Source organism: Methylobacterium terricola, from assembly GCF_006151805.1.
Taxonomy (GTDB): Bacteria; Pseudomonadota; Alphaproteobacteria; order Rhizobiales; family Beijerinckiaceae; genus Methylobacterium; species Methylobacterium terricola.
In genome coordinates, this window is the sequence record NZ_VDDA01000008.1 from 1 (window position 1) to 57,461 (window position 57,461).

The following is a 57,461-nucleotide window of genomic DNA, read 5'->3' on the forward strand; positions in this document are numbered from 1 at the left end:
CCAGGCCGGCTCGTCGGGTCCCGGCAAGGATCTGGCGGCACGTACCGCCGAGATCGTGTTCACGGCGAACCAGACCCTCGACGAGGCGGTCGAGTTCTCCCGCGACCTCAAGGGCCGCATGGCGCGGTTCGGCCGCTCCCCCGACGACCTCAAGGTCATGCCGGGGCTGTTCCCGGTCGTCGGCCGCACCGAATCGGAGGCGCGCGACAAGTTCGAGGAGTTGCAGGCGCTGATCGACCCGGTGGTGGGGCTGGCGCTGCTCAGCCGCATGGTCGGCCACGACCTCTCGGGCTTCGATCCCGACGGCCCGGTGCCGGAACTGCCCGCGACCGAGGGCGCCAAGTCGCGCCAGCAGCTGATGCTCGATCTCGCCCGGCGCGAGGGGCTGAGCCTGCGCCAGCTCTACCTGCGGATCGCCGGGGCGCGGGGCCATTCGCAGATCGTCGGCACGCCGGCCCAGATCGTCGACGAGATGGAGGCGCGGTTCCGGGCTGGCGGCGCGGACGGCTTCAACATCATGCCGCCGACCCTGCCGGGCGGGCTCGACGACTTCATCGCACTGGTCCTGCCCGAGCTGCGCCGCCGCGGGCTGTTCCGTAACCAGTACGAGGGCCGGACCCTGCGGGCGCATCTCGGCTCGCGCCCACCCGCCGCCGGCCGATCGGCAAAGGCACCGGCTTGACGTCGCTCCTCGTGGCAGGTCCCCGGGGAGCGTCGTTGCGAGATCGTGTGGCGAGAGATCCATCGGCGATACCGCGGTCGGAGACGCCAGGTGCATAGTCGATAATTTTGATAAACTAATTTGACTCGTGTGCCCTCATCGGCGACATCGTCCGTGAGACGCCGCCGCGAGCCGCGGTGAGGGGATTCGGTCGAGACCATGACGATGCGCCGCGAGCTTCGCCTGAACGCCTTCCAGATGGCTGCCCCGTCGCACAATTGGGCCGGCCTGTGGCGCCACCCGCGCGACACCCAGGCCGAGTACAACACGCTGTCGTGGTGGACGGACCTGGCACAGACGGCGGAGCGTGGCTTCCTCGACGGGCTGTTCATCGCCGACGTGTTCGGCCTCTACGACGTCTATGCCGGCAATGGCGACGCCGCGCTCCTCGCCGGCGCCCAGGCGCCCAACGCCGACCCGATCCTCGCGGTCTCGGCGATGGCGCACGTCACGCGCCATCTCGGCTTCGGCATCACCTCGAACCTGACCTACGACCACCCGTTCCAGTTCGCCCGCCGCTTCACGACGCTCGACCACCTCACCGGGGGCCGCCTCGGCTGGAACATCGTGACGGGCTACCTCGACAGCGGCGCCCGCGGCATGGGATTGCCGGTCTCGCGCGACCACGACCAGCGCTACGAGGCGGCCGAGGACTTCATGGCGGCCGTCTACAAGCTGTGGGAGGGCTCCTGGGAGGACGGCGCGGTCGTGCGGGACCGGGCGGCGGGCGTGTTCACGCGGCCCGACAAGGTGCATCGCGTCGTGCATGACGGCCCGTACTACAAGGTCGATGCGCGCCACCTCGCCGAGCCCTCGCCGCAGCGAACGCCGGTCCTCTATCAGGCCGGCACCTCGGAGCGGGGCGTGCGCTTCGCCGGGCGGCACGCCGAGAGCGTCTTCCTCAACGGCCCGACGAAACCCGCCGCCGCGAAGGCGGTGCGAAGCGTGCGCGAGGCGGCCCGGGAGGCGGGGCGCGACCCGTACGACGTCCTGACCTTCCTCGGCGCCACCGTGATCGTCGCTCCGACCTCGGCCGAGGCCCGCGACCTGCGCGACGAGTACCGGAGCTACATCGACGCGGCGGGCCAGCTGGCGCTCGTCTCCGGCTGGACCGGGATCGACCTCTCGGGCCTGTCCCTCGACGATCCCCTCGCCTTCCGGCGCACCCACGCGATCCGCTCGACGGTGGAGAACCTCACCCGTGCCGAGCGCCCGACCCTGGTGCGCGACCTCCTCGACTTCACGCCGGCCGGCGCGCGGGCGGCTTTGGTGGTCGGCTCGGCCAGCGAGGTCGCCGACGAGCTCCTGTCCTGGGTGGACGATACGGATGTGGACGGCTTCAACCTCGTGCGCACGGTGATGCCGGAATCGCTCGACGCGGTGGTGACCCTGCTCGTGCCCGAGTTGCAGGCCCGCGGCGTGTTCAAGACCGCCTATCGCGAGGGGACGTTGCGGGAGAAGCTGTTTTCCGGACGCGGCGCGCAGCTGGCCGACAGCCATCCCGGCGCCGGCTTTCGCCGGAAGCGATGAGGCGCTGCGGACGCGACTCGTGCTTCGTCCGAACCGCGCGGCGATCGCGGATGGATGGCGGGATTCCCACGTGGGCCGGTACTGGCAGCCTGTTCGTCCTTCGAATCCACGCAAAAAGAGAGATCGCTTTCATTGACGCGGTCCGCGATACTGGTCGAATATCTCGATAGTTGAAAAATCCAGATCGCAGGATTCTTCCAGAAACGCCCCTGCTAGGTGCGAGATAAGTCCTGGCAGATCTGCGATGACCATCATCAACACGGACGTGGCGCGGCGAGCTGCTTCGACCGACGTCGTCCGATGCCTGCGCGCCGGCGCGCCCCTGTGCCGAATTCCCCGATCCCGGAGCCCACCATGACCGACGTCATCGTCCGCTCGTCCCCCCTGGAGCCTGCCGCCCAACCCCTCCTCGACGGGCTGGTGGCCGAGTATGACGGCCGGTACGGCGCGGTGAACCGGCCGGGCGGCGCCCGGGCCGAGATCCTGCGCTACCCCGCCGAGGCCTATCGCCCGCCGCTCGGGGACTTCCTGCTCGTCGTGCGCGACGGAGAGACGATCGCCGGTGGCGCGTTCATGAGCCACGACGACGTGACGGTCGAACTCAAGCGCATCTGGACCCGGCCCGACCTGCGGCGCCAGGGGCTCGCCAAGCGTGTGGTCCAGGCCCTCGAGGACAGTGCCCTGTGGCTCGGCTACACTCGGGCCTACCTCACGACGGGGTTTCGCCAGCCGGAGGCGACGGCGCTCTACGCCTCCCTCGGCTACCGGCCGCTCTTCGATGGTGCCGCCGACCCGCTGCTGTACCGCTCCCTGCCGTTCGAGAAAGCCCTGGGTTCGAGCGTCGGCCTCACCACCCCGGCCTACCCACCCGCCGCGTCGTTCGAGGCGGCAACCGCCCGCGTCAACGCTCTGAAGGCGGAGCAGGAGCAACGGCTCCTCGCCCGCATCGCAGCGCATCAGGCGCGGGCCGCCTGATCCCGTCGTCACGCCCACCTGCACACCAATCCGCCGCGTCGCCGGCGGGCCTCGCCCGGAACCCCCATGGCCCTGCCCCGTCCCCGCCGGCTCAAGACCCTCGTCGGCGCCCCCACTCTCGTCGCGGCGGCGAACGACGCGGATCCCGGCCACGGCCTGCGCCGCGCGGTCGCGCTCGCCCGCAAGGCCGAGGCCGAGCGGATCACCGGCCTCTTCACGGCCGACTTGCTGCAGATCGATCCCGCAGGCCTTGCCGGAACCGCCGGCGTGCAGGAGCCGCTGATCGCGCTCGCCGCGCTCAGCCAGGCGACCTCCCGAATCGGGCTGGTGGCGACGGTCTCGACCACCTTCCACCACCCCTTCAACCTCGCCCGACAGCTCGCCACCCTCGACCACGTCAGCGGCGGCCGCGCCGCCTGGAACGCCGTGACCTCCTCGGTCGGCGAGGAGAATTTCGGCGACTCCCTGCCGGACCCCGAGTCGCGCTACGACCGGGCCGCCGAGTTCATCGCGGTCGTCAACGCCCTGTTCGACGCCAACGCGCGCGACGCGGTCGCCCGGAAGGCGTCGGGCGCGATTGCGGTCGATCCGTCGAAGTTTCACCGCATCGACCATCGCGGCCGGCACTTCACGGTCGCCGGTCCGCTCAACGTGCCGCCGTTGCCGCAGGGGCGCCCGGTCCAGTTCCAGGCCGGGCAGTCGGAGGCGGGCGTGTCCGTCGGCGCCGCCCATGCCGAGGTGGTCTACACCTCGCAGCCGAGCTTCGAAGGCGCCGTCGCCTTCACGGCCGAGCTGCGCCGGCGCGCCGCCGCCTCTGGGCGTGGGCTCGGCCTGCCCTTCGTGATAAATTCCTTCCATGGCCTCATCGGCGAGTCCGAGGCCGATGTCGGCCGGCGCCTCGCCGAGAAGCACGCCCGGATCGACTACGACCAGGGCCGGCTCAAGCTCGCCGACATGCTGGGCGGGGAGATCGACCTGTCGGGTCTTCCCCTCGACGCGCCCCTTCCCGCGTCGCTGCTGCCGGAGGTGACGCGCATCAACCGCCGGCGCGGCCGGGCCGAGATCTTCCGCCGCTATGCCGAGCAGGGATTGCCGCTGCGCCGGCTCATCATCGAGGCGCAGGAGACCGGCCACTGGTCGGTCGCCGGCACCCCCGAGCAACTGGCCGACGCCCTCGAGGAGCGCTACCGCGCCGGGATCCTCGACGTCGTCACCCTGCACGGGCTCGGCAACCCGGATCAGGAAGATCTCCTGATCAACGGTCTCATGCCCGAGCTGCGGCGCCGCGGCCTGATCGACATCGACTATCTCGGCGAGGATTTCCGCTCCAACCTCGAATTGCCGCCGCTCGCCGGCGCGGATCTCATCAGCGCGGCCTAGGAGAAGATCCTCCCGGTTTCACACCGGCCGGCAAAGCGCTCTGCCCTGTCGTTGCCGATCTTTGGAAGCGGGTTTCGTTGACGACAGGCGACGACAAGGAAGATAATCGCATCAATTCACGACAGATGCTTCGTAATCGCGCGGCTCGGTTTTTCAAACTGCTTCGCCGATCGCGACGAATGCTTGACGCGCAACGCCCCAACCGTGGCGCGGGAGACCGGTACAACCCGCCATGATCCTGATCGCGCTCCTCACCTCGATCGCCGGGCCGCGGCACGGACGCGCCGAGGCGTCGGCGCCCGGACCGGACGCGAACCGGCCTCCCCCGACCGAGCCTGGGGCCGCCGCCTCCGATCGCAGCAGCCCGTGCGGGACCCTCGCGGCACCGCGCCGTTCCGACCGTCCGAGTTCCCGATGAGCTATCGCCTGAGCCTCCTCGACAAGAGCCCGCTGCTGCCCGGCGAGCCGGCCACCGCCGCATTGCAGCGCACGATCGTGCTGGCGCAAGCGGCCGAACGCCTCGGCTACGCACGCTTCTGGGTGGCGGAGCACCACGCCAATCCGGGTCTCGCCGGCACCGCGCCAGAGGTTCTGATCGCGCATCTCGCCGCCCGCACCCAGCGCATCCGTCTCGGATCCGGCGGCGTGCTCCTGCCGCATTACAGCCCCTACAAGGTCGCCGAGACCTTCAACCTGCTCGCCGCCCTGGCACCGAACCGGATCGACCTCGGCATCGGCAAGGCCCCGGGAGGCCTGCCCGACGCGACCCGCGCCCTGCGGCGGCTGCACGATCCGGCAGAGCTTACCGCCTTCGAAGACCTCCTCGCCGAACTCGACCGCTACCTCGCCCCCCCCGAGACGGGGTCCTTGCGCGCCCTGCCGACGCCGCCCGCGGTTCCGGAGCGCATCCTGCTGGGCGCCAGCCCCGACAGCGCACGCACGGCCGCAGCGCTCGGCTGGCGCTTCGTCTATGCCGGCCAGCTCAACGGCGATCCGCGGGCGATCGAGGCGAGCCTGGAAGCCTACGCGCAGGCCGGCGCCCCGGCCCCGCCCCTTCTCGCCGTCACCGCGCTGGCGGCTGCGACCACCGAGGAGGCACGGGCGCTGACCGACCCGCTCCAGGTGGTGCGGGTCACGCTGCCCGACGGCCAGAGCGTCAATCTCGGCAGCGAGGCGCAAGCCGCGGAATTCGCCCGGCAGGCCGGTGCCGCCTCCTACCGGACCGAGGCCCGCCGGCCGCACGTGCTGTCGGGCACCGCCGGGCACGTCCGGGCCGAGTTCGACCAACTCCACGCCCGCTTCGGCATCGAGGAGTTCGTGATCGATACGCCGCCTTCCGCCACGGCTCAGCGCCTCGCCTCCGTGACCCTGCTCGCGGGCGACGCCCCGGCGCTGGCGGCCTGAGAATTCGAGAGCCATGCGATGACCCAGACCCGTCTCACCTTCGGCCTGATGCTCCAGGGCGGCGGCAGCCACATGAATGCGTGGCGCCACCCGAGCAACCCGGTCGATGCCAGCGTCAACCTCGACTTCTTCATCCGCAACGCCCGCAAGGCGGAAGCGAACGGCATCGCCTTCGCGTTCGTGGCCGACGGGCTCTACATCAACGAGAAGTCGATCCCGCACTTCCTCAATCGCTTCGAGCCGCTGACCATCCTGTCGGCGCTGGCGGCGAGCACCGAAACACTCGGCCTCGTCGGCACGGTCTCGACCTCCTACAGCGACCCCTTCACCATCGCCCGGCAATTCGCCTCGCTCGACCTGATCAGCGGCGGCCGGGCCGGCTGGAACGCCGTGACCTCGCCGCTGGAAGGCTCGGGGCGGAACTATAGCCGGCCGCATCCCGAGCACGCGCTCCGCTACGAGATCGCGGGCGAACACCTCGACGTCGTGAAGGGCCTGTGGGATTCCTGGGATGACGACGCCTTCCCGCGCGACCGCGAGACCGGCCGCTTCTTCGATCCCGACAAGCTGCACCGCCTCGACCACACGGGGCGCTTCTTCCAGGTCGAAGGCCCGCTCAACATCCAGCGCTCGGCCCAAGGCCAGCCGGTGGTGTTCCAGGCCGGCTCGTCGGAGGCCGGCATCGGGCTCGCCGGGCGCCACGCCGACGCGGTCTTCGCCAACCACGTGCCGCTCCCCGAGGCGCAGAGCCTCTACCGCAGCCTCAAGGCGAGCGCGGTCGCCCATGGCCGCCGGGCCGACGACCTCAAGGTCTTCCCCGGCGCCGGCCCGATCGTCGGGCGGACCAAGGCCGAGGCCGAGGAGAAGTACCGGGCGATCCGCGACCTGATCTCGATCGACGATGCGCTCGCCTATCTCGGCCGCTTCTTCGATCACCACGATTTTTCCGCCTACCCGCTCGACGCGCCCTTCCCTGACCTCGGCGAGATCGGCCGCAACAGCTTCCGCTCCACCACCGACCGCATCAAGCGCAACGCCGGCGAGAAGGGCCAGACCCTGCGCGAGGCAGCGCTCGAGGCGGCGACCCCGCGCACCGACCTGGTCGGCTCGGCCGAGGCGGTCGCGGCTGAGCTGATCGCCCGCGTCGAGCAGGGGGCGGCGGACGGCTTCGTGCTGGGCTTTCCCGTCATCGGCCAGGGCCTCGACGACTTCGTCGACCTCGTGATCCCGGTGCTGGAGGCGCGCGGCGTCTACGATCGCACGCTTCCCGGAAAAACCCTGCGCGACCACCTCGGCCTCCCGCGTCGCGAAAGCCGCTACGCCGCCGAGGACGCGGCGCCCGCGCGCCGGGCGGGCGGGCGATGACGATCCGGACGGGTGAACTTCAGCGGGGGATCGACCCCGGCATCCTCGCGACGCTCTCCGAGTTCACGGCCTTGCGTCGGGACTTGCACCGGCACCCGGAACTCGCCTTCCGGGAGACCCGCACGAGCAGCCTCGTGGCCGAACGGCTGAACGCCTGGGGCTACGCCGTGACGGCCGGGCTCGGGGGCACCGGGGTGGTCGGGGTGCTGCGGAAGGGGAACGGCGCGCGCCGGCTCGGTCTGCGGGCCGACATGGACGCGCTGCCGATCCGCGAGCGCACCGGCCTGCCCTATGCCAGCGCCACGGACGGCGCGATGCATGCCTGCGGCCATGACGGCCACACCACGATCCTGCTCGCTGCCGCCCGGCGCCTCGCCGAGGCCGAGTTCTCCGGCACGCTGACGCTGATCTTCCAGCCCGCCGAAGAGATCGGCGCCGGGGCGCGGACGCTGCTGGGCGAGGGCCTGTTCGAGCGCTTCCCGGTCGACGCGGTGTTCGGCCTGCACAACTGGCCTGGCGTCCCGCGCGGCCAGTTCGGCTTCGTCGCCGGGCCGGCGATGGCGGCGGTGGACAAGGCGACGATCCGGATCGTCGGCCGCGGCGGCCACGGCGCCTCGCCCCACGAGACCGTCGATCCGGTGGTGGCGGCATCCTCCATCGTGCTCGCGCTGCAGAGCGTGGTGTCGCGCAACGTCGATCCGCGCGAGGCGGCGGTGGTCAGCGTCGGGGCCATCCACGGTGGCGAAGCCTCGAACGTGATCCCCGACAGCGTCGACCTCACGCTCACCATCCGCAGCTTCGAGCCGTCCGTGCGCGACCGGCTGGAAGAGCGGGTTTCCGCGATCGCCCGCGCCCAGGCCGAGAGCTACGGCGCTCAGGCAGAGGTCGACTACCGCCGCGGCCTGCCGCCCCTGCGCAACCACCCGGCGGAGACCGCCTTCGCCCGCGAGGTCGCCCTCGCGACCTTCGGGCCGGAGCGCGTGGCGGACGAGTTCCGCCCGCGGATGGCGAGCGAGGACTTCGCCCACCTGGTGGCGGCGCGTCCCGGCAGCTTCCTCTTCGTCGGCAACGGCGACGGGCCGCCGCTGCACAGCCCGGACTACGACTTCGACGACGCCCTGATCGCGCCTGCCGCGAGCTACTGGGTCCGCCTCGCCGAAACCTTCCTCGCCTGATCCCGCGACTGGAGCGGCCCATGCCCGACCTGTTCGTCTCGACCACGCCCCTCGACCCACGGGCGAAGCCCCTCGTCGACCAGCTGACGCAGGAATACGTCACCCGCTACGGCAGCTACTTCGGCGATCCGCCGGGCGCCGAGATGACCCGCTACCCGCCCGAGGTTTTCGCAGGCCCGGACGGCCACTTCCTGCTCCTCCTGCGCGACGGCGTCGCGATCGCCGGGGGCGCGTTCAAGCGCTTCGACGCGCGGACCGCCGAGCTGAAGCGGGTCTGGACCGACACCGCCTTTCGCCGCCAGGGCCTGGCGCGCCGGGTCGTCGCGGAGCTGGAGGCCCAGGCCGTGCGGCAGGGCTACGTGCGGGCCACCCTCACGACGGGCTTTCGCCAGCCCGAGGCCAAGGGGCTCTATCTCGGCCTCGGCTATACGCCCCTGTTCGACCTCGACGTCGATCCCGAGACCTACGGCATCCTGCCCTTCGAGAAGGCGCTGCCGGGCGCCGCGCTGACGGATACCGGCCCGCAGCGCACAGCCGCCTGATCGAACGATCCCTCACTGTAGCCGAGCCCGATCCCCCATGCCCCTCGCTGCCAACGTGGCGGACCTACCCGCGCAGGCCCGCGCCGCCTCCCCCGGTCGCGACTTCAGCGGCTTTCGCGTCGTCCCGGCCCGTTACCCGGCCCGCACCACAGGCACGATCTTCGCCGGTCTCGTCATCGCGGGCGTCCTGTACTCGGTCCTCTCCAACCCGCGCTGGGGCTGGGACGTGTTCGCCGAGTGGTTCTTCGCCGAGCCGGTGCTGGTCGGGCTCGGGCGCACCCTGCTCCTGACGGCGCTCGGGACGGTCCTCGGCTTCCTGTTCGGCACGCTGCTCGCGCTCGCCCGGGTCTCCGGCTCGCCGCTGCTCTCGGGGCTCGCCTGGGGCTACGTCTGGCTGTTTCGCTCGATCCCGCTGATCGTATTGCTCCTGATCCTCAACAATCTCGGCTATCTCTACGACACGATCTGGCTCGGCGTGCCGTTCACCGGGATCACGCTCGCCTCCTGGCAGACGACGCAAGCGATCACGCCGTTCCTCGCCGCGGTGATCGGGCTGACCCTCAACGCCTCCGCCTTCTCCAGCGAGATCGTGCGCGGCGGCATCCTGGCGGTGGACCAGGGCCAGCACGAGGCCGCCGCGGCGCTCGGGCTCCCGCGCCGCCGCCAGGTCTCGCGCATCGTCCTGCCGCAGGCGATGCGGACCATCCTGCCGACCGCCTTCAACGAGGTCATCAGCATCGCCAAGGGCACCTCGCAGGTCTACATCCTGGCCCTGCCCGAGCTGTTCTACACGATCCAGGTCATCTACCGGCGCAACCTCGAGGTCATCCCGCTCCTGATGGTGGCGACCGTCTGGTACTTGGTGATCCTCAGCGTCCTGTCGTTCGTCCAGCGCCACGTCGAGCGCTACTACGCACGCGGCGCGCTGCGGAACCCGCCGCCCTCGCTGATCGGCACCGCGCTCAAGCGCCTGCGCCGGGCCAGCGCTCCTGCACGGCCCGCCGTCCCGGCCGTCTCACCGTCGTCGGTCCTGCCCGCCCGCCAGGGCGGCGAGATCCGCATCACGAATGTCTCGAAGAGCTTCGGCCCCCTCAAGGTGCTCGACGCGGTCAGCCTCGCCCTGCGGCCCGGCAGCGTGACGGCGATCATCGGTCAGTCCGGCTCCGGCAAGTCGACGCTCCTGCGGGCGATCAACCATCTCGAACGGGTCGATGCCGGCTTCATCGCTATCGACGGCGATCTGATCGGCTACCGCCAGGACGGCGACACGCTCTACGAGCTCAAGGAGAAGGACATCCTCGCCCGCCGCGTCGATGTCGGCATGGTGTTCCAGAGCTTCAACCTGTTCCCGCACCTCACGGTGATCGAGAACATCGTCGAGGCGCCGGTCACCGTTCGTGGCCTGCCCCGGGCCCAGGCGGTCGCCGAGGCGCGCGAGTTGCTCGCCCGGGTCGGTCTCGCCGACAAGGCCGACGCCTATCCGCGCCAGCTCTCCGGCGGGCAGCAGCAGCGCGTCGCCATCGCCCGCGCGCTGGCTTTGCGGCCCAAGGTGCTGCTCTTCGACGAGCCGACTTCCGCCCTCGACCCCGAACTCGTCGGCGAGGTGCTCGACGTGATCAAGGAACTTAGCCTCTCCGGCACCACCCTGGTGATCGTCACCCACGAGATCGGCTTTGCCCGCGAGGTCGCCGACCAGGTGGTGTTCATGGAGGACGGCCGGATCCTCGAACAGGGCCCGCCCTCCCGCGTGCTGACCGCGCCGGACCATCCCCGCACCCGCGAATTCCTCGCCAAGGTGCTCTGACCCTCCCCACCCTTACCCTCCCCCGCCCCTCAGCCCTCCCCCGAAGGACCTCGCCCCGTGCCGACCCGCCGCGACTCGCTCGCCTTTCTCGCCGCCGCCTCGACCGCCCTCCTCTCCGGCCGTGCCTTGGCGCAGGCGATCGACCTCTCCCCCGAGCAGCCCGGCCGCGTCCGCGCGCCCCGCGACGAGGAGGCGATCCGGCTGATCGCCAAGGACGCGAAGTTCGCCCGTGACGGCGTGTTCACGGTCGGCAACAACACCGGGCGTCTCCCCTTCGCGGGCTACGCCAGCGATACGAAGACGGTGATCGGCGCCGAAATCGACCTCGCCCAGCTCGTCGCCGACGCGCTCGGCCGCCGGCTCGAGATCGTCTCGACCTCCTGGGCCGACTGGCCGCTGGGGCTCGCGTCGGGCCGGTTCGACGCGGTGATCTCGAACGTCACCGTCACCGAGCAGCGCAAGGAGAAGTTCGACTTCTCGACCTACCGCAAGGACCTGCTCGGCTTCTACGTCAAGGCGGGCAACCCCCTCGTCATCCGCGAGCCGAAGGACGTGGCCGGGCTCAAGGTCATCGTCTCCTCGGGCACCAACCAGGAGCAGATCCTGCTGCGCTGGAACGACCAGAACGTGAAGGCCGGCCTCAAGCCCGTCGAGGCGCAGTATTACGACGACGACGTGGTGCTCTACCTCGCCCTCGAATCGGGCCGCGCCGACGCCTATCTCGGCCCCAACGCGCTTCTGAGCTTCAAGGCGGCCCGAGAGGGCAAGACGCGGCTCGCCGGCAACTTCAGCGGCGGCTGGCCGGTGGCGGCCGAGATCGCCGTGACGAGCCGGAAGGGGGCGGGCCTCGCGGAGGGCATCACGCACGCCATCAACACCCAGATCCGCAACGGCACTTACGCCACGGCGCTGGCGCGCTGGAACCTCTCGGCCGAGGCGATCGAGGAATCGCGCACCAACCCGCCCGGCCTGCCGCGGGCCTGAGAGCCGAAAGATCCCCATGAGCGTCTCCATGAGCGTCCCCAGGAACCTCTTCATCACGAGTTTGCGGCGCCGGCTCCTGCCGCTCCTCGTCGGCGCGGCCTGCGCCGGAGCGATCCTGCCCGCCGCGGCGCAGGGTGCGCTCGTCGACCTCGGACCCGAGCAGCCCGGCCGGGTCCGCGCCGAGGCCGACCCGGCGGCGGTCGCCCGGCTCCCGAACAGGTACCGGTTCGTCGAACCGGGAACCCTCACGGTGGCGATCACCCCGGGCGGCCCCCCGCTCGGCACCTACGCGACCGATGCGAAGACCGTCATCGGCGCGGATCCCGACTTCGCCCAGCTCGTCGCCGACAGCCTTGGGCTGAAGCTCGCCCTCGTCCCGGTGGCCTGGGCCGACTGGCCGCTCGGCCTCGCCTCGGGGCGCTACGACGCGGTGATCTCGAATGTCGGCGTCACCGAGCAGCGCAAGGAGAAGTTCGACTTCTCGACCTATCGCCAGGGCCTGCACGGCTTCTTCGTGCGCGCCGACAGCAGGATCGACCATATCCGCGAGCCGAAGGACGCGGCGGGGCTGACGATCAGCGTCGGCGGCGGCACCAACCAGGAGCGCATCCTGGTCGAGTGGAGCCGACAGAACGTAGCGGCGGGCCTGAAGCCCATCGACCTGCAGCTCTTCGACGACGAGGCGGCGCGCCTCGTCGCCTTGCGCTCGGGCCGGGCCGACGCGGTGGTGCAGCCGCACGCCCAGCTCGTCTTCGTGGCGGCCCGCGACCGGGATATCCGGCGGGTCGGCACGCTCAGCGCCGGCTGGCCGCTCAAGTCCGACGTGGCGATCGCGACGCGGAAGGGCAGCGGCCTCGTCGATGCACTGACGCAGGCCACCAACGGCCTGATCGCGAACGGGACGTATGGTCGGATGCTCGCGCGCTGGGGCCTGGAGGAGGAGGCGCTGCCGCGCTCCGAGACCAACCCGCCCGGCCTGCCGAAGTACTGACGCGATGGCGCTCCTCGCGATTCCGCGCCTCGCCTTCCTGGTGCCCCACAACGTCGCAGCCGCCGCTATCGCCAGATCCTCGCCGATGTCGCGCCCCTCGTCGCGCCCAGGCTCGGCTGGGCGGCAGCGTGATCCTGACCGCAATCCGGACCGGCCGTCGCCGAAGCGAGCAGCGGCCTGACGGCGGCGGGCGAGAGGCACGACAAGGAGAGGGCCAAGGAGAGATCATGGACGATCCGCGCGACCATTTCGGCGCCCTCATCGGCGACACGCCGCTCCTCGAACTCCGGCGCTTTTGCGAGCGGCGGGGCCTTCGGGCCCGCATCCTGGCCAAGGTCGAGGCACTGAACCCGGCGGGCAGCATCAAGGACCGCACCGCCTGGGGCATCATTCGCGCCGCCGAGGCCGAGGGCCGGCTGGTACCGGGACAGCTTCTCGTCGACCTCACCAGCGGCAATACCGGGATCGGCCTCGCGGCGCTCGCCGCGGCCCGGGGCTACCGGGCGAAGTTCTACCTGCGCGCCTCGACGAGCCACGAGAAGGTCGCGCTCATCCACCGCTACGGCGCCGAGACCGTGCCGATCGACGATGCGGAGTTCCTCGCGCCCGGCGGTGTCGACGCGATCATCGACCGCGTGCGGCGCGACAATCCCGACGCCTTCTACACCGACCAGCGCGCCAATCCGGCCAATCCTCGCATCCACCACGACACGACCGGCCCCGAGATCTGGCGCGACACGGACGGTGCCGTCGACATCCTGGTCGCGGCGATCGGGACGGGCGGGACGATCTCGGGCACTGGCCGCTTCCTCAAGGCGCGCAAGCCGGGGGTGACGGTGGTGGCGGTCGAGCCGGCCCCCGGATCGGTCCCGACGCGCGAGCGGCCGCATGTCGACACCGTCGAGGGCGTGCACCGCGTGACCGGGGTCGAGGCGGGCCTGCTGCCGGCGAATTTCGACGCAGGCGTCGTCGACGCGTTCATCCCGTGCGAGACCCGCGAGGCGCGGGCGGCGGCCCGGACGCTCGCCCGCGAGGAGGGCCTGTTCGCAGGGCCCTCCTCCGGCGCGGTCCTGCACGCCGCGTCCGTGCTCGCCGGACGCCGGGAGCATGCCGGGCGAACGATCGTGGCGATCGTCGCCGATGGCGGCGAGCGCTACCTGTCCCAGGACCGGGCGGACGAGATCGAATCGGCGGTCGAACGGCCGTAGGCGCTTTCTCCGGCTCACGCCGTCGAGGGTTCGCCCCGGTGCTCGGACGTCATCAGCGTGGGGGAGCGGCGCTCACAGGCACGGGCCGCTGCGTCAGCGCCACGCCCGCGATGCAGAGGGCCGCCCCGGCGACGAGCGTGGCGGTGAGCGGCTCGTGCCGGATGACCACTCCCCCGGCAAGGGCGAAGACTGCCTGCAGCAGCGTGAACGGCGCCAGCCGCGTCATCGGGCACCGGGCGAGGAGCCAGAACCACAGGCCGAAGCCGCCGATGCCCCCGAGCAGCACGGTGTAGGCGAAGGACAGCCACGCAGCCTGGTCCGCCTGCGCCAACGCCCGCAGCTGTCCCGCCTCCGTGACCGCGGAGACCGCCAGAACCTGCGGCACCGTGAACAGCGACATCCAGGCCATCAGCCTCATGGGGTCGAGCGGACCGTATTTCTTCGTCAGCACGCTGCCGCAGGCCAACGCCAGGGACGAACCGATGACGAGAAGCGTCGGGACGAGCGGAGCGACAACCTCAGGGTCGGCAACAGCCAGGGTCACACCGGCGAAGGCGATCAGGACGCCGACGACGACGTGCCACGACGGCCGCTCGCCGAGCAGCGGCCAGGCGAGGATCAGGGCGAAGGGCGACCACAGCTGGTTGGCGATGCCCGTCACGCTCGCCGGGGCCCCGGCGAGCCCGACGAAGGCGAGACCGAAATTGAGCCCGCCCAGGACGATCGACAGGAGGAGGATGACGCGCAATTCACGCATCGTCGGCCACCCGACGAACGGCAGGAGGATCAGCGCCACCACCGCGAAGCGCAGACCGAGGAAGGACAAGGGCGGGAAGGTAGCCAGACCGACCTTGACGATGGCGTACTGCACGCCCCAGAGGAGCGGCACGAGCACGGCGCAGAACGTCTCCAGCGGAGTCATCGTCGTCCTCTCCGAATCCGGTGATCCGTCGATGCCGGGGGGCGAGCCGGTGCACGCGCCCGTTCGCGCCCCGTGACGGACGATGCGGGACGGCGCAGCGGTCCTGCCCCTCTAGGCGTGTCCGTCAGGCTTTGACGGCGGCGGCCGCGAAGGTGGCGAGTTCGCGCCCGAAGCGCTCCGGCTCCTCGTAGAACGGACTGTGCCCGCTCTCCTCGAACACGGAGAGACGGCGTCCGGGTCTCAGCGCCTGAATCCGCTCCGCCATCGCCTGGCGGACGAGGCGGTCATGGGCGCCGTGCGTCAGCAGGACGGGGCCGTCGTAAGCCGCAAAGACGGGCTCGAGATCGGGAACCGGGGTCTTCACGAAGCCCTCGTTCGCCGCACGCGCCGTCATGCCGTTGACGACGAGCATCTGCTGAAACTCACGGCCGGACGGCAGGCGGTGGAAGCAGGCAGCGAGGAAGTCGGCTGTCGCGGCGACGCGCGTCGCCAGGTCGTGCGAGGTCGCGGTCCCGGTGAAGTCGCCGGCGAGCGGCGTGAGCAGGTCCGGCGACAGCCTGGTCACGGCGTCGACGAGGTTGACGCCGGCGACACCCGCAGGACCGTGCTTGCGGAGATACGCGCCCGCGACGTAGCCGCCGAGCGACCAGCCGACGAGGACGGGACGGCGCAGCCTGGCCGCGGCGATCACGGCCGCGACGTCGTCGGCCCACCGGTCGGGATCGGCATAGGCGGCGAGCGCATCCGGCTTGTCGGAATCGCCGTGCCCGCGCAGGTCGAAGCGCACGAGGCGGAAGGCTGCCAACGCCGGATCGGCGAACTGCCTGTCCCAGCTCAGCCGGCTCTGTCGCAGGCCGTGGATGAAGAGAATCTCGGGCGCGTCCGGATCGCCCGCGGCCTCGCCCGCCAGTGCCGTCCCGTCGGCCGATCGGGCGGCGAACGCCGCGCGGCCATTCGTCCGGGGCCCGTCGCCGGTGTCGGCCCGCGCGGGTGCGCCGGACCAGGTTGTCTGAAGCGGCAGGGCCGCTGCGCCGAGGGCGGCAAGGGTGGTCACGAGGCCGCGGCGGGTATGGTCCATGGTGCACATCCGTTTGTTTAGTGATCGCTATGCTACCGCCTTGACCAACCTCGTCAAGCGCTGTTTAGTGATCGCTATGAAACAGGATGCGACAGGGCGCGGCGGTCGGCCGTGGAGCTTCGATCGGGACGCCGCGATCGAGACCGCCATGCTGCTGTTCTGGCGTCATGGCTACGAGGGCGTGTCGATCGGAGATCTGACGAAGGCGATCGGGATCGCTCCTCCGAGCCTGTACGCCGCCTTCGGCAGCAAGGCGGGCCTCTACCGGCGGGCGATGGAGCGCTATGAGGAGAGCCGGGGCATCCTGGACGTGGCGGCGATCCGGTCGGCAGCGTCGTTGCCGGACGCGGTGCGCGTGCTGCTCACCAACGCCGTGTCCGCCGTGACGGAGCGCCCGCACGAGAGAGGCTGCATGATCTCGAGCGGCCTCGTTGCCTGTCATCCCGATCACGCCGACCTGGCCCGCGACGCTGCTGCGCGGCGGGAGGCCCTGCGCAGGAGGATCATTGCGGCCTTGTCCCCCTTCGCGCGGGACGATCGGTTGGAAACGCTGTCCCGGCATCTGGTCGCCGTCATGCAGGGCCTCTCGATCCAGGCGCGCGACGGCGTGGCGCCATCGGACCTGCACGCCATCGTCGAGGACGTCGTCGCCGGCATTGCGGCACGCTTGCACGGAGAGTAGGAGCACGGCGCGGGACGGTATCCATGCAGGCCTGCCCGTCACTCGTCGCCCGGCCGTCTTTCGGTGCGTCGGTGGACTGACCGCCTTCCTCATCTCGGCGCGGGCGCACGCGGTTGCGTCACTGCGTCCGCTCGGAAGGCCGCGAAACCGACCTGCGGACGTTGTTGGCTAATAACGACATCTGAGAATAAAACTCCTGCCGACTTGACACACGTCGAACGCTTATTCCGAAAAATTCAAATACTCAATATTATTGCCGATATGAAATTATTTTTCATTAAAATCATAAATAACATCTAATATAAAATCGAAATATAACGAGATATGCGCGCGCAGTGTGCGATTTCTACATGAGGCCGATTAACGGAAATCTTGAGAAGACGCAGGTGGCCTTAGATGGTTGGCCCCGGCCTTTGGTGGAGCGGGTTGGCCCTGAACCGACCTGGTTCTGTGAACGAGGCTTTGCCGATGGCCTCATACGGTGTGAGGCCCCGCAAGGTCTCAAGGCGCCGGCCATCGTTGTCGGCGACGACGAAGTCCGCCAGATGCCTGCGCAGCTGGACGTGGCTGTCGTGGTGGTGGCGCCGACCGGTCGCATCCTTGATCGTGCGGTTCATCCGCTCGACCTGACCGTTGGCCCAAGGGCAGCGTGGCTTGGTCAGGCGGTGCTTCCATCCTCAGGCGTCGAGTCGAATGGTCTTACCCGAACCGAGCAGGACGGGCACGCTCCCCTGTTTTACCAAACGCGGGAGGTCGCCTGGGGCGGGTCCTGCTGAACAAGCGGGGCGCCAGTCCGTGATGTCGGCCGCCCGGACACCAGGATCAGCCGGCGGCGGGCGCAGCGGCTCGTCAAGGCGTGCCGCCAGCGGGCGCTGCGGGGTTTTGCGCGACATGGGCCGCTCGATCGCCGCGTCCTCGCCGGCGAAGGGCGCGCGACCTCAGCGTGAATCTCGATGTCCGAGGGCCCGGCGCGAGCCGTCCGGCTCGCGACGCCTGCCGGAGGGGTGATCTCTCTCCCGGTGTGACCCCAGGAGGGCGAGCTGCTCCAGCGCCGCGTCGCGCGCGTGCTCGACCGATGCCTTCATCAGCTCGCCGGCACGGGCGCCGTCGCGGCCGCGCACGGCGTCGAGGATGGCGCCGATCTCCTCGAGGCTCGCGGCGATCCGCCCCGGCTTCGCCATGGCGCGGACGCGCAGGAAATTGATCCGGGCATTGAGCTGCCGGAGCAGGTCGCGGGCGACGTCGTGCCGGACCACGTCCAAGAGGTGGTCGTTGACGCGCAGCATCAGCGCGACGATCTCCGAGACTGCGTTGCTCGCGGCAGCCGCCCTCACTTCTGTGAAGATGCCCTCGAGATGCGCGATCTCGTCCCCGCTCGCGACATCGGTGAAGCGCTCGATCAGCAGGGCCTCCAGCAGGGCGCGGACCTCGTAGATTTCCGTCGCGTCCTTGCGGGTGAGCGCCATCACGGTCGGCCCCTTGCGAGGCTCGACCGAGACGAGCCGCTCCGCCTCGAGCCGACGGATCACCTCGCGCACCGAGGCGCGGCTGACCCCGAGCGCCGCGCAGAGCTCGCGCTCGATCAGCCGCGCACCGGGCGCGATGCGGCCCGCAATGATCGCGTCCCGCACCTCCTCGAAGGCCCGCTCGCGCACCAGCTGCGGCGGCGCGAGCGTCCCCAGCGCTCCGGAGATCATGCCCCTCTCCTCGGACCCAGGCCCCGGCGATAGCACGCGCATGCGCCGCACCGCCATGCAGGGCAGCCTCTCGACAGCCGCTCCACTCTGCGCAACCTTGTCAGACAAGAAGACAAAAAGGCAGCATCTGCCGCGCTCCACGGCAGGCCAGCCGGTCCGTCGGGACGCTTCCCCTGTGGGCGGCTCCTGGAGCGGCGCGTCTTCGCGGCTGGTGCACGGCTTGCAGAAACCACGGCGTCCGCCCGCCGGGGCCGGCCTGACAGGGGAGGAAGTGATGTCGCGAGCGGCCATCAACGCGCCGGCGTCCCGGTCGACGCCCGAAACCGGGGTGGCGCCCGATCACGCCCGCATCCGGCGGCGGGCGATCGTGTCCTGCGCTGTCGGCAACTTCGTCGAGCTGTTCGACTTCCTGATCTTCGGCCTGTTCGCGGCCCAGATCGGCGCCAACTTCTTCCCTGCCGGCGATCCCGTCGTGTCGCTGCTCTCGACCTTCGCCACCTACGGCGTCGGCTTCGTGATGCGGCCGGTCGGCGCCGTGGTGATCGGGGCCTACGGCGACCGGCGCGGCCGCAAGGCGGCGCTGATCCTCACCGTCGGCCTCATGGCGACCGCCACGGCGCTGACCGGCCTGATCCCGTCCTACGCCACGATCGGGATCGGGGCGCCGCTCCTCCTCGTCGCCTGCCGGCTGGTGCAGGGCTTCTCGACCGGCGGCGAGTGGGGCGGAGCCGCCGCCTTCCTCGTCGAGTACGCGCCCCCGGGCCGCCGCGGCCTGATCGGCAGCATGCAGCAATTCAGCGTCGGCCTCGCGCTCATCGCCGGAACGCTGATGGCCGCGATCCTGAACTCGACCCTCGATCCCGCCGCCATGACGTCCTGGGGCTGGCGCATCCCGTTCATCTGCGGCTTCGTGCTGGCGCCGATCGGCCTCTACCTGCGCTCGAAGGTGTCCGAGACGCCGGCCTTCGAGCGTGCGGTCTCGCAAGTCACGGTGGCCTCCCACCCGGTCCGCGACGCGTTGACGGTCTATCGCCGGCCGGTGCTCGCGGCCTTCGGCCTGTCGATCGTCGGCACGGTCGGCAACTACACCTTCAACATCTTCATGCCGAGCTTCGCCTCCGGGCAGCTCGGCATCGCGCCCGGCACCGCCTATTATTCCTCGGCCGTCGCCGCTTTGGTGCTGACAGCGTTCACCCCGGTGATGGGCCACCTCTCGGACCGGATCGGCCGCAAGGCGGTGCTGCTGATCTCGGCGCTGGGCTACGTCGTCCTCGGCTACCCGCTCTTCGCCCTCCTGGTGAGCCACCCGACCGGCCTCGGCCTCGTGCTGACGCAGTCGATCGCGGCCTTCCTGCTCGCGATGTATGCCGGCCCGCTCTGCGCCGTCCTGGCCGAGCTGTTCCCGACCCGGGTCCGCTTCACCGCGCTCTCGATCGGCTACAGCCTGGCGGTCACGATCTTCGGCGGCTTCGCGCCGTTCATCGCCACTTTCCTGATCCGCGAGACCGGCAGCCCGGTCTCGCCGTCGCTCTTCGTCGTCGCCTCCGCGCTGATCAGCGCCGTGACGCTCCTCCTCATCAAGGATCCGACCAATGCTCCGCTCGATTGAAGCCGGGCCGAGGCCCGGAGCCGTGTGCGATCCCGTCACCCTCGAGATCGTGCGCGGCGCCGTGCGGGCCGCGCAGGCCGAGATGGAGGCTTTGATCGAGCGCACCGCGATCTCGGCCTTCATCCGCGAGAAGAAGGACTTCTACACCGGCCTGTTCGACGCGGACGGCGTCATGGCGGTCGGCTCGAACGTGCCGATCTTCGGCGACATCACGAGCCCGGTCTTCCGCGACTTCCCCCCCGACACGATGGGGCCGGGCGACCTCTACTGGTACAACGACTGCTACGGCTCGCGCGGCGCCGTCTCGCACTCGAACGACCAGGTGCTGCTCGCCCCCGTGTTCCGCGACGGCCGGCTCTGCGCCTTCGTGATGGCCTGGGCGCATTTCGCCGATATCGGGGGCCTGCGGCCCGGCTCGATCAGCCCGGACGCCACCGACATCTTCCAGGAGGGCATCATCGTTCCTCCCTGCAAGCTGATCGACCGCGGCCGGACCAACGAGGCGGCGCTCGCGATCTTCCACCGCAACTCGCGCTTCCCGGCCCAGAGCCTCGGCGACATGCGGGCCCTGATGGCGAGCGTCGATCTCGGCGTGCGGCGCGTGGGAGAGATCCTCGATCGGTTCGGCCCGGACGTCGTGGCCGACGCGTTGCGACAGCTTCTCGCCCGCACCCGTGCTCTCGTGCGCGAGAAGCTGAGCCGGACCTTCGCCTACGGCACCCACCGCTTCACCGACGCGATCGACTCCGACGGCCATGGCGGCGGACCCTACCGGATGCGTTTCGCCCTCACCCGCAGCCGGAGCGACGACGGCACGGACCGCTTCGTCTTCGACGCCACGGAGACCGACGACCAGGCGCCGGGGCCGGTGAACTTCCTGATGAATCCGGGCGTGCCCGGCATGGCGCTCGGGCTCTACTATCTCGGCGGCGATCCGGCCCAGGTCTGCAACGCCGGCGGGCCGCAGGCGCTCGACGAGGTGCGCCTGCGCGAGGGCTCGCTGCTCTGGCCGCGCTTCCCGGCGCCGCTCGGCATGCGGGGGCTCACGATGATGCGGGTGCTCGCGGGGCTCAACGGCCTCGTCAACGTCGCCGGCGGCGGGGCGCCGGCGGCGCATTCGGCCTACGTCATCATCCTGATGCGCGGCACCTACCGCACTGAGGCCGGGGTCTCGGAGCCGTTCCTGCTCTCGGACGGGATCGGCGTCGGCTACGGCGCGCGGCCGAACGCCGACGGGATCGACGCGGTCTACTTCGTCGCGCAGGAGAACTATCCCGTCGAGTTCCTGGAGACCGGCTACCCGGTCCGCCTGCGCGCCTACGGCATCGTGACCGATTCCGGCGGCGCCGGGCGCCACCGCGGCGGCTGCGGCATCGTGAGGGAGTACGAGATCCTGGCCGACGAGGCGGTGCTCGCCCTCCGCATCGACGGCGTCGCGAACCCGCCCTGGGGGATCGGCGGCGGCCGGGCGGGCGGCGTCGGTCGGGCGATCGTCAATGCCGGCACGCCGCAGGAGCGGGTGCTCGCCCCGCTCTCGGACGGCAACCGGCTCACGCGCGGCGAGACCCTGCGCATCGAGACGGGCGGCGGTGGCGGCCACGGCCATCCGTTCGACCGTCCGGCCGAGGCCGTCCTGCAGGACGTGCTCGGCGGCTTCGTCTCGATGGGGGCGGCCGCGCGCCTCTACGGCGTGGTGATCCGCGACGGCACCCTCGACGAGGCCGCCACCGCCCGTGCCCGCGCCGATCGCCCGGAGACCCGCGCCTTCCACCGTCACGAGTACGTCGATGCCCTTGCCTGATTCCTCCCTCGCGGTCGCGGTCGATATCGGCGGCACCTTCACCGACGTCGCCTTGCACGATCCCCGCAGGGCCCGGGTCTGGCGCGCCAAGACGCCGAGCGTGCCGGGCGATCCCTCCCGTGCCTTCATGACCGGCATCGGCCTGGCGCTGGAGGAGGCCGGCGTCCCGGCCTCCGCTCTCGGGCGCGTGCTGCACGGCACCACGGTCGCCACCAACATGATCCTGGAGGACAAGGGCGCGCGCGCTGCGCTCGTCACCACCGCGGGCTTCCGCCACGTGCTGGCGATCGGCCGCCAGGACATCCCGCGCCGCGCCAACCTCTATTCCTGGGTCAAGCCTGCCCGGCCGGTTCCCGCCTCCCGCGTCTTCGAGGTGCGCGAACGGATCGGGCCCGGCGGCGTCGTCCTGGACGACCTCGACGAGGGAAGCGTGCGCGCGGCCGCCGAAGCCTGCCGTGCCGCCGGGGTCGAGGCGGTGGCGATCTGCCTGCTGCATGCCTTCGCCAATCCGGCGCACGAGCAGCGCGTGGCGGAGATCCTGCGCGCGGAACTGCCCGGTCTGGCGGTGACGGCCTCGACCGACGTGCTGCCGGTGGTGCGCGAGTACGAGCGCTCGCTCGCGACGGTGCTCAACGCCGTCGTGATGCCGGGCGTCTCGACCTACGTGTCGCGCCTGCAGACGCGGCTCGACGAGGCCGACGTCGCGGCCCCGCTCCTCCTGATGCAGTCGAATGGCGGCATCGCCGGCGCCGCCGCGATCCGCCGCGCCCCCGCCCTCACCGCCTTGTCCGGGCCGGCCGCCGGCGTGGTCGGCGCGCGCGAGGTCGCGGCGGCCTGCGGCATCCAGGATCTCATCACGGTCGATCTCGGCGGCACCAGCGCCGACATCTGCCTCATCAAGGACGGCCGGATCGGCCTGACGCAGGCGGGCCATGTCGGCGAGTGGCCGCTCCCCCTGCCGATGGTCGACATGGTGACGATCGGCGCCGGCGGCGGATCGATCGCCCGCGTCACCGGCGGCACCCTGACCGTCGGGCCGCAGAGCGCCGGCGCCGATCCCGGCCCCGCCGCCTACGGCCGCGGCGGCCGCGAGGCGACCGTCACCGATGCGCACGTGGTCCTGGGCCACCTGCCGGAGCGGCTGCTCGGCGGGCGCATGGCCCTCGACCGCGCGGCCGCCCGCACGATCGTCGCGACGACGGTGGCCGAGCCGCTCGGGCTCACGCCAGAGGAGGCTGCCCGCGGCATCCTGGCGATCGCCGACAACCACATGGTGGGGGCGCTGCGCGTCGTCTCGGTCGAGCGCGGCCACGATCCGCGCGACTTCACCCTGGTGCCCTTCGGCGGCGCCGGCCCGCTGCACGGCTGCGCGCTCGCCGACCTGCTCGGCATCCGCCGCGTCCTCGTACCGCCGGCCCCGGGCGTGCTCTGCGCCGACGGCCTGCTCGCGGCGGATCTGAAAGCCGAGTTCAGCCGCACCCTGCCCCGGGCCGGCCGGATCGACGTCGAGGCGGCCGGGGCGATCCTCGCCGGGCTGGAAGGGCAAGCATCAGCCTGGCTCGCGGCGGAAGGCGTGACGGAGGTCGACCGCCGTCACGCCCGGGTCGCGCTCCTGCGCTACCACGGCCAGGGCGGCGAGCTCGCCGTGCCGTGGTCGGACACGGTCGAGGAGGTCGAGACGGCCTTCAGGACCGCGCACGAGGCGCTCTACGGCTTCACGCTCGACGCCCCGATCGAACTCGTCACCCTGCGCGTCGAGGCGACGGGCCGGATGCCGCCGGCGCCGCGCGAGACCCTGCCGGCCGGATCGGGCGCCGTCCCGGGGGCCGAGCTGACCGTGCACCTCGCGACCGGGCCGGCGAGCGTCCCGCTCTACGAGCGCGCTCAGCTCGGGTCCGGCGACCGCTTCGCGGGCCCCGCCATCGTCGCGCAGCTCGACGCCACCACCCTGGTGCCGACCGGCTGGCACGGCGAGATCCACGTGTCGGGGGCCATCCTGCTCACCCGGACCGACGAGAACTAGGGAGGCGCGAGTGACGAACACGGCCAGCCGAGAGGGAGACCTCCAGAAGGTCTTCGATCACATCGCGGCGAACGAGGAGAACTTCATCGCGCGGGTGATGGAGTATGTCCGCCACCCGAGCATCAGCGCGCAAGATATCGGCATCGCCGAGGTCGCCGGGCTGCTCGTCGATCACCTGACGGGCCTCGGCTTCACGGCGGAAGCGATCGAGACGGCCGGCCACCCGATGGTGCTCGGCCGCCGGGACGAGAGCCCCGGCGCGCCGACGATCCTGCTCTACGGCCATTACGACGTGCAGCCGCCCGAGCCGCTGGAGGCCTGGGCATCGCCGCCCTTCGAGCCGACGATCCGCGACGGCCGGATCTACGCCCGCGGCATCGGCGACAACAAGGGCCAGCACTTCGCCCAGCTGCTGGCGATCGAATCCCACCTTGCCGTGCATGGCCGCCTGCCCTGCAACGTCGTCGTCCTGCTCGAAGGCGAGGAGGAAATCGGCTCGCCGCACATCGCCGCGTTCGTCGAGGCGCATCGCGACCGCCTGAAGGCCGACCTCGTGGTGACCGCAGACGGGCCGATCCATCCCTCCGGCCGCCCGGTCCTGACCTACGGCGTGCGCGGCGTCGTCAATTTCGAGCTGCATTGCCGGCATGCGGCCCGGGACGTCCATTCCGGCAATTTCGGCGGCGTGGTGCCGAACCCGCTCTGGACCCTCGTCCACCTGCTCGGCACGATGAAGAACGCCGCCGGCGAGATCACGATTCCCGGCCTGCACGACCGCATCGTCCCGCCCACCGACCAGGAGCGGGCGATCGCCGCCCGGCTCCCGCTCGATCCCGAGTCGATCAAGGCCGAGCTGACGCTCGAGCGGCTCGACGCGCCGGCGGAACTCGGCGTGGCCGAGCGCCTGATGTTCCGGCCGACATTGACCATCAACGGCTTCCACGGCGGTTACGGCGGTCCCGGTTCGAAGACGGTGCTGCCCTGCGAGGGGGTCGTGAAGTGCGACATCCGCCTCGTCGAGGCGATGATGCCGGAGGACGTGCTCGACAAGGTCGAAGCCCATGTGCGCCGCCACGCGCCCGAGGTCACGGTCGTGCGCCAGCACGGCATGCTGCCCTCGAAGACGCCGGTCGACTCGCCCTTCGGTGCCGCCATCCGACAGGCCGTCCTCGCCGCTCAAGGGCTCGAACCCTACGAATATCCCTCGCTCGGCGGCAGCCTGCCCGACTATGTCTTCACCAAGATCCTCGGCGTGCCGGCCTTCGTCCTCCCCTACGCCAATGCCGACGAGGCGAACCACGCCCCGAACGAGAACCTGAGGGTCGACTGCTTCGTCAACGGCATCCGGACCGGGGCGGCCCTGCTCTCGGCGCTCGCGGCGGCGGACCACAAGTCCGCGTGACGGAGCCGCGTGCTCCCCGGCATCGACAGCGACAGGCGAAGGACCCGATCGGACGGCGCGCCCAGCCCCAGGACCGCCCGCGCGGCGTGCGGGTGGATATCGGCACCGCCTGCTCCAGGGGAATGGCGAGGAGAGCCGCAACCTGCCGGGGATCGCGCCAGTTGCACGCTTCCGCGCTCATGAAATGAGCTTTACGCTTAGATCCGTCGATGCAATGATCTTTGCATCGACGGGCTGAACTTCCCTCGGATCGCCCGCAGCCTCTGAGGACAGACCATGTCCGCTTCCGCACCGGTGGCGATCGTGACGGGCGGGGCGCGGGGCATTGGCCTCGCGACAGCCCTCGCCCTCGCCGAGAAGGGTCACCGCATCGCCCTCTCGGACCTCGACGGGCCCGACCTCGCCGCAGGGATCGCGCGGCTCGAAGCGGCGGGCGCCACGGTCCTGCCGCTGCCGGGCGACGTCAGCGCCTTCGCGCGCGTCGGCGCCCACGCCGCGACCTGCCTCGACCGGTTCGGGCGCATCGACGTGCTGGTCAACAATGCCGGCATCTCGCAGCCGAAATCCCTCGTCGACATCTCGGAGGACGAGTACGACCGGACGATCGCGGTCAACCTCAAGAGCTGCTTCAACTGGTGCAAGAGCGTGGCGCCGGCGATGCTGGCGGCCGGGCGCGGGCGCATCGTCAACGTCTCGTCGGTCAGCGCCAATACCGGCGGCGCCCGGTCGGCGGTGAGCAAGTTCGCCTATTGCACCGCCAAGGCCGGCATCCTCGGGATGACCCGCGCCCTCGCCAAGGAGCTGGCGCCGGCGATCAGCGTCAACGCGGTCTGCCCGGGCTCGATCGAGACGGCGCTGACCTCCGGCCTGATCGCGGCGAACCGCGAGGCGATCACCGCTACGATTCCCCTCGGCCGCGTCGGCACGCCCGAGGACGTGGCCGTGGTCATCGCCTTCCTCGCCACCGTCGAGCCGAACTACCTCACCGGGGAGATCATCGATGTCGACGGCGGTCAGTGGGTCAACTGACGTCCCCTTCGCGTCCGCCCCGCCGCGGCGGATCGTGCACCGCCGGACCTTCGGGCTCGGCCTGCTGCTGGCCCCGGGCCTCCTGATCCTCACCGCCGGGCTGCTGTGGCCGTGCCTGACGATGCTGCAGGTCTCGCTCCAGGACCGCTTCCCCGACCCGACCGGCTATACCCTCGACCATTACCGCGCCGTCCTCACCGACGCGTATTACCTGCGCATCATCGGCCGCACCTTCCTGCTCGCCGGCGTGGTCACGCTGCTCACCGCGGTGCTCGGGTTTCCGGTCGCCTGGTACCTCGCGCGCTCGTCCTCGCGGCGCAAGCACCTGATCTTCCTCGGGATCATCGCGCCGCTGCTCGTCAGCATCATCGTGCGCACCCTGGGCTGGACGATCATCCTCGGCAACGAGGGCCTGGTGAACGCGATCTTACGCGGGCTCGGCGTGATCGACGAGCCGCTCAAGCTGATGCAGGGCTTCTGGAGCGTGGTGCTGGGCATGGTCCACATCCTCCTGCCGTTCATGATCCTCTCGGTCGCCGCGGTGGTCGGCAAGATCGACCGCTCCTGCCTCGAGGCCGCGACGGTCCTGGGCGCCGATCCGCTGCGCCGCTTCCTCAAGGTCGCCCTGCCGCTCTCGGTCCAGGGCATCGCCTCGGGCTCGGTCATCGTGTTCTGCCTCACGGTCGGCGCCTTCGTCACCCCGGTGATGCTCGGGCGCGGCCAGGTCAGCGTGCTCGCGGTCACCATCCACGAGCAGATGGTGGTGCTGGTCGACTGGCCGACCGGAGCCGCGGCCGCGATGATCCTGACCTCCGGCACCCTGGTGGTGCTTGCCGCCTACGGCCTGTTCCTGCGCCGCCACGCCCGCCGCTGAGGAGCACCGTCATGGCCGCCCACGATCTCCCCGCCCCGCCTCTCCGCACGGTGCCCCGCGGCGAGCGCCTGCTCGCGGCCTACGTCGCCCTCGTCATCCTGTTCCTGGCCCTGCCGGTGCTGATCGTGGTGCCGCTCGCCTTCAGCAGCGACGTGTCGCTCACCTTCCCGCCCCGCGGCGTCTCGCTGCGCTGGTTCGCCAACATCTGGGCCCGGCCGGAATTCCTCAGCGCCTTCGCGCTCAGCGCCGCCGTGGCGCTGGTCGCGACCGGGATCTCGATGGTGGCGGGCGTGCTGGCCGCGATCGCGTTCGTGCGCCACACGTTTCCCGGCCGCGACGCCCTCCTGATGCTGTTCATGACCCCGCTGGTCTTCCCGGCCATCGTGCTCGCGGCGGCGCTCGCCCTGGTGATGACGCCGCTCGGGCTGCTGCGCAGCTTCTGGGGCTTGGCGCTGGCCCATGTCGTGCTGACGCTGCCCTACATCCTGCGCACAGCGGTCGCGACCCTGTCGGAGATCGACCGCAGCTACCAGGAGGCGGCCCACACGCTCGGGGCCGACCGCTGGCAGGCCTTCCGCCACGTGACGCTGCCGATGCTGCGCCCGGGCCTCCTGGCCGGCGCGACCTTCGCGCTGATCATCTCGTTCGACGAGTTCACGGTGTCGATGTTCCTGGTCGGCCCCGGCGTGATGACCCTGCCGCTCGAGATGTACAATTACAGCGAGTTCACCCTCGATCCGACGCTGGCGGCGATCTCGACGGTGCTGCTCGCGCTGACCTGCCTGGCGATCCTGATCATCGAGCGCCTCGTCGGCCTCGGCAAGCAGTTCGGCGGCTAAGTGCGCCTCCTGCAACTCCCGCCGCGCCGACGGTGATCGGGAGTTTTGCGAGCGACACTCACGCGCCGCCCTCCGCCCTCCCCTTTCGCGCAGCAACGGGATGCTGAAGACCATGGCCGAGACCGACGACCTCCTTGCCGCCTTCGCGGGCCATCCCCACCGCCGCTCGCTCCTGAAGGGGCTGGTGGGTGCGGGCGCGGCCGGCACCTCGCTCCTGTCCTTCGCCGAGGCCCTGGCCCAGGCGCCGGCGGCCGATGTCGCCAAGCTGGTGATCCTGTCCCAGCCCGGCATCGTCCCGGACATCCTGCGCGACGTCACCCTGCCGGCCTTCCGCAAGGAGGCGCCGAAGACCGAGGTGGCGTTCGAGGCCGCCTCGAACGCCGTCGCCTACCCGAAGATGCTGGCCCAGCGCGGCAACCCGGTGGTCAGCGGCGCGATGGTCAACGACCTGTTCGCCCAGCGCGGCCTCAACGACAAGATGTGGGCGAAGATCGATCCCGCCCTGGTGCCGAACGCCGCCGCCTTGCCGGCCGGTCTCGTCACGCCCGGCGGCTTCGGCATCCCGTTCCAGCTGACGCCCTGGGGCATCATGTACAACCCGGACAAGGTCGAGGAGCCGAAATCCTGGACCGACCTCTGGAACCCCAAGTACAAGGGCCGGGTGTCGATGTGGGATGCCTATTACGACACCTACGTCATGGCGGGCGTCGTCACCGGCAAGGGGCCGAGCGTCGAGGAGGGCATCAAGGCCTGGGCGCCCCACAAGGAGAATATCGGCGCCTGGGTGAACTCGCCGACCGCCGAGGAGGATCTGGTCCATCGCGGCGAGGTGTGGCTCGCACCGCATTGGGGCTCCTGGACCGCGATGGCGAAGTCCCAGGGCAAGAACGTCGCCTTCACCATCCCGAAGGAGGGCGCGGTGCAGTGGACCGGCCACATGCAGCTCTGCGCCGGCTTCTCGCCGGCGGTGAGCGAGCTGACCCAGCGCTACCTCAACACCTGGCTCTCCGACGAATGCCAGCGCGCCTGGATCGAGCGCGGCTTCTACTCGCCGGCGAGCACCCGGGTCGCGGTGCCGGACGCCCTCAAGGCCAACCCGGCGATCGTCACGGCGGAGAGCGCGGTGGCCAACCTGGTGCGTCCGGACTTCGTCAAGCTCGGCGCCGAGATGCCGCGGCTCAAGAACCTGATCGACCGGACGCTCAAGGGCTGAGGCGCGCGATGATGATCTCTTCCTCCGACGCCGTCGGCGTCGACCTGCGCGGCGTGCGCAAGTGGTACGGCGCGGTCCCGGCGGTCCGGGACGTGTCCCTGGCGATCCGGCCCGGGGAGATCGTGAGCTTCCTCGGGCCGTCGGGCTGCGGCAAGACCACGACGCTCCGGATGATCGCCGGGCTCGAGCACCCGGATGCCGGCGAGATCCGGATCGGCGGCGGCCTCGTCAACGACGTGGCGCCGTGGAAGCGCAACATCGGCATGGTGTTTCAGAACTACGCCCTGTTCCCGCACATGAGCGTGGCCGAGAACGTCGCCTTCGGCCTCGCCATGCGGCGCGAGGGCCGGGCCGAGATCGACGCGAAGGTCGCCGCCGCGATGGCGCAGGTCCGGCTCACCCCCCTCGCCGACCGGCGGCCCTCGCAGCTCTCGGGCGGCCAGCGCCAGCGCGTCGCGCTCGCCCGCGCCATCGTGACCCGGCCGAGCGTGCTGCTCCTCGACGAGCCGCTGGCCGCCCTCGACCGCAAGCTGCGCGAGCAGATGCAGGTCGAGATCCGGCAACTCCAGCGCGAGGTCGGCATCACCACGGTCTTCGTCACCCACGACCAGGAGGAGGCCCTCACCCTGTCCGACCGCGTCGTGGTGATGGAGGCCGGCCGCGTGGTCCAGACCGGCACGCCCGCGGAGGTCTACGAGCGGCCGCGCAGCCGCTTCGTCTCCGACTTCATCGGCTTTACCAACGCCGTCGCGGGCCGGATCGAGGCGGTCGAGGGCGGCACCGCCACGGTGACGATGCGCTCCGGCCAGACGATCCGGGTCCCGGCCGAGGCCGGCCTCGCGGCGGCCCAGGCGGTCGACCTCGTGGTGCGGCCCGAGAAGGTCGAGCTCAACCCGCCGGCCGAGGCCCGGCCCGGCCGGGCGCTGGTCTCCGGCACCCTGCGCCACAGCGTCTATACCGGCGCCGTCACCTACCACCACGTCGATATCGGCGCCGGGGAGACCCTGATCGCCATGGCGTCGAACGGCGACGGGCACGGCGAGGCCCCGGTCCTGGGCAGCCCGGTCACCCTTGGCTTCCGCCCGGAGAACATGCTGGTCTTCGCCAGCGCGGTGTGACACCGAGGCGGACCTGCTTGCGCAACTTGCTCGGGATCGCGGAACGATGACGCTGAACGACCGCGAGCGCGCGGTGCTCGCCTGGCTCGCCGACCGGCACGACGCCATGGCGGATCTCCTCGCCGAGATCGTCGCGATCGACAGCGGCAGCCGCGACAAGCCGGGGATAGACCGGGTCGGCGCGGTCCTGCGCCGGAGCCTCGCCGGGGCCGGCATCCCGACGCGGGTGATCGCCCATCCCGATCACGGCGACAACCTCCTCGCCGAGCTGCCGGGGGACGCGCCCGGGGGCCACGCCCTGCTGCTCGGGCACATGGACACGGTGTTTCCCGCCGGCACCGCCGCCGAGCGGCCGTTCCGGATCGCCGACGGCGTCGCCACGGGTCCGGGCGTCGCCGACATGAAGGCCGGGCTGGTGATGAACCTGTTCGTCGCCCAGGCCTTCGCGGCGACCGGCGGCGCGCCGATGCCGCTCTCGCTGCTCTGCACCGGCGACGAGGAGATCGCCTCGCCGGCCTCCCGGCCGGTGATCGAGGCGGCGGCCCGCGGCGCCGCCCTCGTCCTCAACGCCGAACCGGGACGGGCCTCCGGCAACGTCGTGACGCGGCGCAAGGGCGCGCTCTTCCTGCGCGTCGCGATCACCGGCCGGGCCGCGCATTCGGGCGTCGAGCCCGGCAAGGGCGCGAGCGCGATCGACGCGATGGCCCGCAAGATCCTGAAGCTGCACGCGCTCCAGGACCTCGCGGCCGGCACCACGGTGAATGTCGGCCTGGCCAGCGGCGGCGTCACCGTCAACACGGTGGCGCCGCAGGCGGGACTCGAGATCGACGTGCGCTTCCGCGACCACGCCGCGATGCGCGCGGTGCGCCAGGCGATCGAGGCGATCGTCGCCGAGGAGGAGCCGGCAGGCACGCGCGCGCGGATCGTCGACGATGCCGGCTTCCTGCCCCTCGTCGAGAGCGAGGCGGGCCAGGCGCTGTTCTCCCTCTACGCAGGGTGCGCCCGCGATATCGGGTTCGCCGTCGAGGGCGAGTTCACCGGCGGCTCGGCCGACAGCGGGTTCACCGCCTCGGTCGGCGCGCCCACCCTCTGCGCCACCGGCCCGGTCGGCGGCGGCGCCCACACGCCCGAGGAATATTGCCGGCTCGACACGATGGTGCCGCGGGCCCAGGCCGCGGCGCTGACGATCCTGCGGGCGCCGTCGTCCCGAGTGCCCCAAACCCAAGTGCCCCTGGCGTGAGCACGGCGACGGACCTCGCCGCCGACGCCCCGACCCTGCTCGACCGGCTCGAATCCGGGCGGGAGGCGCTCACCGCCCGGGAGACCGAGATCGCCCGCTACGTGATCGCCCACTATCCCGAATCCTGCCTCGACAGCGCCTCGGCGATGGCGCGGGCGACGGGGGTGAGCGCCGCGACCGTGGTGCGGCTGTTCGCCAAGCTCGGCTATGCGAGCTTCCAGGAGGTGCAGCAGGAGGTGCGCCGGGAGGTCTCGCGCAAGCTGCATTCCCCCGCCGAGCGGGTCCGGCTGCCCGAGGACGGCGTGTCGCAGGGCGAGATCACCGCCCGGACCCTCGAGACCGAGATCGACAACATCCGCGCCACCTTCGCGGCTTTGTCGGATCGCGAGATCGAGGCGATCGTCGCGCGGCTCTGCGCCGGGCGCGGTCGGATCTACGTCATCGGCGAGAAGAACAGCTTCCCGATCGCCTACTACATCCAGACCCACCTGAACCTCTGCCTGCCGGACGTCACGCTGCTCGAGACCGGCGAGGCGCGCATCGCCGACCGCCTGCTGTGGCTCACGCCCGACGACCTTCTGATCGCGATCAGCATCCGCCGCTACTCGCCCAACACCACCAGGGCCGCCGCGAGCCTGCGGGAGCTCGGCGGCGACGTGATCGCGCTCACCGACAGCCCGCTCTCGCCGCTCTGCCCCTACGCCACCCACCGCCTGCTGATCGAGACCCGCAGCCAGTCGGTGTTCGACTCGTTCACGGCGGCGATGAGCCTGTCGGGCCTCATCGTCGGCGCGGTCGCCCGGCGCCGGCGCGAGGCGATGCTGGAGATCCTGCGCCGGGGCGAGCGGCTGTATGAGACCTTCGGGACGTTTCTGGGCTGAGGCTCCCGCCTCACGCCGCCGTCAGCTTCTCGATGCCGTAGACCCGGTCGGTGACCACGAGGGCGACGATGGCGATCAGCATCTGCACGGTGCTGACCGCGGCGATCGAGGGATCGAACTGGTTCTCCATGTAGCTCAGCATCACCACCGGCAGGGTGTTGGTGGTGGCGCTGCCGAAGAAGAACGACAGGGGCAGGTTGTCGAGGGAGGTCAGCACCGCGAACAGCCCGCCGGCGAACACCCCCGGGCGCACCAGGGGCAGCGTGGTGTAGCGGAAGGTCTGCCAGCGCGTGGCGCCGAGGACGGCGGACGCCTCCTCGAGGTCGGGCGGCAGGGCGCGGTAGACCGCCAGGACGGTGCGGGTGACGTAGGGAATGCCCGCCACCGTATGGGCGATCACCAGCGCCGTCAGCGACAGGCCGAGCGACAGGCTCGCCAGGAAGTAGAGCAGCGCGAGGCCGAGCACGATCGCCGGCACGGTGATCGGCGCGAGGAGGAGGTTGGCGATCACCGCGGCGAAGGCCGAGCGGGACCGGGCGAGCGCCAGAGCCGCCGGGACGCCGAGCATGGCGGCCAGCACCGTCGAGGCCAGCGCCACCTCGATCGAGACCCACATCGCCTCGAGGAACGGCCGGTATTCGAGGATCCGCCAGTACCAGCGCAGGGTGTAGCCGGGGATCGGGAAGGTGATGAACGAGGCCGAGGAGAACGACACCAGCACCACCGCGGCGATCGGCGCCACGATGAAGGCCAGGAACAGGACCACGTAGGCCCCGAGCGCCCAGGCGGCGAGGTTCGGCCGCCGGCGGCGGCGCAGGGGAACGGGGGCTGGGAGAACGGGGGCTGGGACGGGGGCGGCGCGCGTCATGCCTTCACTCCCTGGCGGCGCAGGAAACGGGCCTGGATCGCGAGGCAGATCAGGGCGACGAAGAGCAGGAGGTTGCCCATCGCGGCGGCGAAGCCCGTGTCCTGCGCGACGTTGAACTGCTGGTAGATCAGCACCGAGAGCGTCGTCACCTTGCCGCCGCCGAGGAGCAGCATGGTGAGGAAGCTGCCGTTGGCGACGACGAAGACCAGGATGCAGCCGGTCGCGACGCCGTCGAGGCTGAGCGGCAGGGTGATGCGCAGGAAGGTCGCGAGCGGGCCGGCGCCGAGCACCCGCGAGGATTCCTCCAGGCGCCGGTCCACCTGCTGCAGCACCGCCACGATCGACAGCACCATGAACGGGATCAGCACGTGGACGAGCGCGACGTAGACCGCCACCGGATCGTCCGCGAGGTTCGCCGGCCGGGCGATCAGGCCCCAATCGTGCAGGAGCAGCGTCACCGGCCCCTTCCGGGCGAGCAGCACCCGCCAGCCGAAGGTGCGCATGATGATCGAGGTCAGGAGCGGCGCGATCAGCAGGAAGACGATCAGCGCGTTCCAGCGCCCGGCATGACGTACCATGAAGTAGGCGACCGGGTAGCCGAGGACGAGGCAGAGCAGCGTCGCGATCGCCCCGACCTTGAGGGTCTCGGCGAGGATGCCGACGTAGTAGGCGTCCCTGAGGAGCTTGGCGTAGAAGACGACGGGCCCGGCCGTCAGCGCCTGGCCCGTCGCGACGCTGCGCCAGACGTTGGTGCCGAGCGGGATGACGAAGAAGAAGCCGAGGAACACGAGGACGGGGATCGTCCAGCGCGAGCGCACCAGGCGGTAGGGCCCGCGCCCGCCGCGCGCCGGCGCGGCGCTCGCCAGAGCCGGCGCGGGGCGTTCGGCGTCGGCGGTCATCTCGACGTCGGTGATCATGGGGCATCCTGCAGGACGATGGCGCCGTCGGCCGGCCAAGTCAGGCCGACGCGCCCGTCCGCCGGCACGTCGCGGCGCGACTGGCTGTAGGCGAAGACCGGGCCGGGCTGCCCCGGCACCGCGAGCTCGTAGGCGAAGTAGCTGCCGCGGAAGACCACGTCCTGCACCCGGGCCGGGATCTCGCCCTCCCCGGCCGGGCGGATCGCCAGGCGCTCGGGCCGCACCGCGATCAGCACCCGGCGGCCCGAGGCCAGGGGCTCGTCGGACCGCACGAGGCTCGGGGCGGCCCGGTCGATGTCGAGGGCCACCGCCCAGTCGAACGGACCGGCCCGGTCCGCGATCGTGCCGGCGAAGATGTTGGCGGTCCCGAGGAATTCCGACACGAAGCGGGTGCGCGGGCGGTCGTAGACCTCGGTCGGCGGGCCGACCTGGACGATGCGGCCCTCCGCCATCACGGCGACCCGGTCGCTCATCGTCAGGGCCTCCTCCTGGTCGTGGGTGACGATGATCGAGGTGATGCCGAGCCGCCGCTGGATCTCGCGCAGCTCGAACTGCATGCGCTCGCGCAGGTTCTTGTCGAGCGCGCCGAGGGGCTCGTCGAGGAGCAGCACCGACGGGTTGGTGACGAGCGAGCGGGCGAGCGCCACCCGCTGCTGCTGGCCGCCGGAAAGCTGGTGGATCTGCCGGTCCTCGTACTGGCCGAGCCGCACGAGATCGAGCATCCGGCGCACCTGCACCCGCCGCTCGGCCGCCGGCACGCCGCGCATCTTGAGGCCGTAGGCGACGTTGTCGGCCACGCTCATGTGCGGGAACAGGCTGTAGTTCTGGAACACCATGCCGAGGCCGCGGCGGTTGGGCGGCAGATCGGTGACGTCGGCGCCGCCGATCAGCACCTGCCCGGTATCGGGCGTCTCGAACCCGGCGATGATCCGCAGGGTGGTGGTCTTGCCGCAGCCGGAGGGCCCGAGCAGCGCCAGCATCTCGCCGCCGCCGATCGCCAGCGTCAGCGGCTTGAGGGCCTGGAGCGACCCGAAGCTCTTGCTGACCTCGACCAGCGTCAGCGGCACGGCACTCGTCATCGGCAGGCCCTCGCAGGATCGGAGCGCAGCGGACGGAACGCGTCCGGCCCGCCCCGGCGCATATTCACTAAAATGAATAAGGATCGTCAAGCGATCTTCGGGGCGTTGCGACCTCCCGTACCGCAAATCGTAAGTCGATGGTCTGATCTCTGGAAGTTATAATTTTGAGCAACTGGCGATTTCATGGGCATTCAGGCAGTTTGTCGTCGGCGCCGGGTTGTGTGCCCGTTCATGATAGTGAATATTCGCGCCGACACAGACCGAGCGAGGGAGCCGGTTCATGGACGCGCAGCACGGTGACGGATCGGGGATCGACGGCGCGGCGCGCGGGCGCCCCCGCCCGGCGCGGGCCTCCGGCCTCCGGCTCACAATCCTGGCCGGCCTCGCCACAGGAGGTGTTTCCGGCGCGCAAGCCGCCGACCTCGTGGTCGGGGCCTTCGGGGGCGTCTGGGAGCAGAGCCTGCGGCGCTGCGTCGTCGAGCCGTTCCAGAAGAAGACCGGCAAGACGGTTGACGTGGTGCTCGGCGCCCCGATCCAGTGGCTGAACCAGATCGCCGCGAGCCCGGGCAAGCCGCCCCTCGACATCGTCTACAACCCGTCCGAGACCGCCTACGACGCGATCAACCGCGGCCTCGTCGACCGCTTCACCCCGGACAAGGTGCCGAACCTCGCCAAGCTCGGGCCGCGTTTCGCGGGCCTCGGCGACGGCTACGGCGCGCCGCACAATTACGGCGGCATGGGCCTCATCTACAACACCGAGACGGTGCCCGAGCCGCCCAAGGACTGGAAGTCCTTCGTCGAGGGCACGGTGGCGGGCAAGTGGAAGGCTGCCATGCCGAACGTCAACTATCCGAGCGGCGGCCTGACCGTGTCGGTCTGGAGCTTCGCCACGCTGTATGGCGGCGGCATCGACGACGTCGCGCCCGGCCTCGCCGCGGTCAAGCGCATGCAGAAGAGCGGCAATCTCAGCCTGTGGACCGACCCCAACGGCGTCCTCAACGGCCTGAGGAGCGGCGACATCGACATGGCGATGTATTGGGACGGCCGCGCCTGGACGTTCATCGACGACAAGAACCCGCAGTTCAAGTACGTCAATCCCGATCCGGGCGTCATCGTCGGGCTGACCTGGATCCAGAAGGTCAAGAACGGCAGCGACCTCGGCTACGCCTTCGCCGACCTGTCGCTCAGCGCCGAGGCGCAATCCTGCTTCGGCAGCGCGATCCGCTACGGCGTGGTCAACAAGGACGCGGTGTTCGATCCCAAGATCGCGCACGAGATCACGGCGCCCGAGCGCCTGATCTTCCCGCCGTTCCAGGAGATCCCGCCGCGCCAGGCGAAGTGGGTCGAGACCTGGAACAAGGAAATCGGACGCTGAGGGCCTGACGGGCCGGACACGCGAGGCCGTTCGAAGGCCGGGCCGAGCGCGGCAGTCTCTCCAAGGCCGGGCCAAGCCCGGCGGTCTGTCTGAGGCCGGGCCAAGCCCGGCCGGGAGGCAAGGTCATGGTTTACCGGGTAGGCGTCGACATCGGCGGGTCGTTCACCGACTTCGCCCTCTTCGACGAGGCGACGCAGAGCCTCAGGAGCCTCAAGGTGTTCTCGCGCCCCGACGAGCCCGGGGCGGAGGTGATCGCCGGCATCAAGCTCGCGGGCGAGCGCTACGGCATCGGCCCGGCGGACATCGCCTACTTCACCCACGGCACCACGGTCGGCATCAACACGGTGATCCAGCGCAAGGGCCTGCGTCTGGCGTTGTTCACCACCGAGCATTTTCGCGACGTGCTCGAGATCGCCCGGCTCAAGATCCCGGACATGTACAACCTGCTCTCGAAGCGTCCGGCGCCGCTGATCCCCCGCGACCGGGTCTTCGGCGTCGCCGGCCGCCTCGACGCGGACGGGCGCGAGCTCCAGCCGCTCGACCCCGAGAGCCTGCGCGCGGCGGTGGCGGGCGCCAAGGCGGCGGGCGCCGAGGGCATCGTGGTGTCGTTCCTCCACGCCTACCGCAACCCGGCCCACGAGGAGGCCGCGAAGGCGATGATCGAGGGGCTCGCGCCCGGGCTCCCGGTCTTCCTGTCGAGCGCGACCTGGCCGATCATCCGCGAATACGAGCGGACCATCACGGCGGCGATCGGCGCCTACGTGCAACCCCGGGTCGCGCACTATCTCGGCTCGCTCCAGGCCGCCCTGCACTCGATCGGCGTCGCGCCCGAGCCGCGGCTGACCAAGTCCAACGGCGGCATCATGACCGCCGAGCAGGGCAAGAGCGAGTGCGTGCAGATGATCCTCTCGGGCACCGCCTCGGGGGTGATCGGCGCGGCCTACGTCGCCGAGACCTGCGGCATCCCGCGCTGCATGAGCCTCGACATCGGCGGCACCTCGGCGGACGTGGCGATCATCGTCGACGGTCAGCCGCAATACGGCACCGGCGAGCAGATCGGCGACTTCCAGATCCATATTCCATCGGTCTCGGTGTCCTCGATCGGCGAGGGCGGCGGCTCGATCGCCTGGATCGACGGACAGGGCGTGCTGAAAGTCGGGCCCGAGAGCGCCGGCTCGCGGCCGGGCCCGGCCTGCTACGGCCGCGGCGGCATGCGTGCGACGATCACCGACGCCTTCGCGGCGCTCGGCCTCGTCGGTCTTGCCGAGATCGGCTACGCCGCCGTCACGATCGACCGCGAGCGCGCCCGCGCCGTCGTCGGCGACCTCGCCCGCCCGCTCGGGCGCAGCGTCGAGGAGACCGCCGAGGCGATCATCCGGATCGCGGTCTCGGGCATGTACACCGACGTGAGCGCGCTGGTGTCGCGCTTCGGCATCGACCCGCGGGAATTCTCCTGCCTCGCCTTCGGCGGCGCCGGGCCGATGATGGCCTGCTTCCTCGCCCGCGAGCTCGGCATGCGCGAGGTCGTGGTGCCGCTGACGCCGGGCGTGCTCTCGGCCCTCGGCGGCCTCATCGCCGACCTGAAGAACGACTTCATCAAGACTCTCTACGCCGACCTGACCCCCGACCTCGCGCCGGCCCTGCGCGAGGCCTTCGCGGAGCTGAAAAGCCGCGGGCTCGCCTGGCTGCACGGCGATCAGGGCTATGACGGCCCGGCCGCCCTCGCCTGCTCGGCCGAGCTGCGCTACCGCGGCCAGTCCTTCGAGATCGACACGGCCATCGACGCGGCGAGCGCCGAGGCCGGGGACGTCGCGGCGATCGCTGCGGCCTTCCACGCCGAGCACGAGCGGGTCTACGGCCATGCCGACCGCCACGCCGCCCTGCAGGTGATCTCGCTGCGGCTCGTCGTCAGCGGCCGCACCGTCAAGCCGGACCTGCCGCGCCACGATCTTAGTCCCGGCCCGGCCCCGATGGTGCGCACGACCACCGCCTTCCTCGACGGCGCCGAGCGCGAGGTCGCGGTCTACCGCCGCGATGACCTCCGCCCCGGCCAGACCTTCGCGGGGCCGGCCATCGTCACCCAGGACGATTGCACCACGATCCTGCCCCCGGGCCTCGCGGCGCGGGTCGACGCCTACGCCAACCTGCGCATCAGCCCGGAGGCCGCCCGGTGACGCTCGACCGCACGAATCTCCAGGTCCTCGCCAATTACTGCGCCGCCGCGGCGGAGAGCATGGGCTGGACCCTGATGCGCACCGCGCACTCGACCTTCGTCAAGGAGACCGAGGATTTTTCCTGCCAGGTGCTGACGCCCGAGGGGCTGACCGTCGCGTCCCCCAAGACCTTCGGGGCGACGTGGTATACCGGCCTCGATTACGGCGAGGTGATCCCGCTCTTCGACTACCGCGAGGGCGACATCTGCCTCACCAGCGACCCCTATGCCGGCTACGTCGCGACCCACACCCCGGACGTCCATATCTGGAAGCCGGTCTTTCGCGATGGCGAGATCGTCTGCTTCGTCGGCTGCCACATCCACAACACCGATGTCGGCGGCGCCGTGCCGGCGACCCTGTCGCGCAGCCTGACCGAGATCCACCAGGAGGGCCTGCGCATCCCGCCGATGCGGCTGATGCGCGACGGCGTCATGAACGAGGACCTGCTGCGGCTGATCGCCAACAACGTGCGTCTGCCGGAGCAGAACTGGGGCGACCTCAACGCCCAGATCGCCTGCGTCAACGTCGGCGAGCGCAAGATCCACGAGATCATCGACCGCTTCGGCAAGGACGACTTTCGCGATGGCCTGGCCGGCCTGCTCGACTACGCCGAGAGCCAGGCGCGGGCGGTGATCGCCAAGATCCCCGATGGCGCGTACTTCTTCGCCGACTACGCCGACGAGGACCAGGCCGGCGGCTATCCGGTGCGGGTCGCCGTCACCCTGACGATCCACGGCGACAGCCTGACCCTCGACTTCACCGGCAGCGACCCGCAGCTCGCCTCGTCCCTCAACGTGCCGACCGGCGGCAAGGAGCGCCACGCCCTGGCGATGGTCGGCGTCGTCTACGCCCTCTACGCCCAGGACCGGACCGCGATGCTGAATGCCGGCTTCGTGCGGCCGGCCCGCGCCGTCCTGCCGGAGGGCTCGGTGATGAATGCCGTGATGCCGGCAGCGGTCGGCATGCGCAGCCTGATGTGCAACCTCGCCCAGACCGTGGTGCTCGGCGCCTTCTGCCGCGCCCTGCCCGACCGGATGCCGGCCTCGCCGGGCAGCGGCATGAGCCTGATGAACGTCAAGACCTCGACCCGCACCGGACGCGCGGTGATGGCCTCGATCGGGCCGGTCGGCGGCGGCGGCGGCGGCAGCCCGGGGGCCGACGGTGCCGAGGGCTGCGGCGCCAACATGTCCTACCTCAAGAACACCCCGGTCGAGATCAACGAGGCCGAGGTGCCGGTGCGGATCCTGCGCTACGGGCTGGTGCCGGATTCCGGCGGGCCGGGGCGCTGGCGCGGCGGCACGGCCCTGGAGATGGAGTTCCAGCTCTTCGCGCCGCAATCGATGGTGACGGCGCGCAACCGCGACCGCTCGGTCTTCTCGGCCTGGGGCCTGCGCGGCGGCCGCTCGGGCGCCCCATCGCGCTTCGCCCGCAACCCCGGCACGGACGCCGTCGTGGAGCTCGGTTCCATCGACATCGTGCCCTGCGATCCGGGCGACATCATCCTGATCCAGGGCCCGGGCGCCGGCGGCTACGGCGACCCGCTCGCGCGCCCGACGGAGGAGGTGATCGCCGACGTGCGCCGGGGCTTCGTCTCGGCCGCGCGGGCGCGGGAGGATTACGGCGTCGTGCTCGGACCCGACCTCGCCCTCGATGCCGCGGCGACCGCCCGCCTGCGCGGCGAGCGGTCGCCGGAGAGCGACGGGCCTGCATTCGGCCACGGACCGGGCCGGGTCGCCTTCGAGCGGGTCTGGACGGAGGAGCGCTACGCGACCCTCACCCGGATCCTCGCCGCAATCCCGGTCACCTGGCGCTTCTTCGTCAAGCACCAGGTCTTCGGCGCCCTCAAGGGCCGCGAGGCGCCCGCGGGGGGCGGGGCGCCGGACGTCGAGGCGGCCTACGAGGCCCTGTGCGCGCGCTTCGGCGACCTGCCGCGGCTCGCGGCGATCCGCACGCCTGCGCGGGCGGGCGAGTAGGAGGGCGCGATGGCCGAGACCCTGCTGTTCAGCGAACTGCGCCTGCGCGAGGTCGCCTTCCCGAACCGGGTCGTGATCGCCCCGATGCAGATGTACAAGGCGGCCCCCGACGGGCTCGCCACCGACTGGCACTTCCAGCATCTCGCCAAATACGCGGTCGGCGGGGCCGGCACGGTGATGACCGAGGCGCTGATCGTCGATCCGGTCGGGCGCAACACCTACGGCGATCTCGGCATCTGGTCCGACGACCACGTGCCGCCGCTTGCCCGCATCGCCGCCTTCGTGCAGGAGCAGGGCAGCCTCGCGGCGGCGCAGCTCCACCATGCCGGCCCGAAATCCTCGCGCCAGCGTCCCTGGGAGGGCCTCGGCCCCCTCGGCGCGGCCGAGGCGGCGCGGGGCGAAACGCCCTGGCAGCCGGTCGCGGCTTCCGACGGGCGCAGCGTCGAGGGCTGGCACCAGCCGCGGGCGATGACCACCGACGAGATCGCCCGGCTGGTCGAGGATTACGGCCGCGGCGCCGCCCGGGTGGCCCGGGCCGGCTACGACGTGCTCGATATCCACGCCGCCCACGGCTACCTGATCCACTCCTTCCTCTCGCCGGTCTCGAACCGCCGCGAGGATGCTTACGGCGGCGATCGGGCCGGGCGGATGCGTTTCGCGCTCGAGGTCGCCGAGAGCGTGCGGGCGCATTGGCCGGCGGGCAAGCCGCTCCTGTTCCGCATCTCCTGCGTCGACTGGCGCCCCGACCTCGACACTCGCAGCGACGGCTGGACCATCGCGGACAGCATCGTGCTCGCCCGCGAGCTCGCCGCCCGCGGCGTCGACGTCATCGACTGCTCGTCCGGCGGGATCCGGGCCGAGAACTCGATGATGGACTACGCCAAGACCCGCACGCGGCTCCAGCGTGGCCATCAGGTGCCCTATGCCGAGGCGATCCGGCGCGAGACCGGCATTCCGACGATGGCGGTCGGGGTGATCCTCGATGGGCCGCAAGCCGAGGCGATCCTGCAGGCGGGCCAGGCCGACCTCATCGCCATCGGCCGCGAGGCGTTGACCGACCCGCACTGGGCGCTGCACGCCGCGCAGGCGCTCGGCGCGGACCCGGAGTGGCGCCGTTGGCCGCCCTCCTACGGGTGGTGGCTGGAACTGCGCGAGCGCATCGGCATCGCGGGCTGACGACCGGGCACGAGGAGGACGGCGATCATGGACATCCGTCTCGATGGGCGCGTGGTGCTGGTGACCGGCGCCGCGCAGGGAATCGGACGCGCCCTCGCGCAGGCGTTCCGTGATGCCGGCGCGCGGGTGCACCTGACCGATCTCGACGCCGACGGCGTCGCGGCAGTCGGGCGCGACCTCGGCCTGCCGGCGAAGGCCGGCGACCTCTCGGACCGGGAGGTGGCGCACGGGCTCGTGCGCGACGTCCTTGGCCAGGAAGGGCGGCTCGACATCCTGGCACTCGCCGCCGGCGGCGTGCGCGGCCAGGTCGGCGGGCCGATCGAGGCGGTGACCGAGGCGGCGTGGCGGGCCCTGTTCCAGGCCAATGTCGACGCGGCCTTCTGGGTCGCCCAGGCCGCCGCCCCGCACCTGCGGCAGGCCGGCTGGGGCCGGATCGTCGCCATCGCCTCCGGCGCGGGCCTGCGGCCGAGCCTCACCGGCATCCAGGCCTACGCGGCGGCCAAGCATGCCCTCGTCGGGGTGGTGCGCCAGCTCTCCTGGGAGTTCGGGCCGCACGGCACCACGGTGAACGGGGTCGCGCCGGGCCTGATCCTCACCAACCCGGCGACCCACGCGCAGTGGGAGGCCTACGGCGAGGCCGGGCAGGCGCGGATCCTCGACTCGCTCCACACCCGCCGCCTCGGCGCGCCCGAGGACATCGCCGCGGCGGCCCTGTTCCTGGCGAGCGAGCAGGCGGGCTGGATCACCGGCCAGATCCTGGCCGTCGACGGCGGGCGCCTCTGAGCAGATTTCGCCGAAGCGGTTACCGGTTCGGCGCCAAAACTCTGCGACAGAACAAGACCCTGAGCGGGCGAAGCGTTGGCCTGCCAACGCAAGTCTGCTTGGAGCATTCTCCGACGGAGCGGACACCGGTTCGTCGAAGAAAATGCTGCAAAGTCAGAAACTTAGAGCATCGCTCGGTTGCCGCGTGATCGGGCAGGGCTCTCAGCGCGGATCAAGGGAGGATCGAATGAGTGTGCGCGACGCCTATTGGTGGCAGGCCGCGCCCCTGGCGACGCTGCCGCAGGTGCCGGTCGCCCAGACCTGCGACGTCGCGGTGGTCGGGGCCGGCTATACCGGGCTGTCGGCGGCGATCACGCTCGCGCGGGCCGGGCGATCGGTCCAGGTCTTCGACCGCCAGCATCCCGGCGAGGGCGCCTCGACCCGCAATGGCGGCATCACCAGCGGCAACCTGCGCCTCAGCCGCGCCGAGATGGTGCGCCGCTTCGGCGAGGCGCGGGCCGACGCGGTCCTGGCCGAGGCCAAGGCGGCGCGGGAGGACCTCTACGCCTTCATCGCGCGCGAGGGCATCGACTGCGACTTCCGGTTGACCGGCCGCTTCGCCGGCGCGGCGACCCCGGAGGATTACGACGGCCTCGCCCGCGAGGCGGAGCACCTGCAGCGCACCCTCGGCATCGACGCCCACCCGGTCTCGCGCGCCGACCAGCGCCAGTATATCGGCACCGACTACTATCATGGCGGCAATGTCCGCATGGATATCGGCGGCCTGCATCCGGGAAAGTTCCATGCCGGGATGCTGCGCCTGGCGCGGGAGGCGGGCGCGACGATCCACGGCGAGACGGCGGTGCTCGGCATCCGGCAGGAGGGCGACGGCCACGCGGTGACGACGGCGCGGGGAACCGTGCGGGCCGGCCACGTCATCGTCGGCACCAACGGCTACACCGACGCCGCGGATCGCTGGCTGCGCCGCCGCCTGGTCCCGGTCCGCAGCCGCATCGTCGCGACCGCGCCGCTCTCGCCGAACCTGATGGGCGAGTTGATGCCGCCGCGGATGATGTACACCGAAACGCGCCGGCTGCATTACTACTACCGCCCTTCGCCCGACGGGACCCGGATCCTGTTCGGCGGCCGCGACGGCACGATCGCCGGCGACCCGGACTGGCCGGTCGACAACCTGCGGCGGGCCCTCGCCGACATCTTCCCGGCCCTCGACGGGGTCGACATCGCCCAGAGCTGGTACGGCTACGTCGCCATGAACCGCGACATGATCCCCCGGATCTTCAGCCGCCGGGGCGTGCGCTACGCCGCGGGCTATTGCGGCTCCGGCGTGGTCTGGGCGCGGTGGGCCGGTCAGAAGGCCGCCCTCCAGGTCCTGGGCGACCAGGCCGGAATCTCGGCCCTCGACTTTCGGGCTCCCGGCTTCGTGCCGCTGATGAACGGCACCGCCTGGTTCATGCCGGGCGTGTTCGCGTGGCTCAGCCTTCGCGACCGCCTCGCCGCCCGGCGCACGGCGCGGCGGAGCGCATGACCGGGGATTGATTCCGACGTTGCGTCAGGCGAAGGACGGGCCCACGACCGGGAGTGAAGGACGAGATGGATCCGACGTCGCCTGAGCCGCTGGGTCCGCGGGACGCTCTCGACGATACCCTCGACACGCTCGCGATGGGTGAACGCATCCGCAGCCTGCGCCTGCGCGCCGGCTTGTCGACCTCGGAGCTCGCGATCAGGGCGGGATTGTCGGCCGGGGTGATCAGCCAGATCGAGCGAGGCCTCGGCAATCCGAGCCTCAAGACCCTGGAGCGCCTGCGTATCGCGCTCGGGGTTTCGCTCACGACGCTCATTGAGGGTACGCCGGCCCGGAGTACCGACCCCGTCTTCGTCCGCCGCCTCGCCGCCCGGCCCCATCTCATCGTGGGTCCCTTGGCCATCCACAAGGCGATCCTGTCGCCCGCGGCCACCGAAGGGCTGCGCCTGCTGCTCGTGACCATGCCGAGCGGGGCACGCATCGACGAGGTGATTCGCGAGGAGGGGCAGAAGGCCGGGCTGGTGCTGCGCGGGCGGATCCATCTCACGGTCGGTGCCGACAGCTGTGTCCTGAACGAGGGCGACAGTTTTCAGTTCTCCGCCGCCCTGCCACACGTTCTGTGGAACGATGGTCCGCGACCGGCGGAGCTCGTCTGGATCATGGCCGGACCGGCATTTGCCACGCCGGAGTGACCGGTCCTCTCCCGAACCGGATCGCCGCCACCATCCGTTGAAGCGGTTGTGGATGGTGTCGGGGGAGACCCCCTACCCGCTCGGACTGTCCGTCCAGCGACGACCGGACGTGGATGACGTGCAGGATGCCCGCGCGGCGCCTGCGGTCACCCTTGCGATGCGCGCCAAGCGGGTGGTCGGCCTGACCGGCGTGATCGCCTGCCCTTGCCCGTCCGACAGCCGGGACAGCTCTCCCGTTGCCTCCATCATCAGGGAGAGGGTGTCGCATCATATCACTCTCACCGTCGTGAAATTTCGAATATATTCAACCTCAAGGCAGCGATATGACTATGAATATACGGAAGATTCTGGCGTCTTAATATTGCAATTTTCCAGCACGCCCTTGCCAGTCAAGGTAATCGCCGGCCTGTGCCTCCAGGTTGGCGCCCGGTCGGAAGCCCGTATCGGCCGCGATGCGGTCGGTCGCCAAGGCGGCACGATCCTGCGCGAGATTGTAGCGGATCTCCGATGCCTCGCCCTCTCGCGCCACGCGCCAGTCGACGAGCAGTCCCGCCCGCTCGAGCGCGACGCACCATTGGGGCAGATCGCTCACGCGGCCAGCCCCGAGGTTGTAGAGCCTGTGGGTGAGGGTCTCGCTGTGCAGAAGCGCGACGAGGCCGGCGCCGACATCCCGCGAATAGAGCCAGTCCGCCCGCATCGGACGCGGCAGGACGACCGGCCGGCCGGCGCGGGCGGCGGCGAGGATCTGGCGGTGCGGACTCATCGCGTCGCGCAGGCCGGTGGCGTATTCCCACGGCCCGAAGACCGGCCCGAGACGGACGACCCTCGTGTCCAGCCCGTGCAAGGCGCCCAGCCGCAAGGCCGTCTGCTCGGCGGCGAGCTTGGAGATGCCGTAGAGCGTCGCCGGCGCAGGCGCCGAGCCCGCCTCCTCGTAGAGGCCCGAGGCGGCGGGCGGGGAGAAGCCGTAGACGGCGACCGAACTGAGGACGACGACCCGTGCAAGGCCGGCCGCCGCAGCGCGCTCGACGGCGTTGACCGTGCCGCCGATATTGACGTCGAGGATGGTGCGGGCCTCGCGCAGCTCCCGCTCCGGCCCCGGCGTGATCGCGGCGGCATGGACGAGACGGGTGGCCCCGCTCAGGGCGAGTGCGGAATCCACGTCGTCGGCCGAACGGACATCGCCCGTGACGACGCGCAGGCGGTCGCCGGCGAGCCGATCGGCCAGCGCGGGAGGCGGTGCCGCGGCGGAGAAGAGGCAGACCTCCGCACCATCCGCCAGCAGCTTCTCCGCGAGGGCAAGGCCGACGAAGCCGCTGCCGCCGGTGATCAGGACCTTCATGGCCGGGGCTGTGCTGCACGACATGCTCGCGATCCTTTCCCCGCCTCAGCGCTGCATCTGCGCGCGCCGCTCCAGCACCGCCACCCAGCGTGCGAAGGGCCAGAGCAGCACGACGTAGAGGGCCGCCGCCGCCATCAGCGGCGTCGGATTGTAGGTCTGCTCCTGGGCGACGCGGGCCGAGCGCAGCAGTTCCGGCAGCGCGACGAGCGCCGCGATGGAGGTCGTCTTGACCAGTTCGAGCGAGTTGCTGGCGAAAGGGGCCAGCGCCTTGCGCAGCGCCTGAGGCAGGACGATGAGAGCGATCACCTGCCAGTCGCGCAGGCCGAGCGACCGGCCCGCCTCCCGCTGTCCCTTGGGGATGGATTCGATGCCGGCGCGAAAAATCTCGCCGTAATATCCGGAATTGTTGAGGGCGATCGCCAGGACCGCCGCGGTGAAACCTCCCAGCTTGAGGCCGAGCAGCGGCAGACCGTAGAAGATCAGCACGAGCAGCACCACGACCGGAAAGGCGCGCACGAGATCGATGTAGCAGATCAGCGCGACGTTGAGGATCCGAACATGGAAGGAATACGCCACCGCGAGGGCCAATCCCCACAGGATCGAGAGCGGCAGGGCGACGACCGCGAGCAGGAGGGTCAGTTGCAATCCCTGCAACAGCAGCGGGTAGACCTGAAGCAGAGAGTCGAGGTTGAAAAAATTTTCGACGAAGAGTTCGATCATGTCTCCGTCCTCAATGCCCCGGTCCGAACCGCGTCTCGACCACGCGGCTGAGTGCGACGAGGGGGATGAACAGCGCCAGGTAGAAGAGCGCCGCCAGAGTCAGCGGCGACGGGTTGGCGACGATCGCCATGACGCTCTGAGCCTGGCCGAGCGTTTCCGGCAGGGAGACGGCGGTTCCCAGCGCGGTGCCTTTGCCGATGGCGATCGCCCGGTTGGTCAGCATCGGCAGGGCCAAGCGGATCGCCTGGGGGAGGACGACCAGCGTCAGCACATGGCGCGGCCGCAATCCGAGCGCGCGGGCCGCGTCGCTCTGACCCCGTGGTACGGCGAGCATCGCCGACCAGAAGATCTCCGCCGCGAAGGCCGACAGGATCATGCCCAGTGCCAAGACCATCGTGACGAAGGGCGACAGCGCGAGCCCGGCATAGGGCAGGCTGAAATACATGACGATGATGACGACGAGTTGTGGCAGCGTCCGGAAGGCATCGATGTAGACCACGATCAGCAGATCGACCGCGCGGATGCGCTGCGTCCTCAGCACGGCCAGTCCGAGGCCGACCGAGAGCCCGGACACGATCACCAGCAGGGTGACCAGCACGGTGATGCCGAATCCCCGCAGCACGGCGGGAAAGGCCTCCGCCATGACGTGCAAATTGAAGTAGTTGTCGACGATCCGGTCCATGGCTGCACTCGGACAAGCCGGGAGAGGAGACCCCTGGGCCTCGATTCCGACGGCGCTGAAGGCTTGGCCGTCTCCGGCCGGATGTAGAGGACGGAGGGGTTACGACTCAGGGGCAGACGTGCCGCTCGCGGCGAGTCACTTGCAGGGATTCTCTTGCAGAAATTCACCTGCAAGACGTCACTTGCAAGGAATCACCTGCAAGGAATCACTTGCAGGCTGGAGCGTGCGGTGTCGGATCGTAGTTCTTGAAACCTGGCGCACCGTAGCCGGGATAGACGATGTCGATCGACGTTCCCTTCTCGGGCGCGGTGCCGTACCACTTCTCGTACAGTTTCGCGAGCCAGCCCTCGGCCTTCAGGCATTCGATCACGGCTTCGACCTTGTCGCGATACGCAACGCTCTCAAGCCGGAAAGCATAGCCGAAGTTGCGGCCGTTGAAGTCCTTGAAGGCGACGGTGAGCGCCTTGTTGCGGCTGGCGGCATAGACGGTGGTCGGGATCTCGTTCAGCGCGGCGAAGGAGCGCCGCGTGATCACCGACTGCACGGTATCGGGGAAGCTGTCGTAGCGTTGCACCTCGAAGCCGTATGCCTCCGCGTTCGCGGTGGCCCAGGTGTCGGAGATCGTGCCGCGATTGACCGAGACTGCCTTGCCCTTGAGATCCTCGAACCCTTTCATCGTCTCGCCGGCACGCGTCAGGAAGCCGTTTCCGGTGGCGAAGAAGGGTTCGGTGAACAGCATGCGCTCGGCCCTCTCCGCCGTGATGTTCAGCGGGTTCACCGTGAACTCGATGCGCTTGGCGAAGAGCGCGGCGAACAGCCCGGAGAACGGCACGTCGACGATCTCGACGCCGGGACGCCCGAGCCGTTTGGCGATCTCGACGATGAGGTCGTTGCCGAAGCCCTCGGGTCCGCTGGCGCCACGCATGATCCACGGCGCAACGCCGAAATCGGTCCCGACGACGAGCGTCTTGCCGCCCGGGTGATCCGCCTCCTGCGCCCCGGCGGGCAGGGCGACGAGGCCGAGCACGATCGCAGCCGCCGCGACCCGGCGGCAAAGATGTCCGATCATCGGTGATCCCCTTGTTTCGATGGTGCGTTGACGATCCGTCTCATACCCTCGCGCCTTGGCATCGACACATCGATGCCAAGGCGTCCGGCGCATCGGCGCCGGCGCCCGTTCGGGCTTGCCGTGCGCCGTCGAACGGATCCGTTCAAAGGCGCGGCAGTCTCAGACGGCAGGCGGATGCCTCTCCCGCCAGTGGCGGGCGATCTCGACGCGCCGACAGACCCAGACATCCTCGTGCCGCAGCACGTGATCGAGGAAGCGTTCGAGCCCGGCGGCCCGCCCGGGATGGCCGGCGATCCGCAGATGCAGGCCGACGGACATCATCCGCGGCTGCTGCGCACCCTCGCGATGCAGCATGTCGAAACTGTCCCGCAGGCTCTCGAAGAAGTCGTTTGCCGTCGCGGCGTGGCCGGTGATGAACTTGGCGTCGTTGTTGACGAGGCTATAGGGCAGGACGAGGTGATTCTGCCCCGAGACCTGCGTCCAGTATGGGATTTCGTCGTTATACGCGTCGGAATCATAGAGAAAGGAGCCATTCTCGACGAGGAGCCGCCGCGTGTTGACGCTTGGTCCGTAGCGGCAGTACCAGCCGGCCGGTCCCTGCCCCACCGTGCGCTTCAGGCTCTCGACGGTGCGCGCGATCCTCTCCCGCTCCTCCTGCTCGCTCAGGGTCTGGTGGCGCTCCCAGCGCCAGCCATGGGCGCAGATATCGTAGTCGCGCGCCACGATCTCGGCGCAGATGCCCGGGTTGCGCTCCAGGGCGAGCGCGCAGGCGAAGATCGTCGCCGGCAGGCCGCGCTCGGCCAGCAGGCGGTTGATGCGCCAGAACCCGACGCGGCTGCCGTACTCGAACATCGACTCGGCCGCGAGGTCGCGTCCGTCGAAGCCGCCGCCGCCCTCGGTGAGACGCGTCTCGCTGACGCCGTCCCCATCCGGGAAGGAGGCCTCGGAGCCCTCCTCGACATTGATGGCGATGGTGAGCGCGAGCCGGGCGCCATGCGGCCAGTGCGGATGGGGCGGCGCGGCGCCATAGCCGACGAAGTCGCGCGTGAGATGGGTATCCCGGCTCATCGATCGTCTCCTGGTGCTGTCGCCCGCGGCGGGCGGACGACGACGGGACGCGCGAGATCGAGGAAGACATCGTCGTCGTCGCGGCCGGTCCTGTGCATCAGCACGGCGAACTGCGCCGGTCCGTCGAGGATCGTCATGCCGTGATGCCAGACGTCCCGCCGATAGGTGACGCCCTGGCCCGGTCCGGCGAGGAAGGCGCGCAGCGTCCGGGGGTCGGGACAGCCGCGATCGTCGCTCTGCGCCACGATGGCAAGGTAGCGCGCGCCTGTCAGCGGCAGGAAGGTCTGCGCCGAGAACGGGTGCCGTTCGAACAGCGTCACCGTCAGAGGGAGCGTACCGACATCGTCCACGCGCGACACCCAGAAACTCGCCTGCCCCGCCTCGGGCGTGTGGTCGTGGACCTGCGGGAAGAACCGGCGCCGCGCGTCCCCCGCGTGAGCGATGACGTCGCCGAAGGGCTCGAACGACGATGCCGTCAGCGGCTCGACCCCGACGGCAAGCATCGGTTCCGTCTCGGCCGGCCTGGTCATCGCCCGATCCCGAAGGTGCCGAGGAAGGCGGCACGGCTGTTGCCGAGATGGATTGCCATCGCCTGTCGGGCCTCCGCAGGGTCACCGCGCACCAGGGCGTCGAGAATCGCGACATGCTCCGCCCTCGCCGTCTCAAACCGGCCCGACACCTCTTCGAGAGGCGACATGTGGATGCGCCGGCGGGCATCGGTCACGATCCTGGCCAGGGACTGGTTGCCGCAATGCTCGACGACGAGGTCATGGATGCGGTCGCCGAGTTGCCAGGCGAGCAAGCCGGAAGCCTCGGGATCGAGATCGACGAGCCGGCGGCGCAGGCCGATCGCCATATCGAGCGCGACGCGGCCGGCGGCCTGCGCCGCGGCTTCCGGCTCCAGCAACTGGCGGACGGCCAGCAGTTCCAGCACCTCGCCGGCGCCGACCTCACACACGGCGAGCGAGCCGTTGGGCAGACGCTCGAGATAGCCCTCCCCGAGCAGGCGGCTCAGCGCGTTGCGCAGCGGCGTGCGGGATACCGACATGGCGTCCGCCAAACCGCGCTCATCCATCTGCCGTCCCGGCCGGTACTCGCGCCGCTCGATCCCCTGCAGCAGGCGCAGATAGACCTGGGTCGTGATGCCGCCCTCGGCGGGCGGCAGCGGCACGATGTTGCTCAGTACAGGCTCATCGGCGGCCATGAGAATTGATGGCTCCATGTCTGGTATCCCAAACCTAAGCGATCGATGAGCAGCCGTAAATACCATCAATTCAAGATGTTCGTGCTTTTCGGGGATTCGCTCAAAATATATACAGCATACGCACATCATTTTACCAATACGGCGATTTTGGTATCCCATCTGGTCAGACGGATGGCGTCATGATCGGGAGGGACGTCAGCGGTCAGCGGAGGGCTTCCGCACCCTGCTGACGATCCTTCATCAGGCGGCTGGATCTTGTGTCTCGGCTCTGGAGCGAGGGCCTGCGGCTCGACAAGGGAGGCAGTCGCGATGATGCCCTGGCCGCCTGGACCATCCGAATACGGCGCGGGATGCCGTCGAGCAGCTCCCAAGCACGGGCGTGCGTATTTGAGTGAAGAGCATGTTTGACGGACTGGCGGGATCGATCCCGCCCACACCCTCGTCCTGAAGCGGTGGCTGGGGCTTGGCGCCAGCTGGAAGAGGCGTACCGATCCACCGACGACGCGCACGTGACCCACTCGGCCTCCCGACCCGCCGGGCGATCGGGTGGGATCCCAGACGTACCGAGCAGAGGTCCCGGGGCCGATCCGGACGCGCTGACGGGACGGCCGGGATACGATGGCCGGTCCGACCTTCTCGGGGGTGCGCCTTCGCCCGCGACGGTGCGCGCTGCGGCTGGATCCCCGCGGGCAGCGCTGACCGGCCTGTCGCACTCCCGCGATGACGAGCGCGATCCCGTGCCCGGTCCCCGGTCCTCGCAGGATGGCGGCCCGCGCGGCAGGCTTCGTGGCCCTGGCGTGAGCGGAGCGCAAAGCCCTGGACGAGGGCCGGCGCGGGGCAACCCGGGCGGCCGCGTCAGTTCCTGACGGCAGAATCGTCGATGCCGAGGCCCACGAACCAATCGGCGATCTGGGAGCCCGTCATGAAGATCGTGTCGGGCCGCGCCATCAAGAGGTCGAGCGTGCGCTCGAAGTGGTTCATGCGGTGGGCCACGCCCTGCACGTGCGGGTGCAGCGGCAGGGTCAGCACGCGCGGCTGATCGGCGAGTTCCTTCTCGAACGTCTCGACGGCGTCGACGACGCGGCGGTGCTGCTCGTCGGACGAGTGCTTGTCGATCGCCCAGACGACCACGTCGTTGTACTCGAAGGAGTACGGCATCGCGATCATCGGGCCGTGGATCGTGCGCATCCAGGTGGGGACGTCGTCCATCAGCCAGTCGCAGCAATACTCGATGCCGCGCTCCTTCAGAAGGTCGGCCGTGTGGTCGGTCTGGCTCTGGCCCGGCCCGAGCCAGCCGCGGACCTTTCGGCCGGTGAAGCGCGCGATGAGGGCGAGGGTCTCGTCGATGATCGGCACCTCGTCGGGCTCGTTCTGGAGCGCGCGCTGGGTGAGGCCGTGCCCCATGAACTCCCAGCCGGCCGCCAGGATCGCCTCGGCCGCACGGGGATAGACCTCAATCACGCTGGCATTGATCGCGGCGGTGGCCGGCAGGCCGCGCTCGCCGATCGCCCGCAGGAGCCGCGGCAGGCCGCAGCGCATGCCGTACTCGACCCAGTTGAAGTTCGGCACGTCCGGCGACCGGTCCATCCCGTGCGGGCCGGGCAGGATCTTGCGCGGCATCGGCCGGTCGAACGGCCAGTGCTCGATATTGGCGACGATGTGGACGATCAGCGGCTTGCCGTCCGGCGGGGCGAGCCGCGGCATGTCGGTGGCGAGGCAGTAGGGGATGCGGGGGTTCGACACGGTGGGGAGTACTCTCACAGGCTGTCGGGGAGGAGCAGATCGCGGATCCAGCGCGCCACGCCGCAGGCCTCGGCGTCGCGATCGCGAAAACCCGCGAGCTGGAGGCCGAGCGGCAGCCCGTCGACGGCGAGAAGCGGCAGGGCGAAGGCGGGCCCCGCCACCATGGTCCAGGGCGTCGGGTAGCTGCGCGAGCCGGTATAGTCGTGGCCGACGATCGCCGGCCCGCTCGAGCACAGGGCGAGGAAGCCGTCGGCGCGGGCGCGTAGGGCCTCGACCTGCCGCCGCAGCCCCTCGCGTGACGCGAGGGCGGCGCGGTAGCCCTCCGGCGTCATCCGGGCGGTGTGGTCAAGGAGCTCGTGGATGCGCTTGCCGACCCGGTCGAGCCCGTGATCGGCGTAACTCCGCAGGGGCCACTGCGCCTCCCAGGAGAAGATGTCGTAGGAATACTCGCTGCCCGCGACGATCTCCTGCTCCAGCGCCTCGACCTCCGGATCGCCCCGCCGGTCGATGATCGCGACGCCGGCCCGGGCGATCGCCGCGACGGCCTCCTCGAAGGCGGCGCGCGAGGGCGCGTCGGTCTCGCCCCAGCCGCGCATGTCGAGGCGCACGAGGGCCCGGGGCCTGCGCGCCTCGGGGACGTGCGCGGGCCCCTGCAGGCCGGGATGGGGTGGGGTGCCGCCGGCGCGCCGCGCGATCGCGCTCGCGCTCGACCAGACGTCCTCCAGGCTCGCCCCGATGAGGCCGAGATGGTCCTGGGTCGGCGAGAGCGGCGTCACGCCGCCCGTATGGAGCGCATCGTGGCTCGGCTTGAGCGCGTAGGCGCCGCAATAGCTCGCCGGGCGCAGGGTCGAGGCCTGGGTCTGCGTACCGAGCGCCAGCGCCACCATGCCGGCGCCGACGGCGGCGGCCGAGCCGCTCGACGAGCCGCCGGGCGTGCGCGCCGAGTCGTAGGGGTTGCGGGTCGGGCCGGAATTGCCGCAGGCGAACTCGGTCGTCACCGTCTTGCCGACGATCACGGCGCCGGCCTGCCGCAGGGCCCACACCGCCGCCGCGTCACGCCGCGCGTGCCAGCCGGCATAGAGCGGGCTGTTCATTTCCGTCGCGAAGTCGATCGTCTCGATCATGTCCTTCACGGCGAAGGGCATGCCGTCGACGGGCGAGAGCGGGCGCCCCGCCGCCCAGCGCGCCGTCGCGGCGTCGGCCAGGAGCCGCGCCGCCGCGGCATCGCTCACCACGAAGGCCCGCACCGACGGCTCGCCCTGCTGCATCGCGTGAAGGCCGCGCTCGAGGGCGTCGCGAGGGGTGTCGCGGCCGGCGAGGAACGCCGCGGCGAGCGGCACGTAGGGCGCGGCGAGGGACGCCCGCGGATCGTAGGCGATGCGGCTTTGCAGGATGTCGTCGGGAAGCGGCGCGACGGGCAGGAACGGCATGACGGCCTCTCATGACGAGCCCGGATGGCGACGGCGGGCGGAGCGATCCCTGCCGCGTGCCGGGGCGATCGCCGGAAGCGTAAGCCGCCGGGCGCCGACCGGCGCAGTGGCCGCGCGGGCATAGCTGAAAGAGCGCGCCGGGCATGTCGGCGCCCTGCCTGCCGACTATGGTCGCAGCCCCGAGCCCGTCGCGGCGCCCTTCCTGCATGAGGGCTCGCCGAGCGGGCCGCGCCCCGGCCTTCCATCGTCCCGAGGAGCTCATGCTCACCAGACGCCACCTCATCGCCGCAGGCTCCGCCGCGCTCGCGGCGCCGGCGATCCTCCCGTCCGGGGCGCGGGCCGAGACGAAGTCGGTCAAGATCGCCACGATCCTCGCCGGCACGACGATCGCGAGCTTCCTCCTGCCCGAGCGCCTGAAGGCGATGGGCTTCGATGCCGAGACGCTCGTCTTCCCGAGCATCACCCAGCGCATGCAGGCGGTGGCCTCCGGCGACGCGCAGATCGGCTACGGCGGCGTCAGCGCCGCGATCAGCCTGGGCGGGCGCGGCACGGCGCTGAGCATCCTGTCCAATGCCTGCGACGGCGGCTGGGCGCTGACCGCCCGGCCGGAGATCGCCGCGCTCGCCGACCTCGCGGGCCGGAAGGTCGCCGCCCAGGCCGGCACGATCCAGCACCTGTCGCTGCAATGGAAGCTGATCAAGGAGGGGCTCGCGGCGAAGACCGAGGTGGTCTTCATGAACCCGCAGGACATGCCGGCGGCGCTGCGCGGCGGCGACATCGACGCCATGATGGCGCCCGAGCCCTACGCCGCGTTCCCGGTCGTGAACGGCTGGGGCAAGCCGCTCTGGAGCGGCTACGACACGCCGATGGGGCGCTGCAACCTGGCGCTGATGGCCGCGCCGGCCTTCGTCGAGGCCAATCCGGCCACCACGAAGGCGGTCCTCGACGCGCACCGAGAGATCACCGCCCAGCTTCAGAAGGACCCGTCGAGCGCCGCCGACGCGATCGTCAAGACGCTGAACCTGCCCCGCCCGGTGGCCCTGGCCTCGCTGCAGAACACCTTCTTCACCACCGAGACCGGCCCGGACTTCCGGCGGCAGGTCGAGGCGCTGGGGCAGATGATGCTCGAGGCGCGGATGACCGCGAAGCTGCCGGACTGGAACCGGCTGCTGCCGCGCTGATCCCGTGCCGATGGCCCGCCTCCTCCGCCGCGTCCCGATCGGAATCCTGCCCCTCCTCGCGCTCCTCGCCGCCTGGGAGCTGGCCGCGCGGGCGGGCATCTACTCGGCCGCGCTCTTCCCCTCGCCGATGGAGGTCTGGAGCGTCTTCACCGACGAGGGACCGCTGCTCCTGCGCCACACCCTGGCGAGCCTCACCCGCGTCGTCGTCGGCGTGTCGCTGGCCTTCGTCACCGCGGTCCCGCTCGGCCTCCTGATCGGCCGCTACCGCACCCTCGAGCGCCTGCTCGACGGGACGGTGCAGATCTTCCGCTGCTTCCCGGCGATCGCCCTGATCCCGCTCGCCATCCTGTTCTTCGGCATCGGCGAGAAGCCGGCGATCATGCTGATCTGGTTCGCGGCGTTCTGGCCGCTCCTCATCAGCACGATCTTCGGCGTCAAGAGCGTCGAGCGCACGCTCCTGTCCGTCGCGCAGGTGGCGCGTGCCTCCGACCGCCTGGTGCTCCTCGACATCCTGCTGCCGAACGCCCTGCCGTCGATCATCACCGGCCTGCGGCTCGCCGCCGGCACCGGCTGGCTCACCGTCGTGACCGCCGAGATGATGGCCGTGCGCTCCGGGCTCGGCTACATGATCCTCTACGCGCAGCAGATCTTCCGGCCCGACGAGATCGTCGCCGGTATCATCATCATCGGCGTCGTCGGCCTCGCCTTCGACCAGCTGATCCGGGTCGCCCGCGATCGTCTCTGCCGCTGGCAGGAAGGCCTCGTCGCCGCACCATGAGCCTCATCGACGTCCGCCACCTCTCCAAGACCTACGCGCGCCGGGCCGAGACGGTCACGGCCCTCCGCGACGTCACGCTGAAGGCCGAGCCCGGGGAGTTCCTCTGCCTGCTCGGCGTCTCGGGCTGCGGCAAGTCCACCCTCCTGAAGATCCTGGCCGGGCTCGAGCCGCACAGCGAGGGCACCGTGCTGGTCGATGGCCGGCACCTCCAGGGGCCGCACGCGGACGCCGCCGTGGTGTTCCAGGAGCACGGCCTGTTTCCCTGGATGACGACGCGGCGCAACGTCGAGTTCAACCTCAAGGCCCGCGGCACCGGCGCGCGCGAGCGCCGCCGCGTCGCGGAGGCGATGATCGAGACCGTCGGCCTCTCGGGCTTCTCGGAGAAGTACCCGCACGAGCTCTCGGGCGGCATGCGCCAGCGCGTCGGCATCGCCAGGGCCCTCACCACGAACCCGAAGCTCCTGCTGATGGACGAGCCGTTCGGCGCCCTCGACGCGCAGACCCGCAGCGCGATGCAGGGCGAACTCCTGCGCCTCTGGCAGGCGCGGCGCACGACGGTGCTGTTCGTCACCCACAGCGTCAGCGAGGCGATCGTGCTCGCCGACCGGGTCGTGGTGATGACGCCGCGGCCGGGGCGCATCCGGACGATCATCCCGGTCGACCTGCCGCGCCCGCGCGACACCACCGCGCCGGCCTTCAACGCGCTCGTGCGCCGGGCGCTCGCCGAGCTTCACGACGACCTCGCGGAGGCGGCGCAATAGTCTGAAACGGGCCGGCTCTGCTTACAAAGACGCCGTTTCCGCTCGGCATGCTGTCACAACTATGGGCATCGGCCACCCGGTCCTCGCGGCTATGCTGCGGCAGACGGACGGAGTGGAGAACCCATGGATTTCCGCAGGCTCCGGTACTTCCACGCGGTCGCGAAGGCCGGCAGCTTCTCGCGCGCCGCGACCGAGATCGACATCGCGCAGCCGGCGCTCAGCCGCCAGATCAAGCAGCTCGAGGACGAGCTCGGCGCGCTGCTGTTCTACCGCGACGGGCGCGGCGTGCACCTGACGCCGGCGGGCGAGCTGCTCATCGCCTTCGCGGATTCGATGATCGACGGCAGCGCGCGGGTGGCGCGGGAGATCCGCGCGCTTGGCGGCGCCCCGCAGGCCTCGCT

General features: G+C 70.8%; 50 protein-coding genes and 1 pseudogene (1 of these 51 running past the window's edge). 35 read left to right on the forward strand and 16 right to left on the reverse strand.

Features of this window, described 5'->3' with window-relative positions; genetic code table 11:
• From FF100_RS18080 to FF100_RS18135, 12 genes are all read left to right on the forward strand, one after another.
• Positions 1-682, forward strand: a 682-nt coding sequence (locus FF100_RS18080) for an LLM class flavin-dependent oxidoreductase (protein ID WP_139037086.1), incomplete at its 5' end; no start/stop codon positions are given.
• Positions 683-880: 198 nt separating this feature from the next.
• Positions 881-2,251, forward strand: coding sequence for an LLM class flavin-dependent oxidoreductase (locus FF100_RS18085; protein WP_139037087.1), 1,371 nt, complete (start codon positions 881-883; stop codon positions 2,249-2,251).
• A gap of 354 nt (positions 2,252-2,605) precedes the next feature.
• Positions 2,606-3,226 carry a GNAT family N-acetyltransferase gene (locus FF100_RS18090; RefSeq protein WP_139037088.1) on the forward strand — a complete coding sequence of 207 codons (621 nt, stop codon included), beginning with the start codon at positions 2,606-2,608 and terminating at the stop codon, positions 3,224-3,226.
• A 66-nt stretch (positions 3,227-3,292) separates the two neighbouring features.
• Positions 3,293-4,606, forward strand: coding sequence for an NtaA/DmoA family FMN-dependent monooxygenase (locus FF100_RS18095; protein WP_139037089.1), 1,314 nt, complete (start codon positions 3,293-3,295; stop codon positions 4,604-4,606).
• A 414-nt stretch (positions 4,607-5,020) separates the two neighbouring features.
• The gene (locus FF100_RS18100) at positions 5,021-6,010 is read left to right on the forward strand and encodes an MsnO8 family LLM class oxidoreductase (protein WP_139037090.1); all 990 of its coding nucleotides are present in this window, start codon (positions 5,021-5,023) and stop codon (positions 6,008-6,010) included.
• An 18-nt stretch (positions 6,011-6,028) separates the two neighbouring features.
• Positions 6,029-7,375, forward strand: a complete 1,347-nt coding sequence (locus FF100_RS18105; protein ID WP_139037091.1) for an LLM class flavin-dependent oxidoreductase — start codon at positions 6,029-6,031, stop codon at positions 7,373-7,375.
• Positions 7,372-8,550, forward strand: a complete 1,179-nt coding sequence (locus tag FF100_RS18110) for a M20 aminoacylase family protein (protein WP_139037092.1) — start codon at positions 7,372-7,374, stop codon at positions 8,548-8,550. The genes FF100_RS18105 and FF100_RS18110 overlap by 4 nt, the downstream gene beginning before the upstream one ends.
• A 20-nt stretch (positions 8,551-8,570) precedes the next feature.
• Positions 8,571-9,092 carry a GNAT family N-acetyltransferase gene (locus FF100_RS18115; RefSeq protein ID WP_139037093.1) on the forward strand — a complete coding sequence of 174 codons (522 nt, stop codon included), beginning with the start codon at positions 8,571-8,573 and terminating at the stop codon, positions 9,090-9,092.
• Positions 9,093-9,129: 37 nt separating this feature from the next.
• Positions 9,130-10,896 (forward strand): amino acid ABC transporter permease/ATP-binding protein, encoded by a 1,767-nt coding sequence (locus FF100_RS38375; protein ID WP_139037094.1) that lies wholly within the window; start codon positions 9,130-9,132, stop codon positions 10,894-10,896.
• Positions 10,897-10,953: 57 nt separating this feature from the next.
• Entirely contained in the window at positions 10,954-11,880 is a 927-nt protein-coding gene (locus FF100_RS18125; protein ID WP_139037095.1) for an ABC transporter substrate-binding protein, read from the forward strand.
• 28 nt (positions 11,881-11,908) lie between these two features.
• A complete protein-coding gene (locus tag FF100_RS18130) occupies positions 11,909-12,871 on the forward strand; it encodes an ABC transporter substrate-binding protein (protein ID WP_139037096.1) in 963 nt (320 codons plus the stop codon).
• Positions 12,872-13,098: 227 nt separating this feature from the next.
• On the forward strand, positions 13,099-14,079 hold the full coding sequence (locus FF100_RS18135; RefSeq protein ID WP_139037097.1) for a PLP-dependent cysteine synthase family protein: 981 nt from the start codon (positions 13,099-13,101) through the stop codon (positions 14,077-14,079).
• Between the two features lie 52 nt (positions 14,080-14,131).
• Here FF100_RS18135 and FF100_RS18140 read toward each other — a convergent pair whose 3' ends face one another.
• Both FF100_RS18140 and FF100_RS18145 read right to left on the reverse strand, forming a co-directional pair.
• Positions 14,132-15,001, reverse strand: coding sequence for a DMT family transporter (locus tag FF100_RS18140; protein ID WP_139037098.1), 870 nt, complete (start codon positions 14,999-15,001; stop codon positions 14,132-14,134).
• 124 nt (positions 15,002-15,125) lie between these two features.
• The gene (locus FF100_RS18145; protein WP_139037099.1) at positions 15,126-16,079 is read right to left on the reverse strand and encodes an alpha/beta fold hydrolase; all 954 of its coding nucleotides are present in this window, start codon (positions 16,077-16,079) and stop codon (positions 15,126-15,128) included.
• Positions 16,080-16,155: 76 nt separating this feature from the next.
• Here FF100_RS18145 and FF100_RS18150 point away from each other — a divergent pair, with 76 nt between their 5' ends.
• Positions 16,156-16,761 carry a TetR/AcrR family transcriptional regulator gene (locus FF100_RS18150; RefSeq protein WP_139037274.1) on the forward strand — a complete coding sequence of 202 codons (606 nt, stop codon included), beginning with the start codon at positions 16,156-16,158 and terminating at the stop codon, positions 16,759-16,761.
• Positions 16,762-17,153: 392 nt separating this feature from the next.
• On the opposite strand, the pseudogene FF100_RS18155 reads toward FF100_RS18150, so the two are convergent.
• Positions 17,154-17,432 (reverse strand): annotated as a pseudogene (locus FF100_RS18155) (integrase core domain-containing protein); the annotation flags it as partial.
• A 267-nt stretch (positions 17,433-17,699) separates the two neighbouring features.
• Positions 17,700-18,458, reverse strand: a complete 759-nt coding sequence (locus FF100_RS18160; RefSeq protein ID WP_171070229.1) for a GntR family transcriptional regulator — start codon at positions 18,456-18,458, stop codon at positions 17,700-17,702.
• Positions 18,459-18,732: 274 nt separating this feature from the next.
• Here FF100_RS18160 and FF100_RS18165 point away from each other — a divergent pair, with 274 nt between their 5' ends.
• The 11 genes from FF100_RS18165 to FF100_RS18215 all read left to right on the forward strand — a co-directional run bounded on the left by FF100_RS18165 (position 18,733) and on the right by FF100_RS18215 (position 32,487).
• Complete coding sequence (locus tag FF100_RS18165) at positions 18,733-20,067, forward strand: MFS transporter (protein WP_171070230.1); 1,335 nt, start codon at positions 18,733-18,735, stop codon at positions 20,065-20,067.
• A gap of 22 nt (positions 20,068-20,089) precedes the next feature.
• Complete coding sequence (locus FF100_RS18170) at positions 20,090-21,868, forward strand: hydantoinase B/oxoprolinase family protein (RefSeq protein WP_246102150.1); 1,779 nt, start codon at positions 20,090-20,092, stop codon at positions 21,866-21,868.
• On the forward strand, positions 21,855-23,891 hold the full coding sequence (locus FF100_RS18175) for a hydantoinase/oxoprolinase family protein (RefSeq protein ID WP_139037102.1): 2,037 nt from the start codon (positions 21,855-21,857) through the stop codon (positions 23,889-23,891). The genes FF100_RS18170 and FF100_RS18175 overlap by 14 nt, the downstream gene beginning before the upstream one ends.
• A 10-nt stretch (positions 23,892-23,901) precedes the next feature.
• Entirely contained in the window at positions 23,902-25,293 is a 1,392-nt protein-coding gene (locus tag FF100_RS18180; RefSeq protein WP_139037103.1) for a M20/M25/M40 family metallo-hydrolase, read from the forward strand.
• 276 nt (positions 25,294-25,569) lie between these two features.
• A complete protein-coding gene (locus tag FF100_RS18185) occupies positions 25,570-26,322 on the forward strand; it encodes an SDR family NAD(P)-dependent oxidoreductase (protein WP_139037104.1) in 753 nt (250 codons plus the stop codon).
• Positions 26,294-27,196 carry an ABC transporter permease gene (locus FF100_RS18190; RefSeq protein ID WP_139037105.1) on the forward strand — a complete coding sequence of 301 codons (903 nt, stop codon included), beginning with the start codon at positions 26,294-26,296 and terminating at the stop codon, positions 27,194-27,196. The genes FF100_RS18185 and FF100_RS18190 overlap by 29 nt, the downstream gene beginning before the upstream one ends.
• Positions 27,197-27,207: 11 nt before the next feature.
• The gene (locus FF100_RS18195) at positions 27,208-28,035 is read left to right on the forward strand and encodes an ABC transporter permease (RefSeq protein WP_139037106.1); all 828 of its coding nucleotides are present in this window, start codon (positions 27,208-27,210) and stop codon (positions 28,033-28,035) included.
• A 100-nt stretch (positions 28,036-28,135) separates the two neighbouring features.
• Complete coding sequence (locus FF100_RS18200) at positions 28,136-29,248, forward strand: ABC transporter substrate-binding protein (RefSeq protein ID WP_139037107.1); 1,113 nt, start codon at positions 28,136-28,138, stop codon at positions 29,246-29,248.
• An 8-nt stretch (positions 29,249-29,256) separates the two neighbouring features.
• On the forward strand, positions 29,257-30,366 hold the full coding sequence (locus FF100_RS18205; protein WP_246102151.1) for an ABC transporter ATP-binding protein: 1,110 nt from the start codon (positions 29,257-29,259) through the stop codon (positions 30,364-30,366).
• Positions 30,367-30,412: 46 nt separating this feature from the next.
• On the forward strand, positions 30,413-31,606 hold the full coding sequence (locus tag FF100_RS18210) for a M20 family metallopeptidase (RefSeq protein ID WP_139037108.1): 1,194 nt from the start codon (positions 30,413-30,415) through the stop codon (positions 31,604-31,606).
• A complete protein-coding gene (locus FF100_RS18215; protein WP_171070231.1) occupies positions 31,603-32,487 on the forward strand; it encodes a MurR/RpiR family transcriptional regulator in 885 nt (294 codons plus the stop codon). Before FF100_RS18210 ends, FF100_RS18215 begins: the two co-directional genes overlap by 4 nt.
• A 10-nt stretch (positions 32,488-32,497) precedes the next feature.
• Here the strand turns inward: FF100_RS18215 and FF100_RS18220 are convergent, their stop codons facing one another.
• From FF100_RS18220 to FF100_RS18230, 3 genes are read right to left on the reverse strand one after another with little or no spacing between them, the layout of a single operon-like run.
• Positions 32,498-33,355 (reverse strand): ABC transporter permease, encoded by an 858-nt coding sequence (locus FF100_RS18220; RefSeq protein ID WP_139037110.1) that lies wholly within the window; start codon positions 33,353-33,355, stop codon positions 32,498-32,500.
• On the reverse strand, positions 33,352-34,272 hold the full coding sequence (locus FF100_RS18225; protein ID WP_246102152.1) for an ABC transporter permease: 921 nt from the start codon (positions 34,270-34,272) through the stop codon (positions 33,352-33,354). The genes FF100_RS18220 and FF100_RS18225 overlap by 4 nt, the downstream gene beginning before the upstream one ends.
• Positions 34,269-35,351, reverse strand: a complete 1,083-nt coding sequence (locus tag FF100_RS18230; RefSeq protein ID WP_139037111.1) for an ABC transporter ATP-binding protein — start codon at positions 35,349-35,351, stop codon at positions 34,269-34,271. Before FF100_RS18230 ends, FF100_RS18225 begins: the two co-directional genes overlap by 4 nt.
• Before the next feature lie 280 nt (positions 35,352-35,631).
• Between FF100_RS18230 and FF100_RS18235 the strand changes: the two genes are divergently transcribed.
• From FF100_RS18235 to FF100_RS18265, 7 genes are all read left to right on the forward strand, one after another.
• On the forward strand, positions 35,632-36,726 hold the full coding sequence (locus FF100_RS18235; RefSeq protein ID WP_139037112.1) for an extracellular solute-binding protein: 1,095 nt from the start codon (positions 35,632-35,634) through the stop codon (positions 36,724-36,726).
• 125 nt (positions 36,727-36,851) lie between these two features.
• Positions 36,852-38,900, forward strand: coding sequence for a hydantoinase/oxoprolinase family protein (locus FF100_RS18240; RefSeq protein ID WP_139037113.1), 2,049 nt, complete (start codon positions 36,852-36,854; stop codon positions 38,898-38,900).
• Positions 38,897-40,912 carry a hydantoinase B/oxoprolinase family protein gene (locus tag FF100_RS18245; protein WP_139037114.1) on the forward strand — a complete coding sequence of 672 codons (2,016 nt, stop codon included), beginning with the start codon at positions 38,897-38,899 and terminating at the stop codon, positions 40,910-40,912. Before FF100_RS18240 ends, FF100_RS18245 begins: the two co-directional genes overlap by 4 nt.
• 9 nt (positions 40,913-40,921) lie before the next feature.
• Entirely contained in the window at positions 40,922-42,088 is a 1,167-nt protein-coding gene (locus FF100_RS18250) for an NADH:flavin oxidoreductase/NADH oxidase (protein ID WP_139037115.1), read from the forward strand.
• A 27-nt stretch (positions 42,089-42,115) separates the two neighbouring features.
• Positions 42,116-42,871, forward strand: coding sequence for an SDR family NAD(P)-dependent oxidoreductase (locus FF100_RS18255; protein WP_139037116.1), 756 nt, complete (start codon positions 42,116-42,118; stop codon positions 42,869-42,871).
• Between the two features lie 226 nt (positions 42,872-43,097).
• On the forward strand, positions 43,098-44,396 hold the full coding sequence (locus tag FF100_RS18260) for an NAD(P)/FAD-dependent oxidoreductase (protein WP_139037117.1): 1,299 nt from the start codon (positions 43,098-43,100) through the stop codon (positions 44,394-44,396).
• 53 nt (positions 44,397-44,449) lie between these two features.
• Positions 44,450-45,085, forward strand: a complete 636-nt coding sequence (locus FF100_RS18265) for a helix-turn-helix domain-containing protein (RefSeq protein ID WP_139037118.1) — start codon at positions 44,450-44,452, stop codon at positions 45,083-45,085.
• Positions 45,086-45,440: 355 nt separating this feature from the next.
• Here FF100_RS18265 and FF100_RS18270 read toward each other — a convergent pair whose 3' ends face one another.
• The 9 genes from FF100_RS18270 to FF100_RS18310 all read right to left on the reverse strand — a co-directional run bounded on the left by FF100_RS18270 (position 45,441) and on the right by FF100_RS18310 (position 54,340).
• Positions 45,441-46,448 carry an NAD-dependent epimerase/dehydratase family protein gene (locus FF100_RS18270; protein WP_139037119.1) on the reverse strand — a complete coding sequence of 336 codons (1,008 nt, stop codon included), beginning with the start codon at positions 46,446-46,448 and terminating at the stop codon, positions 45,441-45,443.
• A 21-nt stretch (positions 46,449-46,469) separates the two neighbouring features.
• Entirely contained in the window at positions 46,470-47,144 is a 675-nt protein-coding gene (locus FF100_RS18275; RefSeq protein ID WP_171070232.1) for an amino acid ABC transporter permease, read from the reverse strand.
• 10 nt (positions 47,145-47,154) lie between these two features.
• Entirely contained in the window at positions 47,155-47,826 is a 672-nt protein-coding gene (locus tag FF100_RS18280) for an amino acid ABC transporter permease (RefSeq protein WP_139037120.1), read from the reverse strand.
• A gap of 205 nt (positions 47,827-48,031) precedes the next feature.
• Positions 48,032-48,988, reverse strand: a complete 957-nt coding sequence (locus tag FF100_RS18285) for a substrate-binding periplasmic protein (protein ID WP_246102153.1) — start codon at positions 48,986-48,988, stop codon at positions 48,032-48,034.
• A gap of 66 nt (positions 48,989-49,054) precedes the next feature.
• Positions 49,055-49,963, reverse strand: coding sequence for an allantoinase PuuE (locus FF100_RS18290; protein WP_139037121.1), 909 nt, complete (start codon positions 49,961-49,963; stop codon positions 49,055-49,057).
• Positions 49,960-50,493 carry an ureidoglycolate lyase gene (locus FF100_RS18295; RefSeq protein ID WP_205824951.1) on the reverse strand — a complete coding sequence of 178 codons (534 nt, stop codon included), beginning with the start codon at positions 50,491-50,493 and terminating at the stop codon, positions 49,960-49,962. Before FF100_RS18295 ends, FF100_RS18290 begins: the two co-directional genes overlap by 4 nt.
• Complete coding sequence (locus FF100_RS18300; protein ID WP_171070233.1) at positions 50,490-51,167, reverse strand: GntR family transcriptional regulator; 678 nt, start codon at positions 51,165-51,167, stop codon at positions 50,490-50,492. Before FF100_RS18300 ends, FF100_RS18295 begins: the two co-directional genes overlap by 4 nt.
• A gap of 855 nt (positions 51,168-52,022) precedes the next feature.
• Positions 52,023-52,928, reverse strand: coding sequence for a polysaccharide deacetylase family protein (locus tag FF100_RS18305; RefSeq protein ID WP_205824953.1), 906 nt, complete (start codon positions 52,926-52,928; stop codon positions 52,023-52,025).
• The gene (locus tag FF100_RS18310; protein ID WP_139037123.1) at positions 52,925-54,340 is read right to left on the reverse strand and encodes an amidase family protein; all 1,416 of its coding nucleotides are present in this window, start codon (positions 54,338-54,340) and stop codon (positions 52,925-52,927) included. Before FF100_RS18310 ends, FF100_RS18305 begins: the two co-directional genes overlap by 4 nt.
• Positions 54,341-54,600: 260 nt before the next feature.
• Between FF100_RS18310 and FF100_RS18315 the strand changes: the two genes are divergently transcribed.
• The 4 genes from FF100_RS18315 to FF100_RS18330 form a co-directional block, all read left to right on the forward strand.
• The gene (locus FF100_RS18315) at positions 54,601-55,521 is read left to right on the forward strand and encodes an ABC transporter substrate-binding protein (protein ID WP_171070234.1); all 921 of its coding nucleotides are present in this window, start codon (positions 54,601-54,603) and stop codon (positions 55,519-55,521) included.
• Between the two features lie 10 nt (positions 55,522-55,531).
• A complete protein-coding gene (locus FF100_RS18320; RefSeq protein ID WP_139037125.1) occupies positions 55,532-56,299 on the forward strand; it encodes an ABC transporter permease in 768 nt (255 codons plus the stop codon).
• Positions 56,296-57,060, forward strand: a complete 765-nt coding sequence (locus FF100_RS18325) for an ABC transporter ATP-binding protein (protein WP_139037126.1) — start codon at positions 56,296-56,298, stop codon at positions 57,058-57,060. Before FF100_RS18320 ends, FF100_RS18325 begins: the two co-directional genes overlap by 4 nt.
• Before the next feature lie 123 nt (positions 57,061-57,183).
• On the forward strand, positions 57,184-57,461 hold the 5' end (the start) of the coding sequence (locus FF100_RS18330) for a LysR family transcriptional regulator (RefSeq protein WP_139037127.1). 652 nt of this gene lie beyond the right edge of the window; the window shows 278 of its 930 coding nt (coding positions 1-278); it begins with the start codon at positions 57,184-57,186; the stop codon falls past the right edge of the window.

Bases quoted from the DNA above. Each gene is read 5' to 3' on its own strand.
- FF100_RS18235 (WP_139037112.1), top strand. From the start codon at position 35,632: ATGGACGCGCAGCACGGTGACGGATCGGGGATCGACGGCGCGGCGCGC.
- FF100_RS18310 (WP_139037123.1), bottom strand. From the start codon at position 54,340: ATGCCGTTCCTGCCCGTCGCGCCGCTTCCCGACGACATCCTGCAAAGC.
- FF100_RS18150 (WP_139037274.1), top strand. From the start codon at position 16,156: ATGAAACAGGATGCGACAGGGCGCGGCGGTCGGCCGTGGAGCTTCGAT.
- FF100_RS18225 (WP_246102152.1), bottom strand. From the start codon at position 34,272: ATGATCACCGACGTCGAGATGACCGCCGACGCCGAACGCCCCGCGCCG.
- FF100_RS18290 (WP_139037121.1), bottom strand. From the start codon at position 49,963: ATGAGCCGGGATACCCATCTCACGCGCGACTTCGTCGGCTATGGCGCC.
- FF100_RS18135 (WP_139037097.1), top strand. From the start codon at position 13,099: ATGGACGATCCGCGCGACCATTTCGGCGCCCTCATCGGCGACACGCCG.
- FF100_RS18145 (WP_139037099.1), bottom strand. From the start codon at position 16,079: ATGGACCATACCCGCCGCGGCCTCGTGACCACCCTTGCCGCCCTCGGC.
- FF100_RS18275 (WP_171070232.1), bottom strand. From the start codon at position 47,144: ATGATCGAACTCTTCGTCGAAAATTTTTTCAACCTCGACTCTCTGCTT.
- FF100_RS18110 (WP_139037092.1), top strand. From the start codon at position 7,372: ATGACGATCCGGACGGGTGAACTTCAGCGGGGGATCGACCCCGGCATC.
- FF100_RS38375 (WP_139037094.1), top strand. From the start codon at position 9,130: ATGCCCCTCGCTGCCAACGTGGCGGACCTACCCGCGCAGGCCCGCGCC.
- FF100_RS18325 (WP_139037126.1), top strand. From the start codon at position 56,296: ATGAGCCTCATCGACGTCCGCCACCTCTCCAAGACCTACGCGCGCCGG.
- FF100_RS18240 (WP_139037113.1), top strand. From the start codon at position 36,852: ATGGTTTACCGGGTAGGCGTCGACATCGGCGGGTCGTTCACCGACTTC.
- FF100_RS18140 (WP_139037098.1), bottom strand. From the start codon at position 15,001: ATGACTCCGCTGGAGACGTTCTGCGCCGTGCTCGTGCCGCTCCTCTGG.
- FF100_RS18280 (WP_139037120.1), bottom strand. From the start codon at position 47,826: ATGGACCGGATCGTCGACAACTACTTCAATTTGCACGTCATGGCGGAG.
- FF100_RS18090 (WP_139037088.1), top strand. From the start codon at position 2,606: ATGACCGACGTCATCGTCCGCTCGTCCCCCCTGGAGCCTGCCGCCCAA.
- FF100_RS18160 (WP_171070229.1), bottom strand. From the start codon at position 18,458: ATGATCTCCGGAGCGCTGGGGACGCTCGCGCCGCCGCAGCTGGTGCGC.
- FF100_RS18315 (WP_171070234.1), top strand. From the start codon at position 54,601: ATGCTCACCAGACGCCACCTCATCGCCGCAGGCTCCGCCGCGCTCGCG.
- FF100_RS18210 (WP_139037108.1), top strand. From the start codon at position 30,413: ATGACGCTGAACGACCGCGAGCGCGCGGTGCTCGCCTGGCTCGCCGAC.
- FF100_RS18300 (WP_171070233.1), bottom strand. From the start codon at position 51,167: ATGGCCGCCGATGAGCCTGTACTGAGCAACATCGTGCCGCTGCCGCCC.
- FF100_RS18200 (WP_139037107.1), top strand. From the start codon at position 28,136: ATGCTGAAGACCATGGCCGAGACCGACGACCTCCTTGCCGCCTTCGCG.
- FF100_RS18250 (WP_139037115.1), top strand. From the start codon at position 40,922: ATGGCCGAGACCCTGCTGTTCAGCGAACTGCGCCTGCGCGAGGTCGCC.
- FF100_RS18115 (WP_139037093.1), top strand. From the start codon at position 8,571: ATGCCCGACCTGTTCGTCTCGACCACGCCCCTCGACCCACGGGCGAAG.
- FF100_RS18270 (WP_139037119.1), bottom strand. From the start codon at position 46,448: ATGTCGTGCAGCACAGCCCCGGCCATGAAGGTCCTGATCACCGGCGGC.
- FF100_RS18165 (WP_171070230.1), top strand. From the start codon at position 18,733: ATGTCGCGAGCGGCCATCAACGCGCCGGCGTCCCGGTCGACGCCCGAA.
- FF100_RS18230 (WP_139037111.1), bottom strand. From the start codon at position 35,351: ATGACGAGTGCCGTGCCGCTGACGCTGGTCGAGGTCAGCAAGAGCTTC.
- FF100_RS18205 (WP_246102151.1), top strand. From the start codon at position 29,257: ATGATGATCTCTTCCTCCGACGCCGTCGGCGTCGACCTGCGCGGCGTG.
- FF100_RS18320 (WP_139037125.1), top strand. From the start codon at position 55,532: ATGGCCCGCCTCCTCCGCCGCGTCCCGATCGGAATCCTGCCCCTCCTC.
- FF100_RS18260 (WP_139037117.1), top strand. From the start codon at position 43,098: ATGAGTGTGCGCGACGCCTATTGGTGGCAGGCCGCGCCCCTGGCGACG.
- FF100_RS18085 (WP_139037087.1), top strand. From the start codon at position 881: ATGACGATGCGCCGCGAGCTTCGCCTGAACGCCTTCCAGATGGCTGCC.
- FF100_RS18295 (WP_205824951.1), bottom strand. From the start codon at position 50,493: ATGACCAGGCCGGCCGAGACGGAACCGATGCTTGCCGTCGGGGTCGAG.
- FF100_RS18220 (WP_139037110.1), bottom strand. From the start codon at position 33,355: ATGACGCGCGCCGCCCCCGTCCCAGCCCCCGTTCTCCCAGCCCCCGTT.
- FF100_RS18100 (WP_139037090.1), top strand. From the start codon at position 5,021: ATGAGCTATCGCCTGAGCCTCCTCGACAAGAGCCCGCTGCTGCCCGGC.
- FF100_RS18130 (WP_139037096.1), top strand. From the start codon at position 11,909: ATGAGCGTCCCCAGGAACCTCTTCATCACGAGTTTGCGGCGCCGGCTC.
- FF100_RS18195 (WP_139037106.1), top strand. From the start codon at position 27,208: ATGGCCGCCCACGATCTCCCCGCCCCGCCTCTCCGCACGGTGCCCCGC.
- FF100_RS18285 (WP_246102153.1), bottom strand. From the start codon at position 48,988: ATGCGCCGGACGCCTTGGCATCGATGTGTCGATGCCAAGGCGCGAGGG.
- FF100_RS18175 (WP_139037102.1), top strand. From the start codon at position 21,855: ATGCCCTTGCCTGATTCCTCCCTCGCGGTCGCGGTCGATATCGGCGGC.
- FF100_RS18095 (WP_139037089.1), top strand. From the start codon at position 3,293: ATGGCCCTGCCCCGTCCCCGCCGGCTCAAGACCCTCGTCGGCGCCCCC.
- FF100_RS18185 (WP_139037104.1), top strand. From the start codon at position 25,570: ATGTCCGCTTCCGCACCGGTGGCGATCGTGACGGGCGGGGCGCGGGGC.
- FF100_RS18105 (WP_139037091.1), top strand. From the start codon at position 6,029: ATGACCCAGACCCGTCTCACCTTCGGCCTGATGCTCCAGGGCGGCGGC.
- FF100_RS18190 (WP_139037105.1), top strand. From the start codon at position 26,294: ATGTCGACGGCGGTCAGTGGGTCAACTGACGTCCCCTTCGCGTCCGCC.
- FF100_RS18255 (WP_139037116.1), top strand. From the start codon at position 42,116: ATGGACATCCGTCTCGATGGGCGCGTGGTGCTGGTGACCGGCGCCGCG.